Annotated in this window: 57 protein-coding genes and 1 tRNA gene (2 of these 58 running past the window's edge); 41 read left to right on the forward strand and 17 right to left on the reverse strand. The window is 70.3% G+C overall.

Annotated elements, in window-relative coordinates:
* Positions 1-13, reverse strand: partial view of a deoxyribonuclease IV gene (locus tag IEY17_RS20580; protein WP_188990234.1) — the beginning only. Its footprint begins 755 nt before the window's first position; the window shows 13 of its 768 coding nt (coding positions 1-13); its start codon is at positions 11-13; the stop codon falls past the left edge of the window.
* Positions 14-199: 186 nt separating this feature from the next.
* Between IEY17_RS20580 and IEY17_RS20585 the strand changes: the two genes are divergently transcribed.
* The 7 genes from IEY17_RS20585 (at position 200) to IEY17_RS20615 (ending at position 6,900) form a co-directional block, all read left to right on the forward strand.
* On the forward strand, positions 200-1,111 hold the full coding sequence (locus IEY17_RS20585) for a hypothetical protein (protein ID WP_229680370.1): 912 nt from the start codon (positions 200-202) through the stop codon (positions 1,109-1,111).
* Between the two features lie 146 nt (positions 1,112-1,257).
* Entirely contained in the window at positions 1,258-1,596 is a 339-nt protein-coding gene (gene rpsF / locus IEY17_RS20590; protein WP_188990238.1) for a 30S ribosomal protein S6, read from the forward strand.
* A 42-nt stretch (positions 1,597-1,638) separates the two neighbouring features.
* Entirely contained in the window at positions 1,639-2,112 is a 474-nt protein-coding gene (locus IEY17_RS20595; protein WP_188990240.1) for a single-stranded DNA-binding protein, read from the forward strand.
* A 45-nt stretch (positions 2,113-2,157) separates the two neighbouring features.
* A complete protein-coding gene (gene rpsR / locus IEY17_RS20600) occupies positions 2,158-2,394 on the forward strand; it encodes a 30S ribosomal protein S18 (RefSeq protein WP_093151213.1) in 237 nt (78 codons plus the stop codon).
* Positions 2,395-2,413: 19 nt separating this feature from the next.
* Positions 2,414-2,866 carry a 50S ribosomal protein L9 gene (gene rplI, locus IEY17_RS20605; protein WP_188990241.1) on the forward strand — a complete coding sequence of 151 codons (453 nt, stop codon included), beginning with the start codon at positions 2,414-2,416 and terminating at the stop codon, positions 2,864-2,866.
* A gap of 430 nt (positions 2,867-3,296) precedes the next feature.
* Positions 3,297-4,679 carry a replicative DNA helicase gene (gene dnaB, locus IEY17_RS20610; RefSeq protein WP_229680377.1) on the forward strand — a complete coding sequence of 461 codons (1,383 nt, stop codon included), beginning with the start codon at positions 3,297-3,299 and terminating at the stop codon, positions 4,677-4,679.
* Between the two features lie 181 nt (positions 4,680-4,860).
* On the forward strand, positions 4,861-6,900 hold the full coding sequence (locus IEY17_RS20615) for a hypothetical protein (protein ID WP_188990245.1): 2,040 nt from the start codon (positions 4,861-4,863) through the stop codon (positions 6,898-6,900).
* A 17-nt stretch (positions 6,901-6,917) separates the two neighbouring features.
* Here IEY17_RS20615 and IEY17_RS20620 read toward each other — a convergent pair whose 3' ends face one another.
* From IEY17_RS20620 to sigJ, 3 genes are all read right to left on the reverse strand, one after another.
* Positions 6,918-7,532 carry a hypothetical protein gene (locus IEY17_RS20620; RefSeq protein ID WP_188990247.1) on the reverse strand — a complete coding sequence of 205 codons (615 nt, stop codon included), beginning with the start codon at positions 7,530-7,532 and terminating at the stop codon, positions 6,918-6,920.
* Positions 7,533-7,635: 103 nt separating this feature from the next.
* Positions 7,636-8,073: a carboxymuconolactone decarboxylase family protein gene (locus IEY17_RS20625; protein WP_188990249.1), complete on the reverse strand. Its 438-nt coding sequence runs from the start codon at positions 8,071-8,073 to the stop codon at positions 7,636-7,638.
* A gap of 49 nt (positions 8,074-8,122) precedes the next feature.
* Complete coding sequence (sigJ, locus tag IEY17_RS20630; protein WP_229680371.1) at positions 8,123-9,013, reverse strand: RNA polymerase sigma factor SigJ; 891 nt, start codon at positions 9,011-9,013, stop codon at positions 8,123-8,125.
* Positions 9,014-9,138: 125 nt separating this feature from the next.
* Here sigJ and IEY17_RS20635 point away from each other — a divergent pair, with 125 nt between their 5' ends.
* Entirely contained in the window at positions 9,139-10,191 is a 1,053-nt protein-coding gene (locus tag IEY17_RS20635) for an LCP family protein (RefSeq protein ID WP_188990251.1), read from the forward strand.
* Positions 10,192-10,502: 311 nt separating this feature from the next.
* Positions 10,503-10,883: an SSI family serine proteinase inhibitor gene (locus IEY17_RS20640; protein ID WP_188990253.1), complete on the forward strand. Its 381-nt coding sequence runs from the start codon at positions 10,503-10,505 to the stop codon at positions 10,881-10,883.
* A 77-nt stretch (positions 10,884-10,960) separates the two neighbouring features.
* Here the strand turns inward: IEY17_RS20640 and IEY17_RS20645 are convergent, their stop codons facing one another.
* Positions 10,961-12,229, reverse strand: a complete 1,269-nt coding sequence (locus IEY17_RS20645) for a cytochrome P450 (RefSeq protein WP_188990255.1) — start codon at positions 12,227-12,229, stop codon at positions 10,961-10,963.
* A gap of 473 nt (positions 12,230-12,702) precedes the next feature.
* On the opposite strand from IEY17_RS20645, the gene IEY17_RS20650 reads away from it, so the two are divergent.
* The 5 genes from IEY17_RS20650 to IEY17_RS20670 are packed head-to-tail and all read left to right on the forward strand — an operon-like array spanning position 12,703 to position 18,031.
* The gene (locus IEY17_RS20650) at positions 12,703-13,854 is read left to right on the forward strand and encodes a polyprenyl synthetase family protein (protein WP_188990257.1); all 1,152 of its coding nucleotides are present in this window, start codon (positions 12,703-12,705) and stop codon (positions 13,852-13,854) included.
* Between the two features lie 31 nt (positions 13,855-13,885).
* Entirely contained in the window at positions 13,886-15,403 is a 1,518-nt protein-coding gene (locus IEY17_RS20655; protein WP_188990259.1) for a hypothetical protein, read from the forward strand.
* A gap of 47 nt (positions 15,404-15,450) precedes the next feature.
* Entirely contained in the window at positions 15,451-16,407 is a 957-nt protein-coding gene (gene cyc2, locus IEY17_RS20660; RefSeq protein ID WP_188990261.1) for a terpentetriene synthase, read from the forward strand.
* Positions 16,408-16,445: 38 nt separating this feature from the next.
* The gene (locus IEY17_RS20665; protein ID WP_188990263.1) at positions 16,446-17,819 is read left to right on the forward strand and encodes a cytochrome P450; all 1,374 of its coding nucleotides are present in this window, start codon (positions 16,446-16,448) and stop codon (positions 17,817-17,819) included.
* Complete coding sequence (locus IEY17_RS20670) at positions 17,816-18,031, forward strand: ferredoxin (protein WP_188990265.1); 216 nt, start codon at positions 17,816-17,818, stop codon at positions 18,029-18,031. The genes IEY17_RS20665 and IEY17_RS20670 overlap by 4 nt, the downstream gene beginning before the upstream one ends.
* A gap of 187 nt (positions 18,032-18,218) precedes the next feature.
* Here IEY17_RS20670 and IEY17_RS20675 read toward each other — a convergent pair.
* Positions 18,219-18,289: transfer RNA gene (locus IEY17_RS20675), tRNA-Gly, on the reverse strand.
* Between the two features lie 92 nt (positions 18,290-18,381).
* Here IEY17_RS20675 and dcd point away from each other — a divergent pair.
* Positions 18,382-18,963 (forward strand): dCTP deaminase, encoded by a 582-nt coding sequence (dcd, locus tag IEY17_RS20680; RefSeq protein ID WP_188990267.1) that lies wholly within the window; start codon positions 18,382-18,384, stop codon positions 18,961-18,963.
* A 213-nt stretch (positions 18,964-19,176) separates the two neighbouring features.
* Complete coding sequence (locus tag IEY17_RS20685) at positions 19,177-20,586, forward strand: sugar porter family MFS transporter (protein ID WP_188990269.1); 1,410 nt, start codon at positions 19,177-19,179, stop codon at positions 20,584-20,586.
* 108 nt (positions 20,587-20,694) lie between these two features.
* Here IEY17_RS20685 and IEY17_RS20690 read toward each other — a convergent pair whose 3' ends face one another.
* Positions 20,695-22,920 carry a (Fe-S)-binding protein gene (locus tag IEY17_RS20690; RefSeq protein ID WP_188990271.1) on the reverse strand — a complete coding sequence of 742 codons (2,226 nt, stop codon included), beginning with the start codon at positions 22,918-22,920 and terminating at the stop codon, positions 20,695-20,697.
* Between the two features lie 385 nt (positions 22,921-23,305).
* Between IEY17_RS20690 and IEY17_RS20695 the strand changes: the two genes are divergently transcribed.
* From IEY17_RS20695 to IEY17_RS20735, 9 genes are all read left to right on the forward strand, one after another.
* Positions 23,306-23,734 carry a DUF1707 SHOCT-like domain-containing protein gene (locus IEY17_RS20695; RefSeq protein ID WP_229680372.1) on the forward strand — a complete coding sequence of 143 codons (429 nt, stop codon included), beginning with the start codon at positions 23,306-23,308 and terminating at the stop codon, positions 23,732-23,734.
* 70 nt (positions 23,735-23,804) lie between these two features.
* Positions 23,805-24,128 (forward strand): DMT family transporter, encoded by a 324-nt coding sequence (locus IEY17_RS20700; protein WP_188990273.1) that lies wholly within the window; start codon positions 23,805-23,807, stop codon positions 24,126-24,128.
* Positions 24,125-24,763, forward strand: a complete 639-nt coding sequence (locus tag IEY17_RS20705) for a TetR/AcrR family transcriptional regulator (RefSeq protein WP_188990275.1) — start codon at positions 24,125-24,127, stop codon at positions 24,761-24,763. Before IEY17_RS20700 ends, IEY17_RS20705 begins: the two co-directional genes overlap by 4 nt.
* Positions 24,764-24,801: 38 nt before the next feature.
* Complete coding sequence (locus tag IEY17_RS20710; RefSeq protein ID WP_188990277.1) at positions 24,802-25,611, forward strand: DUF4097 family beta strand repeat-containing protein; 810 nt, start codon at positions 24,802-24,804, stop codon at positions 25,609-25,611.
* A gap of 115 nt (positions 25,612-25,726) precedes the next feature.
* Positions 25,727-26,518: a DUF4097 family beta strand repeat-containing protein gene (locus tag IEY17_RS20715; RefSeq protein WP_188990279.1), complete on the forward strand. Its 792-nt coding sequence runs from the start codon at positions 25,727-25,729 to the stop codon at positions 26,516-26,518.
* Positions 26,519-26,740: 222 nt separating this feature from the next.
* Positions 26,741-28,600, forward strand: a complete 1,860-nt coding sequence (gene dnaK, locus IEY17_RS20720) for a molecular chaperone DnaK (protein ID WP_188990281.1) — start codon at positions 26,741-26,743, stop codon at positions 28,598-28,600.
* A gap of 17 nt (positions 28,601-28,617) precedes the next feature.
* Positions 28,618-29,292: a nucleotide exchange factor GrpE gene (gene grpE, locus IEY17_RS20725; protein ID WP_188990385.1), complete on the forward strand. Its 675-nt coding sequence runs from the start codon at positions 28,618-28,620 to the stop codon at positions 29,290-29,292.
* Between the two features lie 25 nt (positions 29,293-29,317).
* The gene (dnaJ, locus tag IEY17_RS20730) at positions 29,318-30,481 is read left to right on the forward strand and encodes a molecular chaperone DnaJ (RefSeq protein ID WP_188990283.1); all 1,164 of its coding nucleotides are present in this window, start codon (positions 29,318-29,320) and stop codon (positions 30,479-30,481) included.
* Between the two features lie 2 nt (positions 30,482-30,483).
* Complete coding sequence (locus IEY17_RS20735) at positions 30,484-30,939, forward strand: heat shock protein transcriptional repressor HspR (RefSeq protein ID WP_308424015.1); 456 nt, start codon at positions 30,484-30,486, stop codon at positions 30,937-30,939.
* Between the two features lie 82 nt (positions 30,940-31,021).
* Here IEY17_RS20735 and IEY17_RS20740 read toward each other — a convergent pair whose 3' ends face one another.
* Positions 31,022-32,125: an FAD-binding oxidoreductase gene (locus tag IEY17_RS20740; protein WP_229680378.1), complete on the reverse strand. Its 1,104-nt coding sequence runs from the start codon at positions 32,123-32,125 to the stop codon at positions 31,022-31,024.
* Positions 32,126-32,426: 301 nt separating this feature from the next.
* Here IEY17_RS20740 and IEY17_RS20745 point away from each other — a divergent pair, with 301 nt between their 5' ends.
* From IEY17_RS20745 to clpB, 6 genes are all read left to right on the forward strand, one after another.
* Positions 32,427-33,206 (forward strand): pyridoxamine 5'-phosphate oxidase family protein, encoded by a 780-nt coding sequence (locus tag IEY17_RS20745; RefSeq protein WP_188990287.1) that lies wholly within the window; start codon positions 32,427-32,429, stop codon positions 33,204-33,206.
* A gap of 201 nt (positions 33,207-33,407) precedes the next feature.
* A complete protein-coding gene (locus IEY17_RS20750) occupies positions 33,408-33,893 on the forward strand; it encodes a MarR family winged helix-turn-helix transcriptional regulator (RefSeq protein ID WP_188990289.1) in 486 nt (161 codons plus the stop codon).
* A 180-nt stretch (positions 33,894-34,073) separates the two neighbouring features.
* Positions 34,074-34,565, forward strand: coding sequence for a MarR family winged helix-turn-helix transcriptional regulator (locus tag IEY17_RS20755; RefSeq protein WP_188990291.1), 492 nt, complete (start codon positions 34,074-34,076; stop codon positions 34,563-34,565).
* Between the two features lie 68 nt (positions 34,566-34,633).
* On the forward strand, positions 34,634-37,144 hold the full coding sequence (locus tag IEY17_RS20760; RefSeq protein ID WP_483407260.1) for an MFS transporter: 2,511 nt from the start codon (positions 34,634-34,636) through the stop codon (positions 37,142-37,144).
* A gap of 110 nt (positions 37,145-37,254) precedes the next feature.
* Positions 37,255-38,106, forward strand: a complete 852-nt coding sequence (locus IEY17_RS20765) for a YceI family protein (RefSeq protein ID WP_188990389.1) — start codon at positions 37,255-37,257, stop codon at positions 38,104-38,106.
* A 147-nt stretch (positions 38,107-38,253) separates the two neighbouring features.
* Positions 38,254-40,842, forward strand: a complete 2,589-nt coding sequence (gene clpB, locus IEY17_RS20770) for an ATP-dependent chaperone ClpB (RefSeq protein WP_188990295.1) — start codon at positions 38,254-38,256, stop codon at positions 40,840-40,842.
* Positions 40,843-40,903: 61 nt separating this feature from the next.
* On the opposite strand, the gene IEY17_RS20775 is transcribed toward clpB, so the two are convergent.
* The gene (locus IEY17_RS20775; RefSeq protein WP_188990297.1) at positions 40,904-41,533 is read right to left on the reverse strand and encodes a TetR/AcrR family transcriptional regulator; all 630 of its coding nucleotides are present in this window, start codon (positions 41,531-41,533) and stop codon (positions 40,904-40,906) included.
* Between the two features lie 117 nt (positions 41,534-41,650).
* Between IEY17_RS20775 and IEY17_RS20780 the strand changes: the two genes are divergently transcribed.
* The 5 genes from IEY17_RS20780 (at position 41,651) to IEY17_RS20800 (ending at position 45,922) form a co-directional block, all read left to right on the forward strand.
* The gene (locus IEY17_RS20780; RefSeq protein WP_188990299.1) at positions 41,651-42,871 is read left to right on the forward strand and encodes an MFS transporter; all 1,221 of its coding nucleotides are present in this window, start codon (positions 41,651-41,653) and stop codon (positions 42,869-42,871) included.
* Positions 42,872-43,078: 207 nt separating this feature from the next.
* Entirely contained in the window at positions 43,079-43,771 is a 693-nt protein-coding gene (locus IEY17_RS20785) for a type III secretion system chaperone family protein (protein WP_373289912.1), read from the forward strand.
* A gap of 98 nt (positions 43,772-43,869) precedes the next feature.
* A complete protein-coding gene (locus IEY17_RS20790) occupies positions 43,870-44,643 on the forward strand; it encodes an SDR family NAD(P)-dependent oxidoreductase (protein ID WP_188990301.1) in 774 nt (257 codons plus the stop codon).
* 32 nt (positions 44,644-44,675) lie between these two features.
* Complete coding sequence (gene pyrE, locus IEY17_RS20795) at positions 44,676-45,224, forward strand: orotate phosphoribosyltransferase (protein WP_188990303.1); 549 nt, start codon at positions 44,676-44,678, stop codon at positions 45,222-45,224.
* A 53-nt stretch (positions 45,225-45,277) separates the two neighbouring features.
* On the forward strand, positions 45,278-45,922 hold the full coding sequence (locus IEY17_RS20800; protein ID WP_188990305.1) for a TrmH family RNA methyltransferase: 645 nt from the start codon (positions 45,278-45,280) through the stop codon (positions 45,920-45,922).
* Between the two features lie 48 nt (positions 45,923-45,970).
* Here the strand turns inward: IEY17_RS20800 and IEY17_RS20805 are convergent, their stop codons facing one another.
* The 4 genes from IEY17_RS20805 to IEY17_RS20820 all read right to left on the reverse strand — a co-directional run bounded on the left by IEY17_RS20805 (position 45,971) and on the right by IEY17_RS20820 (position 48,879).
* Positions 45,971-46,648, reverse strand: coding sequence for a DedA family protein (locus tag IEY17_RS20805; protein WP_188990393.1), 678 nt, complete (start codon positions 46,646-46,648; stop codon positions 45,971-45,973).
* Between the two features lie 92 nt (positions 46,649-46,740).
* On the reverse strand, positions 46,741-46,944 hold the full coding sequence (locus IEY17_RS20810) for a hypothetical protein (RefSeq protein WP_188990307.1): 204 nt from the start codon (positions 46,942-46,944) through the stop codon (positions 46,741-46,743).
* 81 nt (positions 46,945-47,025) lie between these two features.
* A complete protein-coding gene (gene nagA / locus IEY17_RS20815; protein WP_188990309.1) occupies positions 47,026-48,174 on the reverse strand; it encodes an N-acetylglucosamine-6-phosphate deacetylase in 1,149 nt (382 codons plus the stop codon).
* A 132-nt stretch (positions 48,175-48,306) separates the two neighbouring features.
* Entirely contained in the window at positions 48,307-48,879 is a 573-nt protein-coding gene (locus IEY17_RS20820) for a SigE family RNA polymerase sigma factor (protein ID WP_188990311.1), read from the reverse strand.
* Between the two features lie 90 nt (positions 48,880-48,969).
* Between IEY17_RS20820 and IEY17_RS20825 the strand changes: the two genes are divergently transcribed.
* From IEY17_RS20825 to IEY17_RS20840, 4 genes are all read left to right on the forward strand, one after another.
* Positions 48,970-49,248 (forward strand): YciI family protein, encoded by a 279-nt coding sequence (locus IEY17_RS20825; protein ID WP_188990313.1) that lies wholly within the window; start codon positions 48,970-48,972, stop codon positions 49,246-49,248.
* 205 nt (positions 49,249-49,453) lie between these two features.
* The gene (gene fbaA, locus IEY17_RS20830) at positions 49,454-50,488 is read left to right on the forward strand and encodes a class II fructose-bisphosphate aldolase (RefSeq protein WP_188990315.1); all 1,035 of its coding nucleotides are present in this window, start codon (positions 49,454-49,456) and stop codon (positions 50,486-50,488) included.
* 109 nt (positions 50,489-50,597) lie between these two features.
* Positions 50,598-51,008 (forward strand): DUF3151 domain-containing protein, encoded by a 411-nt coding sequence (locus tag IEY17_RS20835; RefSeq protein ID WP_188990317.1) that lies wholly within the window; start codon positions 50,598-50,600, stop codon positions 51,006-51,008.
* A gap of 97 nt (positions 51,009-51,105) precedes the next feature.
* The gene (locus IEY17_RS20840) at positions 51,106-52,206 is read left to right on the forward strand and encodes an FUSC family protein (RefSeq protein WP_188990319.1); all 1,101 of its coding nucleotides are present in this window, start codon (positions 51,106-51,108) and stop codon (positions 52,204-52,206) included.
* Positions 52,207-52,229: 23 nt separating this feature from the next.
* Here the strand turns inward: IEY17_RS20840 and IEY17_RS20845 are convergent, their stop codons facing one another.
* The 3 genes from IEY17_RS20845 to IEY17_RS20855 form a co-directional block, all read right to left on the reverse strand.
* On the reverse strand, positions 52,230-52,505 hold the full coding sequence (locus IEY17_RS20845) for a hypothetical protein (protein WP_188990321.1): 276 nt from the start codon (positions 52,503-52,505) through the stop codon (positions 52,230-52,232).
* A 117-nt stretch (positions 52,506-52,622) separates the two neighbouring features.
* Positions 52,623-53,261 carry an HNH endonuclease family protein gene (locus tag IEY17_RS20850; protein WP_188990323.1) on the reverse strand — a complete coding sequence of 213 codons (639 nt, stop codon included), beginning with the start codon at positions 53,259-53,261 and terminating at the stop codon, positions 52,623-52,625.
* A 229-nt stretch (positions 53,262-53,490) separates the two neighbouring features.
* A complete protein-coding gene (locus IEY17_RS20855) occupies positions 53,491-54,129 on the reverse strand; it encodes a hypothetical protein (protein ID WP_229680373.1) in 639 nt (212 codons plus the stop codon).
* Between the two features lie 166 nt (positions 54,130-54,295).
* Here IEY17_RS20855 and IEY17_RS20860 point away from each other — a divergent pair, with 166 nt between their 5' ends.
* Complete coding sequence (locus tag IEY17_RS20860) at positions 54,296-55,582, forward strand: adenylosuccinate synthase (protein ID WP_188990327.1); 1,287 nt, start codon at positions 54,296-54,298, stop codon at positions 55,580-55,582.
* 20 nt (positions 55,583-55,602) lie between these two features.
* On the opposite strand, the gene IEY17_RS20865 is transcribed toward IEY17_RS20860, so the two are convergent.
* Positions 55,603-56,050, reverse strand: the final stretch of a protein-coding gene (locus IEY17_RS20865; protein WP_188990329.1) for a glycerophosphodiester phosphodiesterase. Its footprint extends 716 nt past the window's final position; the window shows 448 of its 1,164 coding nt (coding positions 717-1,164); its start codon lies off the right edge, out of view; its stop codon occupies positions 55,603-55,605.

Below are 56,050 nucleotides of genomic sequence, written 5' to 3' on the forward strand. Positions count from 1 at the left end.
CGCCGATACGCATGTCCGCGAGTCTAGAGGCGCGTGTGGACTCCCGGCCCGGCCGCCGAGTCCCACCTGTCGGGACCGCGGCGCGGGTCTCACCAATGGCGGTGTTCGTGCGTTATTGATGTTTGAGACAGTGATCATCGTCGTCGCGTCCGCAGCGGGGAGGTCAGCCATGGGTGATCGATCGAGGCGGAATCCTCTCGTGAAGCCGCTCGGCCGTACCGTGGCCGCGGGACTCGTGGGGCTCGTGATGGCCGCCGGCGCCCTGTTCGGGGCCGGCACCGCGACCGCCGCCGACACCCTGGTCGTCGACCAGCCGCTGGCGGTCGTCCGGGCCGAGGTCGGCCAACTGGTCGCGATCGCCCCGTCGACGCTTGACTCCAAGGTCCGGGACGCGGTGCTGCTGGCCATGCCGTTGGCCTTCGGCCCTGCCGATGACGCCGCCCAGCGATTCGCGGCGCTGCCGCCGATCCCGCTCGGGCCCGCGGCCGAGGGCCGCACCTTCTACTCGGGTCGGGACATTGCCGAGGCGGCCAGTCCGCGGCTGGCCGAGATCGGCCTGCCCGCCGCCAAGGTCGACGCCGTGACCTGGCACTTCACCAACCTCGTCAGCCTCGGCAACGCCCTCACCGTGCGCGCCGAGCCCGCCGAGGCACCGTCGTCACCTCCCACGTCCGAGCAGCCCCGGCCGACGCCGCCGCCCCAGCACACCCCGGCCCCGCCGACCAGCAGGCAGGCCCCTGTCCCGCCCAGCCAGGCCGCTGTCCCGCCGCCCGCGGCGCCGCCCAGCACGCCCACCCCGGGCCTGGCGCCCAGCAGCGCAGCCCCCGCCGCGATCAGCGTCCTGCCGCCCGACCTGCGCTCCGCGCCCGGTGCCGTCCCGCCGTGGGCGCCGGCCAGCCACGACCAGGTGCCCGGCCTGTCGCCCGACCTCGGCGACCTCGCCCGCCAGCAGCGCGCCCGCGAGCAGGAGGAGATCCGCGCCGCCGGCAGGGCCGAGGCCCTGCCCACCGAGGTGACCGAGCGGGTGGCCGCCCCGGTGCTCATCGCGGCCATCTCCCTCGCGGTGGTCACCGCCGGCCTCATCCGCAGCTGGGTCCTCCGCCGCCAGTAAATCCGGGCGCTTTCGCCGACTCGCCAGGGCGGGGCGCTGCCGGCGGTGTCGGGGCTGCTTGCTAGCCTTGTCCAGTTCGTCGACGCGACGACCCTCCTGCCACGGAGAGTCCGTGGCCGTGAGTCCACAGGAGGTGAGTGGTCTCCATGCGTCATTACGAGCTCATGGTCATCCTGGACCCGAGCCTGGACGAGCGCACCGTCGCTCCGTCCATGGAGAACTTCCTCAGCGTTGTCCGCAACGACGGTGGCACCGTCGAGAAGGTCGACGTCTGGGGCCGCCGCCGGCTGGCGTACGAGATCGACAAGCACGCCGAGGGCATCTACGTCGTCCTGGACGTCAACAGCGAGCCGGCCACCGTCAAGGAACTCGAGCGGCAGCTGAACCTCAACGAGTCGGTCCTGCGGACCAAGGTGCTGCGCAAGGTCGCCGAGCCACGCAAGGCCGCTCGCGCCGCCAAGGCCCGCGCCCAGGCGTCCGTCTGACCTGGCCCGGAACCGCTAACGACCAGACTGGAGTCCCAGGTCATGGCTGGTGAAACGGTAATCACGGTGGTCGGCAACCTCACCGCCGACCCGGAGCTGCGGTTCACCCCGTCCGGCGCCGCGGTCGCGAACTTCACGGTCGCGTCCACCCCCCGGATCTTCGACCGCCAGACCGGCGAGTGGAAGGACGGCGAGGCCCTCTTCCTGCGCTGCAACATCTGGCGGCAGGCAGCGGAGAACGTGGCCGAGTCGCTGACCCGCGGCATGCGGGTGATCGTGCAGGGCCGGCTGCGCCAGCGCTCCTTCGAGACGAAGGAGGGCGAGAAGCGCACCGTCGTCGAGCTCGAGGTCGACGAGATCGGGCCGTCCCTGCGATACGCCACCGCCAAGGTCAACAAGGTGAGCCGGGGCGGCAGCGGCTTCGGTGGCCCGGCGGGCAGCCCGGTCGACGACCCGTGGGGCTCCGCGCCGCCCGCTGGTTCCGGTGGCGGCTTCAGCGACGAGCCGCCGTTCTGATCGCGGCACCACGCTCAAGAGTTTTTTCGTTCAGGAGGAAGACCGATGGCCAAGGCGCCTGTGCGCAAGCCGAAGAAGAAGGTCTGCGTTTTCTGCAAGGACAAGGCGGCGCAGATCGACTACAAGGACACGACGCTGCTGCGGAAGTACATCTCCGACCGCGGCAAGATTCGTGCCCGTCGCGTGACCGGCAACTGCAGCCAGCACCAGCGCGACGTCGCCATCGCGGTGAAGAACGCCCGCGAGATGGCGCTGCTGCCCTACACCTCGACCGCTCGCTGACCCGGAAAGGAGCCACGTCGTGAAGATCATCCTCACCGCTGACGTGTCCGGTCTCGGCGAGTCGGGCGACATCGTCGACGTCAAGGACGGTTACGCGCGCAACTACCTGCTGCCGCGCGGCCTGGCCATCGTGGCCACCAAGGGCGCGCAGAAGCAGATCGAGACGATCCGCCGGGTCCAGGAGGCCCGCCGGGTCCGCAACCTCGAGCACGCCCGCGAGCTCCGGCAGCAGCTGCTCGACCTTGGCCCGGTCACGCTGACCGCCAAGGTGTCCCCGCAGGGCAAGCTGTTCGGCTCCGTCACCACCGGTGACATCGTCGCCGCGGTTCGCAAGGCCGGCGGTCCGAACCTGGACAAGCGCATGGTCAGCCTGCGCGGCCACATCAAGTCGCTGGGCAAGCACGTCGTTGACGTGCAGCTGCACCCGGACGTGACCGCCGCGGTCAGCGTCCGGGTCGCCGGCGAGCAGTGACCCGGTAGCACCGGTTTTCCACGCGCAGCATCGTCCACCCCGGCATTCGGGTGAGGGGTGGACGATGCTGCGTCCGGCACCGGCACCCGCGGTCATGCACCGAGGCGCTGCCCGGCTGATCCGACACGCCGGGGCGCGCAACACGCCGGGAGTTTTCCACGAATTTCTTCCACAGCCGTTGCACACGGGCTGACCTGGGGTTTCTCGGTGATCAACATGAGTTGTCCCCAAGTTATCCCCAGCTGCCCAGCAGGCTCGTGTGAGTTGTCCACAGGCTGACCGCAGGCTATCCACAAGTTGTCCCGAGCTTTGTCCACAGCTTGACTTGCCTGCTCCATGCGGGCGATCTAGCTTCGCGCGCGTGCGGCGTGCCCACTGCGCGTGATGGTGTGCGACTCGGCGCCGGAGGAGGTGACGGGGTCCGGTGGCGGTGCCCGACGAGCGGGAAGATCCGTACTTCGCCAGCGACGGCGGAGCCCACGGCGGCACTTTCGAACGGCAGCCCCCGCAGGACCTGGCCGCGGAGCAGTCGGTGCTCGGCGGCATGATGCTCAGCAAGGACGCGATCGCCGACGTCGTCGAGGTGTTGCGTCCCAACGACTTCTACCGGCCCGCGCACCAGGCCATCTATGACTGCATCCTGGACCTCTACGGCCGTGGCGAGCCGGCGGACCCGATCACCGTCTCGGCGGAGCTGGAACGCCGCCAGGAACTGCTCAAGGTGGGCGGCGCCCCGTACCTGCACACCCTGATCGCCACGGTCCCCACAGCCGCGAACGCGGGCTACTACGCCGAGATCGTCGCGGAGAAGGCGATCCTGCGCCGCCTGGTGGAGGCGGGCACCCGCATCGTGCAGCTCGGCTACCACGGCGCCGAGGGCGCGGCGATCGAGGAGATCGTGGACCGCGCGCAGGCGGCGATCTACGACGTCACGGAACGCCGCACCAGCGAGGACTACGCGGCCCTGGAGGAACTCCTCCAGCCGACGATGGACGAGATCGACGCGATCGCCTCCCGCGGAGGCGAATCCCAGGGCGTCCCCACGGGTTTCGCGGACCTCGACGCCGTCACCAACGGTCTCCACCCCGGCCAGATGATCATCGTCGCGGCGCGACCGGGTGTGGGCAAGTCGACCCTGGGACTGGATTTCGCCAGGTCGTGTTCGATCAAGCATGGGATGGGCAGCGTCATCTTCTCGCTGGAGATGGGGCGTACCGAGATCGTCATGCGCATGTTGTCCGCAGAGGCGCGGATCCGGCTCAGTGACATGCGCGGCGGCCGGATGACCGATGACGACTGGACCCGGTTGGCGCGGCGCATGAGCGAGATCAGCGAGGCGCCGCTGTTCATCGACGACTCGCCGAACCTGACGATGATGGAGATCCGCGCGAAGGCGCGGCGGCTCAAGCAGCGCCACGACATCCGGCTCGTCGTGGTCGACTACATGCAGCTGATGACCTCCGGCAAGCGCGTCGAGTCCCGCCAGCAGGAAGTCTCGGAGTTCTCCCGGAACCTCAAGCTGCTGGCCAAGGAACTCGAGGTCCCCCTGGTGGCGATCTCCCAGCTGAACCGAGGCCCGGAGCAGCGCACCGACAAAAAGCCCCAGCTCGCCGACCTCCGCGAATCAGGCAGCCTGGAGCAGGACGCGGACCTGGTGATCCTGATCCACCGACCGGACGCCTTCGAGCGGGACGACCCGCGCATGGGCGAGGCGGACCTGATCCTGGCCAAGCACCGCGCCGGTCCGACGGCCACCATCACGGTCGCCCACCAGCTGCACTACAGCCGCTTCGTGGACATGGCCCAGGATTGACTTCCTCGCCGGCCCGGAAACCGGTGATCGACGTTGAGCCGCGTTCACGTCCCGATCCAGCCCCCCAGACCGATGCACGTCCGCACCTGGCGTGTCTGCCCCACAGGCAGTGAGTCGTCGGATCGGGTGATTGCGATCTTCGTGTGTTCCCGATCCATGGTCGTGATGCCAGTGTGGCGGCGTGGCCGATCGGCAACCGCGAAGAGCCAGCGATCGGGGGTACGTGGTCGAGCAGCCGAGGGGGTGGCAGCCGTATCCGCCGCAGCACTACCCGGTTCCGCCGCCGCAGCCGTGGTTCGTCCAGCGGAAGAGCTGGCAGGACCAGGCCAAGCGGGTGGTGCTGACCGTTGTCGCACCGTGGCTGGCGGCGCGGTTCCTGCTCAAGCCGAAAACCGGTGAACGGGTCCGAGACCGGAAGCTGACGCTGCTGTCGTCGTCGCGGGCGCTGCTCGCCGTGCTGGTGGTGACGCTGGCGACCGTTGACTTCCGGCAGCCGAGGGACGTGCTCGCCGACTCGTGGAGCGTCCTGAAGCACCTCTGGTTGCCTGCCGTGTTGCTCGCTCCGGTGCTGTTCGTCGTGCTGCTCGTGGTGACGCGATCCGGTCGTCGGCGCGCGTTGCTGCCGGGTGCGCCGCGGATGCTGTGGCGGCTGCCGCTCGGTGCGGTCTGTATCGCGTTATCGTTGCTGGTGGTGTGGGCCTGCACCCATGAAACCCCGTCGGTGCAGCACGGTGTCGAGATCACCTACGACGAGAACGGCCACAGAACCACCACCCACTACGAGGAGACGCGCAACGCGGACGGCACCACCGTCACCCGCTATGAGGACGGCAGAACAGTCATCTCCGACTCCGACGCCGAGGGCAACGCGCTCACCAGCAGCATCGGGGTACTGATCGGCTTCGTCTGGTTTCCCCTCTTCGGCGGTTGCGCCGTGTACTGGGCGGCGAGGTCCGGGCTGTGGCTGGGCGAGATCCACCCGCTGCTCGGGCCGATCGGTTCGGTCTCGTTGACGGTGCTGATCGCCGGCCAGGAGATGGCCGAGCTCGACGCCAAGGGCGTGCCGTTGGTTTGGTGGTTGGTGCTGCTCGGCTGCGGAGTCGCCGGGATGCTGGTGCTCGCGGCATTCGAGTTCCGGCGGGCGCGGGTGGTCGGCTTCCGGATTCGCGGCGGGCCGGACCCGGTGCCGCAGGACAGCGCTGTCGTGCGGCCCGAAGCGCCGCGCCGCTGGCGGCGGATGCGTGGCATCGCGGCAGCTGTCGGCACGTTCTTCGCGGTCGTGGGACGCGGGATCGCCAAGCCGTTCGCCCGCGTCGTGCCGCGAAAGCGGACTCCCGCACCCACCACTGCGACGAAGACCCAGCCGGGAATGTTCGCCGTGGTGGTCATGCCGTGGTTGACAGCCAGATACCTGTTCAAGCCCGAAGTCGGGTCGCTGCCGCGGGATCGCCTGCTGGATCGGCTCGGCTTCTGGCGCACCGTGGCCGGGTTGGTCGTCGTCGTGGCCACCACGGTCGGATTCCGGGGCCCGGTGGATCTGGCCTGGGACCTGACGACGAAGGGGCTCGCCACCATCGGGCTTGCCGTGTTCATCACGCCGCTGCCGATCCTGCTGGCGCTCGACGCGCGGCGCAACGGCAACGGGCCGCAGCTGTGGCAGGGGTTCGTGCGGATGGTCCAGCGGGCCGTGGTCGCGTTGGTCGTGGCCATTCCGCTGCCGATCGGGATCATCATCGGCTGCGTGGCGGTGTTGATCGCCGTTGTCGCCGCCTTCCCGACCGGTCTGCTGGCGTTGCCGCTGGTTCTGCTGGGCGTCCTCGCGTTGCTGTGGTGCGTGCCGTTCGTGGTCTGCACGTTCTACTGGGCCGTGCGCACCTGCTTGTGGATGAGCGAGGTCAACCCACTGCTGGCGCCGCTGGCGGGCACCGTGTTCGCGGTGTCGATCAGCATCCAGGAGTTCGTCGAGGGCGACACCAAGAACGTTCCGTTCGCGTTGTGGCTCGCGCTGAACATCTTCGGGCTGGTCACCACGGTGTTGCTGGGCATCGCCGAGTACCAGCATGCCCGGTCACTCGGTTACCGGCTGCTGCGCTTGCAGGAACCGGTTGCGGCGTCGGACATGTCACCGCAGCAGGGTGCGGGGATCGTCCGCCCGGTGCTGCGCGACCTGGGTCGCCTGGCCCGCGACCACTACCGGTACGTCCGGGAGACGGACCGGTAGCGGAATCGGCCAGCCGGTCAGCGGCGTGCGGCCCTGAGGTAGTTCGTCGAGGCCGGGAGGTAGGCCAGGATCAGGAAAACCGTCATCGCCAGCACCGCCACACCGGCCTGGGCGTAGCCCCACAGGTCGAACGACGTCGGGATCCCCATGTCATAGGACTGCTCGATGTAGCTGCGCAGCGCGCCCATGCCCAGCGCTGCGCCGATGAGTCCGAGGACGCCGGACACCAGCCACAGGATTCCCAGCACCGTCAGGAAAGCCCGCGCGCCGCTGCTGCCGCGGTGCATCTTGATGCCGCACACCACCCAGAGCACGGTGCAGATCAGGAACAGCACGAGCAGTGCGATGAATCCGCCCGTGCCCACCACGACGGCGCCTTCCGCGGCGGTGCGGATGCCGTCCGTGGACGACTCGCCGTTGGTCTTGTTGATGCTGCCGTCGATGATGCTGTTGAGCCAGCCGAGCGTGGTCAGGAAGTTCACCGCGAGCAGGACGATCGCCAGGACGGGCGCGATGATCGCGATCAGCAGCGCAGCGGTCAGCGAGCCTGGCCGCTTCATGGTGCCGCCGGTCGGGAATCCGGGCTGCCCGGGCGGAAAACCCGCATGGCCGGGACCTTGGGGGTTCGTCACGGCCCACTAGCTTAGGACGGCTGCCTGGCCGCCCCGCGCCGGGCGGTCGTGGCTGACGAGTTCCGCTGATGCGGGGGAGCGGGCGCCCGCTCCCCCGCCCCGGTCAGTGCCGCGGCGGCTTCATCCGCAGCGGCACGCCCAGCATGTTCAGCGCGTTGATCAGCGCCACCTGGGCGACCAGGTGGCCGAGCTCCGCTTTGTCGGGGAACTGCTTGCGCGCCTCGTCCCACAGCTCGTCGTCGACGTGGCGCTGTGTGGTGACGGCCTCGGCGTAGGCCAGCGCGGCACGTTCCCGCTCGTCGAACAGCTCCGACTCCCGCCACACCGGTAGGTGTGTGAGCCGGTCCTCGGTCTCCCCGCTGCGCCGCGCCTCCGCGGCGTGCTTGTCGACGCAGTAGACGCAGCCGTTGACCTGCGACACCCGCAGCTTCACCAGCTCCCGGACCTTCTCCGCCAGCGGGCCCTTGCGAATCGCGCCGTCGGCCTGACGGAACGCCAGGTACGGTTCCGGTGCCGCTTCGGACATGTTCAGGCGTGCCATCGTGTCCTCTCCCCGTTCGGTGGGTTTCTCGCCAGGGAGACGAGGTGACCTATCCGGGTGTGACCGCCTGGAGGTGGGTGAGCTTCTCGGGGTTGAGCACCCGCCGGTAGGCGATGATCCGGCCGTCGGCGAAGTCGAACGTGTCGACCGCGAACACCCGGCCCATCCGGTGGAACAGCAGCGCCGGTTCGCCGCCCACCTCGACGAGGTCGATGCGGTTCGGCGCCCAGCGGCGACCGACCCGCACCAGCACCCCCGCGATGCGCTGACCACCGCGGATCAGCTTGCGCGCGGCGTGGACCTGCCCGCCGCCGTCGGTCGTGTAGACGGCGTCCGGGTGCATGAGCGACACCAGCGTGGCGAGATCCCCGGTCTCGTAGGCGGCCCGGAAGGCCGTGACCAGCCGTTCTCGCTCCGCCCGGGTCAGCGGCGCGGGCTCCCGCTCCTCGGTGACGCGCCGCCGCGCCCGCGACGCCAGCTTGCGGGCTGCGGCCGGTGAGCTGCCAAGCACCTCGGCGATCTGGCCGAACTCGACGCCGAAGACGTCGTGCAGCACGAACGCCACCCGCTCCGGCGGGCTCAACCGCTCCATGACCAGCAGCATCGCCGTGCCCACCGACTCGTCGACCAGCACCGGTTCGGAGGCGTCCGAACCGGTCAGCAGCGGTTCCGGCAGCCACGGGCCGACGTAGCTCTCCCGGCGCACCCGCGCCGACTTGAGGATGTCGTAGGCGCGCCGCGCGGCCACGGTCACCAGCCACGCCCGAAGGTCGGCGACCTCGCCCAGGTCGGCGCCCGCGGCGCGCAGCCACACGTCCTGCACGACGTCCTCCGCGTCGGCCACGCTGCCCAACAACCGGTACGCCACGCCGAACACCGCCGGCCGGTGCTCCGCCCACCCCGCCACCAACGCCTCGGGTGCCGCCATCGCTTCGTCCACGATGACGTGAGGTTACGCCCGCCCCGGACGGACCCGGCCCCGGTGCCCAGGCAGAGTGCCCGGGATGCTGTGCTGCGCAAGGGGCGCGGGAAGCAACCTGCGCGCGGGCGGGGCGTCTTTTGAGCATGAACACCGATGAGTACCGGAATGACTGGAGCGCCCGCGCGCCGCGCCCTGCGACGCGTGCCGCGGCGCCGCGCCCGGAGACTCCGGCCCGCGCGCCGCGGCGTTCCCGTCGGCGGGTGATCGTCGCGGTGCTGCTTGTCGTCCTGCTGTTCCCGCTGGTGTTCGGCGGCTGGCTGTGGTTCCACGCGGACGCGGCGATCCACCGCATCGACGCCTTCCCCGACTACCCGGGGCGCCCGGCGGCGGGCGCGGGCACGAACTGGCTGATCGTCGGCTCGGACAGCCGCGAGGGACTGGACCCGGAGACGGCGGAGCAGCTGCACGTCGGCGACGCGGACGGCCAGCGCACCGACACGATCCTGATCGCGCATCTGCCGGACAACTCCACCGCCCCGACGCTGGTCAGCATCCCCCGCGACTCGCAGGTGCCGATCCCGGGCCACGGCCGCGACCTCATCAACGCGGCCTTCGCGATCGGCGGCCCGCACCTGCTGGCCCGGACGGTGGAGCAGGCGACGGGCCTGCGCATCGACCACTACGCGGAGATCGGCTTCGGCGGCTTCGCGCAGATGGTGGACGCGGTCGGCGGTGTCGAGATGTGCCTGGACCAACAGATGCACGACGACAAGACCGGTCAGACCCTGCCGGCCGGGTGCCAGGAGCTGGACGGGGCGCAGGCGCTGACGTTCGTCCGGATGCGCTACAGCTCGGCCACCCCGCGCTCCGACCTGGACCGCGTGGCCAACCAGCGCAGGTTCATCGGCGCCCTGGCGTCGGAGGCGTCGAGCTTCGGCACCCTGGTCAACCCGTTCGCCACCTACCAGCTGGCGGACGCCGGGGCGTCGGCGTTGACGATGCTCGAGTCCGACGGTCTGGGCGACCTGCTGTCGCTGGCCTGGGCCATGCGGGGCATCTCGTCCGGCGAGGTGGTGACCACGACGGTCCCGGTGACCGACAGCTCCGCCCACCAGTGGCACAAGCAGAGGGCGAGCGAGCTCTTCGACGCCCTCAGCACCGACGCGCCGGTGCCCGAGGACGTGATTCTGCGGTGATGCTCGCGGGGTCGCTGCCCCGCTGCCGAAACTGACGTCGCCGACTGCTCATTGTCGTCGAAGCTCACCGGATTGGGCTAACGAAAACTACTCCGGGTAGTGGATTACGTTCCCTGGGTACCCGCACCATGGCGGGTCGGCACGAGCTTCTGCCGAATCTTTCCAAGCCCGTTCGGTGAGTGCGATTCGCGCGGCGCGGAGCAGTTGAGCACGCCGACGCGGACCGCGCACCGCCGTGACGGGTCAACGCACTCCACGCGCAACGCGACGTCGGTGTTGCGCCATCCCCTCTGTCCGGAAGGCAACCGAGAATGTTGATCCGCACATCCATCGCAGCGACCGTGATCCTCGGCACCGCCCTGTTCCCGGCGGCCGCAACAGCGGCGCCGGCGGACGACTCCAGCGTCCTGCACCTGACGCTGACGACGCGGTCGGAAACCCGGACGGCGCTGCTCACCTGTCACCCGGCGGGCGGAACGCACGCCCACGCGAGCCTGGCCTGTGACCAACTGGACGCGGTCGACGGGGACTTCCGCCGCATGGCCCCGAACGCCAGGGTCTGCACGATGGAGTACGACCCGGTGACGGTGAAGGCCGAAGGCCGCTGGAAGGGCAACCCCTTCAGCGCCGAGGAGACGTTCTCCAACCCCTGCACGATGAAGGCCAAGACCAGCGCGGTCTTCGAGTTCTGATCCCCGCCGCCCACCGCCCCACGCCGGGGCGGTGGGGGCTCCCCAATGTGGAAGCCCACCCCTTTCGTGCGCCAGTGTCAGTTCGCGGCCGCGTGGTGTTCGTCGCTGACGGCAGGCGCGTCGTTGCCGAACAGGTTGACCGGAAGGGTCTTCAGGCGGCGGCTGATGAGGAACACCGGTTGCCAGGCCGGCTCGTCGTAACCCGGGCAGACGTTCGGGAAGCGGGAGAGCAGGATGCGGAAGAACTCGTCGCCTTCCATCCTCGCCAGCGCCGCGCCGAGGCAGTGGAACAGGCCGGTGGCGAATGCGACGTGCTTGTTCGGCGTCCGCGTGGCGTCGAACCGATCCGGGTCGGGGAACACTTCCGGGTCCCGGTTGGCGGCGCTCAGCGCCAGCAGGAACTGCTGCCCCGCTGGGAAGGAATATCCGGCGACCTCGACGGGCTCGGTGCTGAACCGGGTGATCATGGATGCCGGTCCGGCCAGCCGCAGCATTTCTTCAACCGCCCCTGGCGTCAGTTCCGGATTCGATTTCAGCAGTTCGAGTTGATCCGGGTTCTCGAACAGCTGCACCAGTCCGTTGGTGATCAGCCCGCCGGTCGTCTCGTGCCCGGAGAAGAGCAGCATCACGCAGTTGGACAGGATTTCCGGCTCGTCCACCACGCCTTCCCGCTCGGCGGCGACGAACATGCTGATCAGATCATCCCGGGGTGAACTCCGGCGCTCCTCGACCAGTTCCAGCATGTACTCCTGCATCGCCAGCAAACTGCGCTGGCAGGCCGCCAGCCGGTCGTAGCTGACGATTTCGGCGATCGCCGCGATGTCGGCCGACCAGGACAGCAGTTGCTTCCGGTTGTCGGGCGGAACGCCGAGCATTTCCGCGATGACGGCGGCGGGCAACGGATACGCGACGTCGGAGACCAGATCCATGCGCCCCTTCGGTTCCACCGCGTCGAGCAGTTCGTGCGTCAGCTCGCGCACCCGCGGTCGGAGCCGGTTCACCATGGCCGGCGTGAAATAGCGCTTGAGCAGCCCGATGAATCGCTGGTGGTCCGCGCTGTTGGTGTGCCCCATCCACTTCTCGACGGCCCTGCGCAGCGGCATCAGCTCGGCCTGCTGCTCCGGGGTGAGCAGTCGCATGCCCTGCGTGAGGTTGGCGGGCGCCATCCGGTGATCTTTCAGCACGCTGACGATATCGGCATGCCGGGTGAGCAGAGCGGCGTCGAGTACGGGAACCCAGGCGATGGGCGTCCGCTCGCGAAGTTCGCGGAGTTCCGAAATGGGGTCCCGGCCCTTCTCGGGCGAGATCAGATCGTATACCGGAAACCGTGTCTCAGTACCGGGCATGATGACTGCTTCTCCTCCTGGCCGCAGCAGCGTCCGGTGATGCGATGGCCAAGAGTACGTCATCTTCGTGCTGATTGTCGCTGGTGCGAACGGGTGTTTGGCCACTATTAGCGGTCGGGCGTTCGGGTGAGCGGAATACCGCTGTCCGGTCGAACAGCGTCGAAATGCTCGCACGTTGGTTGACTTTGCGTAGTCGCGTGTGCCCACCATCGGCCGCGTCAGCTGACACGTTCGGGTGCTTGCCAGGAAGTTCATCCACGGTGAAGATTGATCGCGATTCTCGCGGAAGTGGAAACGGCAGCCACAGGGTTGCGGGGGCAGTTGACTCTGGGGCCGTTGTGCATTTCGAGGCGCGTCCTCACAACTGACATTGCGCACCGGTGAACGAAAGTTTTCCGTCGGGTTCGGCGTGGAATGACACATGCGCCGGACAACGCACGCATGTGCTGCTGGGGAAGGTGCGGTGAACGGCTATGTACGGAAACGGGCGGACCGTGCTGGCGCCACGGGAAAGCCGCGGGGAGATTCGGGCGCATTCGGAGTCCGAGCTCGTCGGGTTCATTGACCAGTCACTGCGGGACTTCACCGAGCCCTCGCTCGGACCGATCGCCGAGGTGCGGGACGGCGCGATAGCGGGCCCGTTGGCAAGCATGGTGTTCGCCAGCGGCAAGCGGATCCGACCGCTGTTCGTGGTGTACGGTGCGGCGCTCGGCGGTGCGCGGGAATTGGACGGCGCGCTCGCGCGGGTCGCGACGGCGCTGGAACTGTTCCACACCTTCGCGCTCATCCACGACGACATCATCGACAACGCCGAGACCAGGCGCGGCAGTCCCAGCCTTCACCGGATGTACGGTGCCGGCGCGGAGCCGCTGCCGGACCACGGCGAGCCGGAGCAGCAGGCGCGCAGCCTGGCCATCGTCGCCGGTGACCTGGTGCTGTGCTGGGCGGACATGCTGTTCCAGGCCGGGCTCGACGGCTGCCCGGGCGCGCGGGCCGCGCGGGCGCTGTTCGACCAGATGAAGACCGAGATCATGGTCGGGCAGGCGCTGGACATCTGCTACGAGCGACGGCTGCGCGATCTCACCGAGGAGATCACGTCCAGGATCATCGAGTACAAGACCGCGCGGTACACCTTCCTGCGCCCCATGCAGATCGGCGCCGCCATGGTCGGCGCGACCGACGAGGTGATCGACCGCTGCCGGCACCTCGCGCTCCCGCTGGGCCGGGCGTTCCAGCTGCGGGACGACCTCATCGGGGCGTTCGACGACGGGTCGGCGGGCAAGTCGGGGACGACCGATCTCGAGTGTGGCAAGCCGACCGAGCTCATGCGCTACGCCGTGGCCGCGGCCAGCCCGGCGGACGTGGACGCGCTGCTGCGCACCGTCGGGCGACCGGACATGGACCTGGCGGAGATCGAGCAGGTCAGGGAAATCCTCATCACCTCCGGCGCGGTCAAGCACGTCACCGACGAGATCGAGAAGTCGACCAGTGCGGCGATGCGAGCGCTCCGGGAACTGGGCTGCGAGCCGTGGCTCGAGGAGCGCCTGGCCGCACACCTGGAGCGGTTGTCGGTCGAACCGAACGCGACGGAGATGTACCGGTCCAGGATCGGCAACCCGGTTTGACCCGACCAGGCGCGAAACCAGGAGGGTGCGGATGAGTGACGACAACCGGATGCAGGCGCTGCTGAACGACCTGGCGGCGAACCGATCGGCGCCCTTCAGCCCCTCGGTGTACGAGACGGCGCAGTACCTGCGCGTGTCGGGGCGGCGCGCGGTCGCCAGGAGCCAGATCGGCTACCTGCTGGCGCAACAGCGGCGCGACGGCCTGTGGGGTGCGGACGGGTTCGAGCTGATCCCCACCCTCAGCGCGATCGCGGGACTCGCCTCGGTACCCGACAGCGGGCCGGAGGTGGCGGATGCGTTGGCGCGGGCGTCGAGGCAGCTCTGGGAACTCGCCCTCGGCGAAGGCGGCCTGCCGCCGCTGCCCGACACCGTCGCGTCGGAGCTGATCGCGCCCAGCCTCGTCGAGGCGGCCGGTGACGTCCTGCGTCGGCACTGCCCGGTCGAATCCGACGGCGACGGACCGGTGTTTCCGCAGCCGCCTCGGGCGAGACCGGAATTCTGGGCGTCGTTGCGCGGCCTCGTCGACCGCGGCGCGAAGATCCCGCAGAAGATCTGGCACTCGCTGGAGGTGTTCCACCCGCTGCCGGCCGAGTTCGCGCGCTCGGTGTCCCCGGCCCCGGACGGTGCGGTGTGCTGTTCACCGGCCGCCACCGCCGCCTGGGCGTCGGCGGTGGGTCCGGCGGCCGCACGCGGCAGCCTCCCGTACCTGGACGAGGTGGAGACCAGGCATTCCGGCGCGATCCCCATGGGCACGTCGATGCCGTACTTCGAACTGCTGTGGATTGTGAACCTGGCGTTGAAGTACTTCCCGCAGAACCCCGTTCCCCAGGCGCTGTGGGACGAACTGACGAACGCGTTCGGCCAATCCGGCATCGGCGGTGGTCCGGGCCTGCCGCCGGACGGGGACGACACCGCCTACGCGCTGCTCGCGTTCGAGAAGTCGGGGAGGCGCACGGATCCCCAGGTGCTGCTGCAGTTCTGGGAGGAGGACCACTTCGTTTCCTACGGGGCCGAGCAGACGCCGTCGGAAACGACGAACGCGCACGCGATCGAGTACCTCAACCACGTCGCGGCGCACCGGGGCGACGACGCGTTCGCTCCGGTGGTGGCATCGTGCGCGGAATGGCTGGTCGCCCAGCAGAAAGCCGATGGCTGCTGGTACGACAAGTGGCACATCTCGCCCTACTACGCCACCGCGGCGTGCGTGGAAGCGCTCGTGGGTGTTCGGCAGCCGAGCGGGCCGGTGCGCGACGCGATCCGGCTGGCCAGGGACTGGCTGCTCGGTTCGCAGTCGCTGGACGGCGGTTGGGGCGTCGGCGAGGTGTCGTCGGAGGAGACCGCCTACGGCGTGCTGGCCCTGGACTGCCTGGTCGCGAACGCCCCGGACGGTGACGACGAGGCGGCGAAGAAGGCGATCACCCTGGCGAAGGGTTTCCTCGCCGGGGCGGAACCGGCGCCGGCGTTGTGGATGGGCAAGGACCTGTACAAGCCGTACCGGCTGGTCACCGCGGTCGAACTGTGCGGCCGCGCGGTCGCTTCCCGGTACTGACAACGGCGCCCGGGTCTCGACAAGCACGCACAGACGGGAACGCGAGAGTGTCTCTGCTGCCAATCAAGTGCGCGTACGAACGTCGGCGGAATCCGCACGCCGCGGACGCCGAAGCCGACTACCGGTCGCTGATCGCCTCGCTGGGCCTCGCCGACGCGGACCTGGCCGTGATCTCGGGGCGCTCCCAGATCGTCGGCGCGGCGGCGCTGGTGTACCCCGAGGCGGACCGGCGAACACTGCTGGCCGCCGCCCTGTGGACCGCATGCCTGATCGTCAACGACGACCGGTGGGACAACTCGTCCGCGGCCGACGACCGGCTGACTCCGGGCCAGTGGTTCGCCGGTGCCGCGGAGGTCGTCGACACCTGGCGCACCTCCCCGGTGCGGCGCGACGACGCCTTTTTCGAACTGCTGCGAACCACCATGGTCCTGCTCGATGAGTCGCTGGGTCCCCAGGCGTCCCAGGAGATCGGTGACGAGATCAAGCGCAGCATCGAGGCGATGAAGTGGGAGGGGGTGTGGAACGAGTTCACCGGCAGGACCTCGCTGGCGAGCTATTTGAGCCTCCGGCGCTGCTACTCGACGATGGACGTCCAGATCGTCCTGGACAAGTGGATCAACGGTGGGCGCAGTTTCGCCGCGATCGACGACCACCCGGTGCGCCGCGCGATCGACGACGTCGTGACCCGGTTCGGCTGCCTGTCGAACGACTACTACTCGTGGAACCGGGAGAAGCGGGCGGTGGACAAGTCGAATTCGGTGAAGGTGTTGATCGACCACGCCGGTTACGACGAGGAGACGGCCCTGGCGCGCGTCCGCGAGGAGTGCGAGCAGGCGATGGTCGACCTGGACTGCATCGAGGAATCCATCAAGCGCAGCGCGCATTTCGGTGACCTGGAAGCGGATCTGCTCGATTACGCGGCATGTCACCGACCGTTGATCTACGCGGCTGCCACGTGGCCGACCGAAACCGATCGCTACCGCTGGCGATCGGGGCGCGGATGAAACAGAGTGCACGGCGCACGAAGGGAAACCCGACAAGAATGACTGCTGCAACCACTGCGAAAGTGCCGAAACTGGCCCCCGGGCGCGTTCCCGTGCTCGGGCACCTGCCGCTGCTGCTCCGGTCGCGGTTCGACTTCATCGAGGCCGCGGGGTCCGTCGGACCCGTGTCCCGGGTGAAGATCGGCCCGAAGACGGCGTACTTCGTGAACAGTTACGAGCTGCTGGCGCAGATGCTGGTCAGCGATGCCGACAAGTTCATCCGAGGCATCCACTTCAAGAAGATGCGCAACATGGTCGGCAACGGCGTCGTCACCACGTCCGGCGATCTGCACCGTCGGCAGCGGCGGACGATGCTCCCGTCGTTCAGCCAGCGCAGGCTCGCCCTCCACCTGCCGGTGATGCGCAAGATCATGGCCGAGTTCGTGGACTCGATCCCGGAGGGCACCCCGTACGACCTGATGCCGCCGCTGTTGGGCATCGGCTGCGACATCACGTCGTCGACGCTGTTCGGCGAGGACTGCCCGCGGGAGGTCCTGGACCTGGTGCGGGAGGCCGTTCCGGTCTTCGTCTCCAACGCCGCGATCCACGCGGTCGACGTGACCGGCCTGTACAAGCACCTGCCGACGCGGTCCAACCGGAACTTCCGCCGCCTGCTGAATGAGTTCAACCAGTACCTGTACTCGGTGATCGACGAGCGGATGCGCAAGGGCGGGCAGGAGGAGGACCTGCTCGGTATGCTGATCCGCGCGACGGATCCCGAGACCGGTGAGCGGTTCTCGCGGACCGAGGTGCGTGACCAGGCCGCGACGGTGCTGTTCGCCTCCACCGAGACCACCGCGAACACGGTCAGCTGGGCCTGCTACGAGTTGGCGCGCCACCCGCGGGTGTTCGCGCAGTGCCGCGCGGAGGTGGACGCGCTCGTCAACGGCGGCGGCGTGGGCGAGATGGAGATCGGCCGCGACGACCTGCCGACGGTCAAGCGCGTGCTGTTCGAGGCGCTGCGGATGTACCCGTCGTCGTACCTGCTGTCCCGGCAGGCCGCGGAGGACGTCGTGCTGGGCGGCTATGCCATCCCGGCAGGGGCCACGCTGCTGTACTCGCACTACGGCCAGCAGCGCGACGAGCGCAACTTCAGCCACGCCAACGAGTTCGACCCCGACCGCTGGCTGGACAGGAACGGCTCGGAGGTCACCCCGGCGGCGTTCATGCCGTTCGGCCACGGGGCGTACCGGTGCCTGGGGGAGAGCGTCGCGACGCTGGAGGCCACCTACTACATCGCGATGATGGTCCACAAGTGGGACTTCCGGTTGGCCGAAACGGCGTCGCCGAGGATGAACGCCACGATCACGCTGTCCCCGCGCGACCTGAAGCTGGTGTTCACCAAGCGCGACCACGGGAGTGATCAGCAGTGAGCGGTGTCCGGGTGCAGGTGGACAGGTCGAAGTGCGTGGGTTCGGGCCAGTGCCTGATCGCCGCGGCGGACTACTTCGACCAGGACCCCGAAGGCTACGTGACGTTGCTCCCGGCGGCCCAGGCGACCGACCTGGACAAGAACCCGGACGTCCGAGACGCGGTCGACAAGTGCCCCTCCGGAGCCCTCTCCTGGCGCCACGTGGACGACTGAAGGATCAGCTCACTGGCCGATCCACCGGAGTGCTGGTCCGAGAGCAGGCCGGGAACGCAGACCAGAGCGGGGAGCCGCTGCGACGCGACCACCGCGCCGTAGGGGGGCCCGGGAAATTCGATCCCCCGAACAAATAGCGAAGAGCCCTGTGTCCGCGCACTCTGCGGACACAGGGCTCCCAGCTCTGAGCGGATGACGGGAATCGAACCCGCGTTCTCAGCTTGGGAAGCTGATGTTCTACCATTGAACTACATCCGCACCGCTCTGGTGGGCCTTCGCCCCCAGGCGCTGCACAGCTTAACACGGTGGGCGTCGAAGATCGTAGGCGGGGTTGCCGATACGCTGTCCCTGTGTTGCTGAGTGACCGGGACCTGCGCAAAGAGCTCGACGAGGGGCGTCTCGAGATCGATCCGTTCGATGTCGCCATGATCCAGCCGTCGAGCATCGACGTCCGGCTGGACCGCTTCTTCCGGGTCTTCGACAACACCCGGTACACCCACATCGATCCTTCGCGGCAGCAGGACGAGCTGACGTCGTTGGTGGAGACCCCGGACGACGATCCGTTCGTGCTGCACCCGGGGGAGTTCGTACTCGGGTCGACCTTCGAGTCCGTGCGGCTGCCCGACGACCTGGCCGGGCGCCTGGAGGGCAAGTCGTCGCTGGGGCGGCTCGGGTTGCTGACACACTCCACCGCCGGGTTCATCGACCCAGGGTTCACCGGTCACATCACCCTCGAGCTGTCCAACGTCGCGAACCTACCGATCACGTTGTGGCCGGGCATGAAGATCGGGCAGCTGTGCCTGTTCCGGTTGTCCAGCCCGGCCGACTTCCCGTACGGGTCGAAGGAGGCCGGTTCGCGGTACCAGGGGCAGCGGGGGCCGACGCCGTCCCGCGCCTACCTGAACTTCAAGCGCACCGACACCCGCCGGTGACCGTCCGCAACCGGCCCGCCACCCTTGTGGATCATGCTTGCATCGGTCGTGGCGCGGTGGTGCCCCGGTGTGGCCACCCGGCCGGAACGGTGAGCTAGTTCACCCTGAATCGTGTCAGGAAAGTAGGGGTTCAGAACTTACGCTCTCCTCCGCCCGGCGCTCTGGAACGATCCCGCACCGTGGCGGGACGGCGTGCGGGCGCAGGAGAACGCGATGTCCGCAACTCAGTCGCGTGCCTCGAGCGCTACCACGGAGCACCTCGGGCACGTCGTCATGATCGCCGGCGCTGCGGCGCTCGGCGGATTCCTCTTCGGCTACGACACCTCCGTCATCAACGGTGGGGTGGACGCGATCCAGGAATACTTCGACGTCGGTCCCGCGCTGACCGGGTTGACCGTCTCCTCGGCGCTGCTGGGTTCCGCGGTCGGCGCCGGTGTCGCCGGCGGGCTGGCCGACCGGATCGGGCGCATCCGGGTCATGCAGCTGGCCGCCGTGCTGTTCATCGTCAGCGCCGTCGCCTCGGCCGTGCCGTTCGCGGTCTGGGACCTGGCCATCTGGCGGGTTGTCGGCGGTGTCGCCATCGGCATCGCCTCCGTGATCGCACCCGCCTACATCGCCGAGGTCGCGCCCGCGGCGTACCGGGGTCGGTTGGCGTCGTTGCAGCAGTTGGCGATCGTGCTCGGCATCGCGGTGTCGCAGCTGGTGAACTACGCGCTGGCGGAGGCCGCGGGCGGTAGTGCGTCGGGGATGCTCGGACCGCTGCAGGCGTGGCAGTGGATGCTCGGGGCGGCCGCGGTCCCCGCGCTGGTCTACCTGGTCGTGGCGTCAACGATCCCCGAGTCGCCGCGGTACCTGGTGGCGGTGGGCAGGCTTGAGCGGGCGCGGGAGATCCTGGCGCAGGTGGAGTCCGGTGACCCCGACGAGAAAATCACCGAGATCCAGGCCGCGCTGGGCGGCGAGCACAAGCCGCGGTTGAGCGACCTGCGCGGCCGGTTCGGGGTGCTGCCGATCGTGTGGGCCGGCATGGCCATCGCCGCGTTGCAGCAGTTCGTCGGCATCAACGTGATCTTCTACTACTCGTCGTCACTGTGGCACTCGGTGGGCATCGACGAGAGCTCCTCCCTGCTGCTGAGCCTGTTCACGTCGATCGTGAACATCGGCGGCACGTTCGTGGCCGTCGCCCTGGTCGACCGGATCGGCCGCAAGCCGCTGCTGGTGATCGGGTCGATCGGGATGGCCGTGTCGCTGGCCGTCACCGGGTGGGCGTTCGGCTTCGCCGAGGTCGTCGGCGACGAGGCGCGGCTGCCGTTCCAGTGGGGTGCCGTCGCGCTGGTGTCGGCGAGCGCGTTCGTGCTGTTCTTCGCCGCTTCCTGGGGTGTGGTGATGTGGGTGCTGCTGGGCGAGATGTTCCCGGTGCGCATCCGGGCCGCGGCGCTGGCCGTGAGCACCGCGACGAACTGGGTCGCGAACTGGCTGGTGACCGTGACGTTCCCGAGCCTGCGGGACTGGAACCTGCCCGCCACCTACTACATGTACGCGGCGTTCGCGTTGGTCTCGTCGCTGTTCGTGGTGCGGTACCTGACGGAGACCAAGGGCCGTTCGCTGGAGGAAATGGGCCGCTGACCCGGTCCCGGAAATGGGCCGCCCAAAACTTGGGAACCCCCGTCCGGGGATGAAGTTGGGAGCTCGCGAGGGCGCCTCCGGGGTAGGCGCCCTCGCGAGCTCCCGGTGTCAGCTGGTGGTGGAGGCCGGGTCCACCGCGTCCTGGGTCTTCTCGCCTCGCTTGACCGCCGAGAGGAGCAACTGCGCCACATCGACGACCTCGACCGACTCCGAGGCGACCTTCTCGCTCTGGCGGGCCGTGAGGCCGTCGGAGAGCATCACCTTGCAGAACGGGCAGCCCGTGGCGATCTTCGTCGGGGCCGTGCCCAGGGCCTCGTCCACGCGCTCGAGATTGATGCGCTTGCCGATGCGCTCCTCCATCCACATGCGGGCACCGCCGGCGCCGCAGCACATCGAGCGGTCCGCGTGGCGGGGCATCTCGCGGAACGTCGCTCCGGAGGCGCCGACCAGGTCGCGCGGGGGCGTGTAGACCTTGTTGTGGCGGCCCAGGTAGCAGGGGTCGTGGTAGGTCACGTCCTCGGCGACCGGGGCGACCGGGATCAGGCGCTTCTCACGAACCAGCCTGTTCAGCAGCTGGGTGTGGTGCACCACCTCGTAGTCGCCGCCGAGCTGGGAGTACTCGTTGGCCAGGCTGTTGAAGCAGTGCGCGCAGGTCGCCACGATCTTGCGCCTGCCGCGCTCGCGGCCCTCGAAGACCGTGTTGAGGACCTCGACGTTCTGCTGGGCCAGCATCTGGAAGATGAACTCGTTGCCCGCGCGGCGCGCCGGGTCACCGGTGCAGGTCTCCTCCGGGCCCAGCACCACGTACTTCACACCCGCCATGTGCAGCAGTTCCGCCACCGCCTGGGTGGTCTTCTTGGCGCGGTCCTCGAAGGCACCGGCGCAGCCGACCCAGAACAGGTACTCCACGTCGTCGGCCAGCTCGCCGTCGAACACCGGGACCTCGAAGTCGAGGTCCTCGGTCCAGGCCAGCCGGTCCTTGGCGTTCTGGCCCCACGGGTTGCCCTTGTTCTCCAGGTTCTTGAACATCCCGCCCAGCTCGGTCGGGAAGTTCGACTCGATCATCACCTGGTAGCGGCGCATGTCGACGATGTGGTCGACGTGCTCGATGTCCACCGGGCACTGCTCCACGCAGGCGCCGCACGAGGTGCACGACCACAGCACGTCGGGGTCGATGACGCCCATCTCCTCCGGCCCGCCGATCAGCGGCCGCTCCGCCTCGGCCAGGGCCAGGGCGTCGATCTTGGCCAGCCGCGCCTCGGCGTCGTCACCGGTGATGCCGACCTCGTCCCCGGCCATGTCCTTGCGGCCCCCGGCCAGCAGGTACGGGGCCTTGGCGTAGGCGTGCTCACGCAGCGAGGTGATCACCAGCTTCGGCGACAGCGGCTTGCCGGTGTTCCACGCGGGGCACTGGGACTGGCAGCGACCGCACTCGGTGCAGGTGGTGAAGTCCAGCCAGCCCTTCCAGGAGAAGTCCTCGACCTTGCCCGCGCCGAACACGTCGGTGTCCGGGTCGGCCTCCTCGAAGTCCAGCGGCTTGCCGCCGCTCATCATCGGCTTGAGCGCGCCCAGCGCCACGCCGCCGTCGGCCTCGCGCTTGAAGTAGATGTTGAAGAACGCGGTGAACCGGTGCCAGGCCACGCCCATCGTGATGTTCGAGGCGATCACGATCACCCAGATCATCGCCGACAGCACCTTGAACGTGGCGAACACCGACACCGCTGCGGTGCTGGCGGGCAGGACCGTGCCCAGCGCGTGGCTGATCGGCGCGGACCACACCGGGGCGTGGAACAGCCCCGAGGATGTCTTGAACGCGCGCAGGCCCATGATGCCCACGCCCTCGAGCACCACGACGGCCTCGACGAAGTACGCCTGCCAGAAGTTCGAGCCCGCGAACCGCGACACCCGCCCGGCCCGGCGCGGGTGGTTGAGCTGGCGCACCCCGATCAGCCACAGGCCGCCCAGGATGGTGCCCAGGCCGAGGATCTCCACCAGTACGTTCCACGGGCCGAACCCGCTGATCCACGGGAACCCGAACGCGGGGTCGAAGACCTCGAAGTACGCCTCCAGCACGGTCAGGCTCAGGCCGCCGAAGCCGACCATCACCAGCCAGTGCGCCACACCCACGTGGCCCCACTTCAGCATCCGGGTGTGGCCGAGGACCTCCCTGACCATGTTCCCGAAACGGGCGCCGAACGGGCCTTTCCGGGTCGGGTCCGGTTGTCCGAGCCGGATGGACGACACCATCCGCCGGACCGTCCTGACGACCATCACCACCGCGACCGCCGTCACGGCGAGACAGATCAGGCCCAGGACGAGCTGCAGGGCACCCATGCTCGCGGCCTCCTGTTCGAGGTTTGTCCGTGTTTGGGGAGCGTACGCCCTATTACCGACCGGTAACCATAGGGGCGGGCCCCGTGTCGGGAACAGTCGGTGATTCTGCGAGACCGCCGGGCGAAAAACTAGTTGTGCATTTGTACAGGTTTCTGCGCTAGGCTGGGCCTGGCGGGACCGGGGTGGACGTGCCCGTGTTGCCGGGTTTTCCGGCGGTTGTTCCTGTTGGGCGTGCGCGGTGTCGCAACGGCGGAGTCGGGGCGGTCGCCGCACGGCCGTTCCCGAATCGCGGAACGATCGGGCTCGCCAGTGCGATGTTCGCCACATATTCGTTCGGCCGAACGGTGCGTTCGACGATGCCGTTCGCGAGCAAGGGGGTGCTGGGATGTCCGAGCCGGACAGGGCGGCGATGCGGGCGGCCGACGCCGACCGGGAAGCGGTCGCGGAACGGCTGCGGGTGGCCATGGACGAGGGCCGGCTGAGCCTCGCCGAGTACGACGAACGACTGCGGCGTGCCTACGCGGCGACGACGTTCGGCGAGCTTGCGCCGCTCACCGCCGACCTGCCCGAACCGGTGCCGCCGAAGAAGCCGGCCGAGGTCGTCCGGCGCGAGCGCGACAAGCGCAACCTGATCAAGGAGTGGCGCGACTGGGCCGGCACCGCCGTCATCCTCAGCGGGATCTGGCTGGTCACCTCGATCGCGTCCGGCGAACTCCACTTCTTCTGGCCGCTCATCCCGATGGGCATCTGGGCTGTGATCAACGTCTCATACATGATCTTCCCGAGCAAGAAGGACCGCGAGGGCGACGACTGATCCACCGGAGATCCGCCACGTAGACTCGCAAAGTAGGGCGATCGTCCAAGTTTTCTTCGCGGGAGGCTCCGTGGCGTACGTGTACCTGGTCGTGGCGATCCTGAGCGAGGTGCTCGCCACCGTGTCGTTGAAGCTCTCCGCGGGCTTCAGCAGGACCGTTCCGTCGGTCCTGGTCGTGGTCGGGTACCTCGTGGCGTTCAGCTCCCTGTCCGCGGTGCTCAGGCTCGGCCTGCCGGTCGGCGTCGTCTACGCCGTCTGGGCCGGGGTCGGGGTCGCCCTGGTGGCGATCATCGGCGCGGTGTTCCTCGGCGAATCGATCACCGCGGTGCAGATCGGTGGAATCGCGCTGATCATCGGCGGTGTTCTCGCGCTCGAACTGGGAGGCAGCCATTGAGCCCCGCGCGGCGCGACGCCGAGGAGACCGACGGCAGGCGGATCAAGGGCGAGCGCCGCCGCCGGGCGATCATCGACGCCACGCTGCGGGTCATCGCCCGCGACGGCGTCGCCGCGGTCAGCCACCGCAACATCGCCCGCGAGGCCGGGGTGCCGCCCGCCTCGATCTCCTACTACTTCGACGGGATCGACGACCTGCTGGTGGCGACCCTGCTGGAGAGCTGCGACGCGTTCGCCGCCGACATGGACGCGCTGCGCGAACGGGTCCGGCACCACGCCGAATGGCCCCGGGCGGTCGCCGAAGTGCTCGCCGAGATGGTTCGTGAGCACCGCGAACGCACCATCGGCGAGTACGAGCTGTACCTGCTGGCGGCCCGGCGGCCGGCGCTGCGCCCGGCGGCCCGCCGCTGGATCGAGATCGCCTCCGGGTATGTCAACGACGGCAAAGGCGGTGACCCGCCCGCCGTCCGGGCGCTGTTCGCGGTGCTCGACGGCCTGCTCATGCAGGCCCTGATCGCCGACGAACCGCCCACCGCCGACGAGCTTGAACACACCCTGCGCTACGTCATGCAACCGGTGGACTACCTGCGCGAACGCGGCGTGTTCCCGGATGTCCCGGGCGGGGCCCAGGCGTAGCTTCGGCCCCGGGACACAGACGACGTTCGGGGGCGGAGATGGTCCGGGTGGGGCTCGCCGGTGCCGCGCTGCTGCTGGTCGGGGGCGCGGTGCTGGGCTGCGGAACCGGCGACGGCGGCCCCGGAGGTGGGCCGGGCGGTGGCCCCGGGCACGCGCGTACCAGCCAGGTCGAGGGCATCACGGCGGTCCGGCTGCTGCCGGGCGCCGGGGGTGTCTCGATCCGCCGTGAACCGGGCGGCACCGGCCGGGTGGAGCAGCGCGTGCGGATCTGGGACGGCTCGGACGCCCGCACCGACAAGCTGTACCACCGGGTCGAGGGCGGGACGTTGGTGCTGGACACCGAGTGCGGCCAGAACTGCAGCGTCGACTTCACCGTGTCGCTGCCCGACCAGGTGCCGGTCGACGGCGACCTCGGCGCGGGCTCGCTGGACGCCACCGACGTGGCGTCCGTCCGGGTCGGGGTCGGTTCCGGTGACATCGCGGCCCGCCACGTCCCGGGACCGGTCGAGGTCCGCACCGGCGCCGGCGGCATCACCCTCGACGACGTCGGCGGGAAGGTGTCCGCGGAGACCGGCAGCGGCGAGGTCGAGGGCCGCGACCTGCGCGGCGGCGAGGTCGTCGCGACAACCTCGGCCGGTGACATCGCGCTGCACCTCATCGCGCCGCAGTCGGTCCAGGCCGAGTCCGGCACCGGCGGCATCGACCTCACGGTCCCGCAGGGCACCTACCGCGTCGAGACCGACACCGGCGTCGGCGAGGCCGAGATCGACGTCGCGCAGGACCCGGCCTCGCCGCGCCTGCTGAAGCTCAGCACCGGTACCGGGAGCATCAGGGTCCACGCGGGGTGAGACCCTCCGGCGCACCCCGTGCATTCCGGGTTGCTTCAGGGGTGTCCCCGATGTTCGGCGATGATCACGCGCGTAACGTTGCTCGCGAACATCGGGTGGACAGGGGGAACCGACGATGGGTCGGGTAGGGCTCGCGGTGGGCGGGGCGGTGCTGGTGCTGCTGGGGGGAGTGGCGCTGACCTGGGGGCCGCTGGCGACCGCCGAGGAACGCACCACCGCCCTGGACGGCATCGACCGCGTCGAACTCGTCGACGGCTCCGGTGACGTCCAGGTGCGCTACGTGCCGGGCGCGCGCGGCCAGGTCGTGCAGCGCGTGCACCGCTGGGGTGCCGCGTTCTGGGGCGGCGGTGACGCGGTCGAGCACCGGGTCGAGGACGGTGCGCTGGTGCTGGACGCCGACTGCGGCTGGAACTGCAGTGTGGACTACGAGGTCACGCTGCCCGTACCGGTCCCGGTGACCGGTGACCTCGGCGCCGGCTCGCTGCACGTGGTCGGCATGCGGGAGGTGCGCGCCGAGGTCGGCTCCGGCGAGATCGAGGTGGCGCAGGTCGACGGGCCGGTGGACGTGCGCACCGGGTCCGGGTCGATCATCCTCGACCGGCTCACCGGCGAGGTCGACGCCACCACCGGCAGCGGCGATATCGAGGGCCGCGGGCTGTCCGCCGCGGACCTGGTGCTCGACACCGACGCGGGCAGCATCGACCTGCGGATGACCACCGCGCCCACCTCGGCCGAGCTGACCACCGGCAGCGGGGACATCGAGCTCACGGTGCCCGCGGAGAGCTACCGCGTCGACTCCGACAGTGGCGCCGGCGACGTGAACGTCGACGTGGCTGAGGACCCGCAGTCGCCGCGGCACCTGAAGCTGTCGACCGGCAGCGGGGACATCCGGGTCCGCGGCGTCTGAACCCCGGTCGCCCACCTCGACATGGCGGCCGGCCCACCTGTCGGCCGCATCACGCCGGGAACTCCCGACGCAGGTCAACCGTTCTGCTGGCAGAAAGCTTGAGTGAGTCGCGCTCAACCCGTTTGACGTTGGTGACGCGCGATGGGTAAAACTTGAGTGAGCAAGGCTCAAGCGCCTCGACGGCGGTTGGGCGCACGGGCGACAAGTCGGGAGGAATCCAGCATGGCGCGAGCGGTCGGTATCGACCTGGGGACGACCAACTCCGTCGTTTCCGTCCTGGAGGGCGGTGAACCGACGGTGATCGCCAACTCCGAGGGCTCGCGGACCACGCCGTCCATCGTGGCCTTCGCGAAGAACGGCGAGATTCTCACCGGACAGCCGGCGAAGAACCAGGCGGTCACCAACGTCGACCGCACCATCCGGTCGGTCAAGCGGCACATGGGCACCGACTGGAAGAAGCAGATCGACGACAAGTCCTACACCCCGCAGGAGATCAGCGCCCGCGTGCTGATGAAGCTCAAGCGGGACGCCGAGGCGTACCTGGGCGAGGAGGTCACCGACGCGGTGATCACCGTCCCGGCGTACTTCGAGGACGCCCAGCGGCAGGCCACCAAGGAGGCCGGGCAGATCGCCGGCCTGAACGTGCTGCGCATCGTCAACGAGCCGACCGCCGCGGCCCTGGCCTACGGTTTGGACAAGGGCGAGAAGGAGCAGACCATCCTGGTGTTCGACCTCGGTGGCGGTACCTTCGACGTGTCGCTGCTGGAGATCGGCGAGGGCGTCGTCGAGGTGCGGGCCACCAGCGGTGACAACCACCTCGGCGGTGACGACTGGGACGAGCGCATCGTCGAGTGGCTGGTCGAGAAGTTCAAGTCCTCGTCGGGCATCGACCTGACCAAGGACCGGATGGCCATGCAGCGGATCAAGGAAGCCGCGGAGAAGGCCAAGATCGAGCTGTCCAGCTCCTCCACCGCGAACATCAACCTGCCCTACATCACCGTCGACGCCGACAAGAACCCGCTGTTCCTGGACGAGACGCTGACCCGGGCCGAGTTCCAGCGCATCACCTCCGACCTGCTGGAGCGCTGCCGCAAGCCGTTCGAGGCCGTCATCCGCGACGCCGGCATCAAGGTCGACGACATCGACCACGTGGTGCTGGTCGGCGGCTCCACCCGCATGCCCGCGGTCACCGACCTGGTCAAGGACCTGACCGGTGGTCGCGAGCCGAACAAGGGCGTCAACCCCGACGAGGTCGTGGCCGTCGGCGCCAGCCTGCAGGCCGGTGTGCTGCGTGGTGAGGTCAAGGACGTCCTGCTGCTCGACGTCACCCCGCTGTCCCTGGGCATCGAGACCAAGGGCGGCATCATGACCAAGCTGATCGAGCGCAACACCACGATCCCGACCAAGCGCTCGGAGACCTTCACCACCGCCGACGACAACCAGCCGTCGGTGCAGATCCAGGTGTTCCAGGGTGAGCGCGAGATCGCCGCGCACAACAAGAAGCTCGGCATGTTCGAGCTGACCGGCATCCCGCCGGCCCCGCGCGGTGTGCCGCAGATCGAGGTCACCTTCGACATCGACGCCAACGGCATCGTGCACGTCTCCGCCAAGGACCTCGGCACCGGCAAGGAGCAGTCGATGACCATCACCGGCGGCTCCGCGCTGCCGAAGGAGGACATCGAGCGGATGATCAAGGACGCTGAGGCCCACGCGGAGGAGGACAAGAAGCGCCGCGAGGAGGCCGAGGCCCGCAACCAGGCCGAGACGCTGGTCTACCAGACGGAGAAGGTGCTCAAGGACAACGACGAGAAGCTGCCGTCGGAGGTCAAGGACAAGGTCAAGTCCGCGATCGACGAGGTCAACGAGGCGCTCAAGGGCAGCGACGTGGCCGCGATCTCCGCCGCGGTGGAGAAGCTGGCCACCGAGTCCCAGGCGCTGGGCCAGGCCCTGTACGCCGACGCGGGCGCGAACGCCGCCGGTGCCGGTTCGGGCGCGGCCGGTGACAGCGGCTCCGCCAAGGCCGGTGCCGACGACGTGGTGGACGCCGAGATCGTCGACGACGAGGACGAGAAGAAGAAGTGACTTCGGACAGGCCGGAAATGTCGCGCAACGAAGGTGAGCAGGAGCCGGTGGTGGTCCGGGACCGCCGGCGCATCGACCCGGTGACCGGTCAGCGCCGGACTCCTGCTCCGAGCGGAGAAGAGGCGCAGGTGGCCGAAAGCATGTCCGGCACGCTCGACGACGAACTGGTCGACGGCTCCGAGCAGGCCGCGGCGGCGGCCGAGCAGGAACAGCCGGCCGGTGCGGCGTCGGCCGGGCTGCAGCAGAAGGTCGACGAGCTCACCGAGGACCTCAAGCGGGTCACCGCCGAGTACGCGAACTACCGCAAGCGGGTGGAACGCGACCGCGAGGCGGTGATCGTCGCGGCGAAGGCATCGGTGGCCAGTGACCTGCTGACGGTGCTCGACGATCTGGAGCGTGCCGAGGCCCACGGCGACCTCAACGGGGCGTTCAAGGCCGTCGCGGACAAGCTGATCGCGACGCTCAACTCGGCCGGGCTGGAGGCATTCGGTCAGGAGGGCGACGAGTTCGACCCGTCGGTGCACGAGGCGGTGCAGCACAGCACCTCCCCCGACGTGTCGGGCCCGACCGTGACCACCGTGCTGCGCCGCGGCTACAGATTCGCCGACCGGGTGCTGCGCCCGGCAATGGTCGCGGTGACCGACCACGAGCCGGCCGCCGCGGCCGACGAGAACCAGGCCGAGCAGGATTGATCAGCAGCGAAGGGAGGGACGTCCGGTGAGTGCTCGGGAATGGATTGAGAAGGATTTCTACGCCGAACTGGGCGTCTCCTCCGACGCCTCGGCCGACGAGATCAAGAAGGCATACCGGAAGCTGGCGCGGGAGAACCACCCCGACGCCAACCCCGGCAACGCCCAGGCCGAGGCCAAGTTCAAGGCCGTCTCCGAGGCGTACGGGGTGCTCTCCGACCCGGAGAAGCGCAAGCAGTACGACGAGGCCCGCCGGCTGTTCGGGTCGGGCGCGTTCGGCGGCCAGGGCGGCGGTTTCGGCGGTTTCGGCGGGCCGGGGGGCTTCGACCTCGGCGACCTGTTCGGCGGTTCCCAGGGCGTCGGTGGCCTCGGCGATCTGTTCGGGGGCCTGTTCGGCAACCGGCGACCCGGTGCCACCGGCACGGCCAACCGGCCGCGGCGCGGCGCCGACGTCGAGACCGAGGTCCGCATCGACTTCACCGAGTCGGTGCGCGGAGCCACCGTCCCGCTGCGGCTGTCCAGCCCGGCGACCTGCGCGACCTGCCGCGGTTCGGGTGCCCGGCCGGGCACCCGGCCGCGCACCTGCCCCACCTGCGCCGGGTCGGGTCTGGTGACCCGCAACCAGGGGGCGTTCGCGTTCAGCGAGCCGTGCCCGGACTGCCGGGGGCGAGGGTCGCTGATCGACTCGCCGTGCCCGGACTGCCGGGGTGAGGGGGTCAGCACCCGCAGCCGGACACTGACCGTGCGCATCCCGGCCGGGGTGTCCGACGGGCAGCGGATCAGGCTGGCCGGCCAGGGCGAACCGGGGCGGCACGGCGCCGCGGCCGGTGACCTGTACGTGGTGGTGCACGTCAGCCCGCACCGGGTGTTCGGACGTTCCGGTGATGATCTGACGATCACGGTGCCGGTGACCTTCCCCGAACTCGCGCTGGGCACTACGTTGACCGTGCCGACCCTGGACGGAAAGGTCACGCTCAAGGTCCCGGCCGGGACCAGCAGCGGCCGCACCTTCCGGGTGCGCGGCAGGGGCGTGGGCAAGAAGGACGGCAGCAGTGGGGATCTGCTGGTGACGCTTCAGGTCGCAGTTCCGTCCAAGTTGGACGGCAAGGCGGCCGAGGCGCTGGCGGACTACGCGAGGGCGACCGCCGACCACGATCCGCGACGCGAGCTGAACGAGCTGCTCGGGAGGTAATCATGGCCGGTCGCCGTACATCCGAGCCTGGCTTCGGGTTCCCGCCCGGGGCCAACGAGGACACGCCGATGTTCGTGATCTCGGTCGCCGCCCAGCTCTCCGGTCTGCACGCGCAGACGCTGCGCAGCTACGACCGGCTCGGCCTGGTCTCGCCCGGGCGAACTCCGGCGGGCGGTCGGCGTTACTCGCTGCGCGACATCGCCCTGCTCCGTGAGGTGCAGCGGCTGTCGCAGGAGGAGGGCGTCAACCTGGCGGGCATCAAGCGCATCATCGAGTTGGAGAACGAGGTCGATGCGCTGCGCGCGAAGGTCCAGGAGCTCACCGAGGAGGTGGCGGCGGCGCACGCCGCGGCCGAGCAGGCGGCGGCCCGCATCCACGCCTCCTACCGCCGGGACCTGGTGCCGGTTCGGCAGGAAACAGCACTGGTCGTCTGGAAACCCGACCGCAAGCGCAGGTAAGAGACGCCGACAGTCAGCGGCGTCTTCCGTCTTGTTCGCCCCGGCCACCTGGCACCGCGAGCTTCGCTGGGTCCGGACAGCGTCAGTCCAGGGTGAACGGGTCGTAGCGGATGTGATCCAGCGGCGTGCCCGCGACGAGCATGCGGGAGACCGTGGCCCGGATCATCGCCGGGGAGCCGCTCACCAGCACGTCCCAGTCCCGCCACGCGCCGTAGCGGGTGACCACCTCGGCGAGGGTGCCGTGCTCGGCGCCCGACACCTCGGGCTCGTTCTCCAGGACCGGCGTGATCGTCAGCCACGGGTTGCTCATCGCGATCCGCTGGAGGTTCTCCAGGTCGTAGAGGTCCTCGCGGGTCCGGCCGCCGTAGAACAGCTGCACGCGCGGGTTGTCCCCGTACTGGGCCAGCTCGTCGATGATCGCGTGCATCGGGGCGACCCCGGTGCCGCCGGCGATCATGAGCACGTCCGGGGAGGTCTCCCGGTCCACGGTCAACCGGCCCATGGGCGAACCGATCCGCCACTGGTCGCCGGGCCGGGCGTGGCCGACCAGCGCACGGCTGACCCAACCGCCCTCCACGGCCCGCACGTGGAACTCCATGATCCCGTCGTCCGCGGGCGCGTTGGCCGGGGTCAGGTAGCGCCACAGCCTGGGCCGCTGCGGCACCTCCACGCTCACGTACTGCCCGGGCAGGTACGGCACCGGGTGGTCGGGCTGGACCCGGATCACCGCCACGTCCCAGCTGAGCCGTTCGTGGTGGATGACCTCGCCGTTGTACCAGGCGGGGCCGTCGTCGGCGGCGGCCGCCTCGGTCATCGCCGAGGCCATCACGGTGTATGCCTCCGCCCAGGCGCGCTCGACCTGGTCGGTCCAGGCGTCACCCGCGTACTTCTTGATCGCGGCGAGCAGCGCGGTGCCCACCGCCTCGTAGTGTTCGGTCACCACGCCGAACTTGCGGTGGTCGCGGCCGAGCTGGTGCAGGAACGGCAGCAGCTCGTCGGGCTTGTCGACCATCTGGATCACATGCACCAGTGCCCGCAGCAGGCGGCTGCGCTGCACTTCCATGTTCACCGCGAAGAGCTCGCGAGTGGAGGGGCAGAGGCTGAAGAGCATCCCGTAGAAGTACTTCGCCACCTCGTCGGCGTGTGGCTCCACCACGGCGTAGCTCTCGCGGATCAGGCGAACCATCCTGCTCACACCGGAGGGCGTCGGCTCGCGGTTCGGGGGTTCGGGGATCGGTACGGCGTTCGCTGTCATGCTTCGGGTGCAGTCTTCTCCACGTTGGCGGTCGTACCCGGGGCAGGCACACCGCTACTTGCAAGCGTCCCCCGACACATGGTGGACCCTAACTCCTGTTCGGTGACAGGTGTGCCTTGATGCCACTCTTGAGTGCTTTCTGACTACATGTCGTTGATGATGCATGGCCCCGTTGGGCGAACGCAGTATCCACCGCTCCGAGTCACGAGAAGGGCGTGACACGGTGGGCCGCGTGACCCCCGATCAGCTGACTCCGACCGGCACCGCTGACGCCGCGTTGCTGGCCCTCGAACTGTCCGATCCGCCGTCCCCCGCGCGGCGGGTCACCACCCCGCTCCAGCACCACGAGCTGGTGCCACCGCTCGACCCGTTCGGCGAGGACCGGCCGGTCCCGCTGCCCGGTTCCGCCGGCGAACATCTGCTGCAGCGCGCCTTCGGCACCGACAAGCGGGCCCGGCGGTTCTACGACGAGCAGGTGCTGGACCACCTGAACGCCGAGATGAAGGAGTTCATCGGCCGCATGGAGATGGCCTTCGTGGCCACCTCGGACACTCGCGGCGAGTGCGACGCCAGCCTGCGCGCCGGTCCGCCCGGGTTCATCCAGGTTCTCGACGACCGCCACCTGTGCTACCCCGAGTACCGGGGTAACGGCGTGCTGGCCAGCCTCGGCAACATCAGTGAGAACCCGCACATCGGGATCCTGCTGGTGGACTTCGTGACCGACCTGATCGGTCTGCACGTCAACGGCCGGGCCCGCATCGTCGAGGATGCCGACATGCGGGCGATCCACCCGGCGCTGCCGGCGGAGTTCGACCGCGGCCGGACGCCCGAGCGCTGGGTGGTGGTGCAGGTCGAGGAGGCGTACGTCCACTGCCGCAAGCACATCCCCCGGATGGTCCCGGTGCACCGGCAGCGCAGCTGGGGCACCGACGACAGCAGGCGCAAGGGCGGTGACTACTTCGGCGCCAAGGGCACGCCGCGCCCCTGGCACCGCGAGCCCGCCACCTCCTGACGCCGCTGGCCGGAGCCCCTGCCCCTCCTGAAGCCTGGCCCGGGAAGGAAATGTGGGAGAGCCCGCGCCCGCCCCCCGGGGCAAGCCCCCAGATCTGGGCAAACCTGGGAGCTTAGAGTGGGCGAAACGGACTAGCGTTGGACCTGCGGGTACCGGCGCGTGGTGCCTCCCGGACCGGGTGGAGGCGCGGGTGGGAGAGCAGTGATCGAGCAGGACGAGGCGCGGGGCGCGACCGGTGGTGAGGGCGTCGACCGGCGGGCCGCGGCGGAAACCGTGGAGCGCGAGCTGGTGTTGCTGTTCCGGCGGGCCCGGAACCTGTCGACGACGGTCGCGGCGCACGTGCACCCGGATCTGGACCCGGCGTCGTACAGCCTGCTGCTGATGGTCGATGACGCGGGGTCGCTGCGCGGCATGGACGTGGCGGACCGCACCGGCCTGGACAAGTCGACGGTGAGCCGCCAGATCGCCACCCTGGTGGACCTGGACCTGCTGGAGCGGGTGCCGGACCCGGATGACGGCCGGGCCCGCCGCATCCAGCTGTCCGAGCTGGGCCGGACGCGGCTGGCGCAGGTCCGCGCGGAGCGCCGCAAGCACCTGCACGGGCAGTTCGCGAGCTGGTCGACGCGGGATCTGAGGGATCTCGCCCGCCTGCTGGGCAAACTCAACGCCATGATGTGGCCACGCTGAAGGGGCACTCCGCACCCGCTTGGTGAGGGGAGCCCCTCGCGCCTGTGAACAGGGCGTCTGTTCGGAGGCGTCCTTCAGTAGCTTTCGCGTGCCGGTTCCGGACGTCACACCGCGACAAGTTGCGTCGTGCAACTAACCGGGCTTATAGTTGCGTGCAGCAACTAAGGATTGGTTTCGGACATGGGACCGACACTGAAGACCTGCGGCGAACTGCTCCGGCCGCTCCGCGCTCTGATGGCGCTCAAGCAGGTCGCGCTGCAACGGGGACACTTCGCGGACCAGGTGCCCTACGCCGCCGCCGGGCTGCTCACCGAACTGGTGCACCGCGGCGAATGCCGGGCGTCCGACCTCGCCCACCACCGCATCGTCGACGCGTCGGTGGTGAGCCGTCAGCTCGGGCAGCTCGAGCAGGCCGGGCTGATCACCCGCCGCCCCGACCCCGCGGACCGGCGGGTGTCACTGCTGCGCGCCACGCCCGACGGCGAACGCGCGGTCGCCGAGCTCGAACGCCGCAAGGCGGAGTGGATCGCCAGCGCACTGGCCAGCTGGGACGACGCGAAGGTACGCGAACTGACCCGGTTGCTGGGGGACGCGATGGACGACATCCGCCGCCACACGATCAACGAGGGGATCTGCCCGGCAGGCCCCGGGACCAGGGAAGGAACTCGATGACCAGTTCGACGGAGGTGGTGCCCGAGGCACCGGCCAGCCGAGGAGCGCAGGACGAGGCGTCGCCGCCGATGACGCACCGCCAGGTCATGGAGGCGATGTCGGGGCTGATGTTGGCGCTGCTGGTCGCCATCCTCAGCTCGACGATCGTCTCCAACGCGCTGCCCCGCATCATCGCAGACCTGCACGGCACCCAGAGCCAGTACACCTGGGTGGTCACGGCGATGCTGCTGACCTCCACCGCGTCCACCCCGATCTGGGGAAAGCTTTCCGACCTGTTCAGCAAGAAGCTGCTGTACCAGCTGGCCATCACGATTTTCACGGTCAGCTCGGTGCTCGGCGGCTTCGCGCAGTCCATGGAGACCCTGATCGGCTTCCGCGCCCTGCAGGGCATCGGCATGGGCGGTCTGCAGGCCCTGATCCAGGTCGTGATCGCCGCGATGGTCGCGCCGCGTGAGCGCGGCCGCTACAGCGGCTACATCGGCGCCACCTTCGCGGTCGCCACGGTCAGCGGCCCGCTGGTCGGCGGCCTGATCGTGGACACCTCCTGGCTCGGCTGGCGCTGGTGCTTCTGGGTGACCGTGCCGATCGCCGTGATCGCCTTCGTCGTGCTGGGCCGCACGCTGAAGCTGCCGGTGATCAAGCGGCCGGTCAAGATCGACTGGTTCGGCGCGCTGTTCCTGGTCGGCGGCGTGAGCCTGCTGCTGGTGTGGGTGTCGCTGGCCGGCAAGCAGTTCGACTGGTGGTCGGTGGAGACCGCGGCCTTCGTCGGCGGCGGCCTGCTCGCGCTGGTCGTCGCGGTGATCATCGAGGCCAACGTCGCCGAGCCGATCGTGCCGCTGGGCATGTTCCGCAACGCCACCGTCACGCTGGCCACCATCGGCACCGTCGCGGTCGGCACCGCGATGTTCGGCGGCGCGGTGTTCCTCGGCCAGTACTTCCAGATCTCGCGCAGCTTCACGCCCACCGAGGCGGGGCTGATGACGCTGCCGATGGTCATCGGCATGTTCCTGTCCTCGACGGTGTCCGGCCAGGTCATCTCCCGCGTCACCGGCAGGACCAAGCCGTTCCTGGTGGGCGGCGCGATCGTGATGATCGCGGCGATGGGGCTGCTGGGCACCATGGACCACGAGACGGACCTGTGGCTGGTCGGCGGCTACCTGTTCCTGATGGGCGCCGGCGTCGGCATGCTGATGCAGAACCTGGTGCTGGCCGTGCAGAACGCCACCAGCGCCCGGGACATGGGCTCGGTGACCTCGGTGGTGACGTTCTTCCGGACCCTGGGCGGTTCGGCGGGCGTCTCGGTGCTGGGTGCGGTGCTGGCGGCCCGCGTCGAGGACTACATCATGTCGGGGCTGGCGAAGCTCCCCGGTGCGGCGCAGGCCATGCAGGGCACGGGCGGCGGCTCGCTGGACGTCGCCCACCTGCCGGCCCCGGTGCAGGCCATCGTGCGGGCGGCCTACGGTGACGCGATCGGCGACATCTTCTTCATCTCCGCCTGCATCTCGGTGGTGACCCTGCTGGCGGTGCTGTTCCTGCGCGAGACGCCGCTGCGCAGCACGATCGACAGTCATGAGGAAAGGGAGGCGGCTGCCGTGGCCGCGCATGACGACGCTGTGGACAACCCCGCCCGTCCTGTGGACAACTCGGCGGGTACTCGCCCCGCGGTGAACGGTTCCGCCCAGGTTGGAGGCGTCGAGCGGGGACCCGCGCGACTGGCCGCCGAACCTGTGGACAACTCTGTGGATGAACACTTCCGGGCCTGGTCGGAGCCGGTCGGGCCGCGCCGCTACGCGACCCGGCACCACGCTGCCGCGGACAGCGACGGGCTGTTCGTGCACGGCACCGTGCACGACTCGGTCGGCACCCCGGTCTCCGGGGTGGTGCTCACGCTCACCGACGCCAACGGCCGCCAGGTCGAGCGCGCTCGCACCGACCAGGACGGCCAGTTCCGGCTCGGCGTCGACCACGGCGGCACCTACGTGCTGATCGCCTCCGGCGGCAGCTACCAGCCGACCGCCTCGATGGTCGTGGTCGCGGACCGGCCGGTGCGCCACGACGTGCAGCTGCTCGGCGCGGGACGCCTCACCGGCCTGGTGCACGTCGGCGGCTCAGGTGTCGCCGGGGCGATGGTGGTGCTCACCGACGTGCGCGGCGAGGTGGTCGCCACCTCGCCGACCGGGGCGGACGGCCGTTACGAGTTCGCCGACCTGGTCGGCGGCTCCTACGCGCTGACCGTCACCGCGCCCGGCTACCGGCCGGTGGCCAACCCGATCACCGTCACCGACGGCGAGCAGGCCGTGCTGGACGTCGCGCTGCAGTCCGGTGCGCAGCTCAGCGGTGTCGTGCGGTCGGCGAACCTGGGCGTCGCGGTGCCGGACGCGCGGGTCACGCTGCTGGACTCCAGCGGTGCGGTCGTCGGCGCGACCATCACCGACATCGACGGCACCTACACGTTCACCGACCTGCCCGACGGGGAGTACACGGTGATCGCCACCGGGTACCCGCCGGTCGCCAGTTCGCTGCGGCTCTCCGGGGAGCACAGCACCCACGACGTCGACCTCGGCTACCCGAACGACTGACCAGAGTCCGGACCTGCCCTGGCGAGCTCTACGGGAACCGCCGCCCCGGGGCCGGTCCGCGGCATCCGGGTGGGCCCTGGCGCCCACGAACCACGGAGGAGATGTTCCACATGGATCTCGGCCAACGACAGGCCGAAACGCCCACCGCCGCGGCCGGCGGCGGGGCGGTGACCGCGACGGTGCGCGGCGGCGACGGCTGGCCGGTGCCGGAGGCGGTGCTCACCGTCATCGACGGCACCGGCACCCAGGTGGCGCGGGTGCAGGGCGACGCGCAGGGATCGGTGGTGGCCACCGGCCTGAAGGCGGGCACGTACACGGCGATCGTCACGGCCGTGGGCCACGAGCCGGTCGCCCGCACCACGCTGGTACACGAGGGGACCGCCGCGACCCTCGGAGAGGTGGAGCTGCGCCGCGCCGGCGGGTCGGAGCTGCCCGCGCCGGGCCTGTGGCGCATCGACCCGGTGCACTCGTCGATCCTGGTCACCGCCAAGCACCTGGGGATCAGCAGCATCCACGGCCGGTTCAACGAGTTCAGCGGTGAGGTCCACATCGCCAACCCGGTCGAGCGGTCCGAGGTGGTGGCGCGGATCGTGGCGGCCAGCGTCGACACCGCGAACGCGATGCGCGACGACCACCTGCGCGGCGCGGACTTCCTGGACGTGGAGCAATTCCCGGAGATCACCTTCCACTCCACCGGGCTGCGGCCGCGCGGCGGGGATCGCTGGGACCTCGACGGGGAGCTGACGCTGTGCGGGGTGACCCGGCCGGTGCGGCTGGACACCCGGTTCGCCGGGGTGGGCCCGGACCCGTGGGGTGGCACCCGCGCCTCGGCGACGGCGACCACCCAGCTGCGCCGCGAGGACTTCGCGATCACGTTCAACCAGGCTCTGCAGACGGGCATCGCCGCGATCGGCACCACCCTGAAGGTCGAGATCGACATCCAGGCGGTCCGCGAAAGCTAGACGGTTTCCCGGAGATCACCTGGTCGGGTCACATCACTGTCTCCTTCGCCTTGAGCGGAACTCGCTCAACTTTCCTGTCGTTCCTTGTGTGTAACAATGGGTACGAGGCTGATGCCGGGGACGAGTCATCCGGCGACGAGGTGAGGAATGGACGCGTTCAACCCGACGACCAAGACCCAGCAGGCGATCTCCTCCGCGGTGCAGGCCGCCACGGTGGCCGGCAACCCGGACGTCGAACCCGCGCACCTGCTCGGCGCGCTGCTCGCCCAGGGCGACGGGCTGACCGCGCCGCTGCTGTCCGCGGTCGGGGCCGACCCGACCGCGGTGCGCCGCGAGCTGGAGCAGATCATCAACGGGCTGCCCGCCGCCAGCGGCAGCAGCGTGTCCGCGCCGCAGCTGTCCCGTGAGGCGGTCCGGGCGCTGTCCCACAGCCAGCGGCTGGCCACCGAGATGGGCGACGAGTACGTCTCCACCGAACATCTGCTGGTGGGGCTCGCCGCCGAGGGCGGACGGGTCGCCGACCTGCTGCGCAGGCACGGCGCGACGCCCGACACGCTGACCGAGGCGTTCGCCAGGGTCCGCGGGTCGGCGCGAGTGACCAGCCCCGACCCCGAGGGCACCTACAAGGCGCTGGAGAAGTACGGCCAGGACCTGACCGAGCGCGCCCGCAAGGGCGAACTCGACCCGGTGATCGGCCGGGACGCCGAGATCCGCCGCGTCGTGCAGGTGCTGTCCCGCCGCACCAAGAACAACCCGGTGCTCATCGGCGAGCCGGGTGTCGGCAAGACCGCGATCGTGGAGGGCCTCGCCCAGCGCATCGTGGCCGGGGACGTACCGGAGTCGCTGCGCGGCAAGCGCGTGGTGGCCCTTGATCTGGGCTCGATGGTGGCGGGGGCGAAGTACCGCGGCGAGTTCGAGGAGCGGCTGAAGGCGGTGCTCAAGGAGATCACCGACGCCGCCGGGCAGATCATCACCTTCATCGACGAGCTGCACACCATCGTCGGCGCCGGGGCGACCGGCGAGGGCGCGATGGACGCCGGCAACATGATCAAGCCGATGCTGGCCCGCGGCGAGCTGCGCATGGTCGGCGCCACCACCCTCGACGAGTACCGCGAGCACATCGAGACCGACGCCGCCCTGGAACGCCGGTTCCAGCAGGTGCTGGTCGGTGAGCCGAGCCCGGAGGACACGGTGGCGATCCTGCGCGGGCTCAAGGAGCGCTACGAGGTGCACCACGGCGTGCGCATCACCGACGGTGCGCTGGTCGCCGCCGCCACCCTGTCCGACCGCTACATCACCGCGCGGTTCCTGCCCGACAAGGCCATCGACCTGGTCGACGAGGCCGCGTCGCGGCTGCGCATGGAGATCGACTCGCGGCCGGTGGAGATCGACGAGGTCGAGCGCGCCGTGCGGCGGCTGGAGATCGAGGAGATGGCGCTGTCCAAGGAGGACGATCCGGCCTCCCTGGAGCGGCTGGCGGCGCTGCGTGCCGAACTCGCCGACCGCCGCGAGAAGCTGTCCGAGCTGACCGCGCGCTGGCAGCAGGAGAAGGAGTCCATCGACCGCGTTCGCGACCTCAAGACGCAGCTGGAGCAGCTGCGCGGCGAGTCCGAGCGCGCCGAGCGCGACGGCGACCTGGGCAAGGCCGCGGAGCTGCGCTACGGCCGGATCCCGCGGTTGGAAAAGGAGCTGGAGGCGGCCACCGCGGCGCAGGCCGAGCACAAGGCCATGCTGCAGGAGGAGGTGACCGCGGACGACGTGGCGGACGTGGTCAGCTCCTGGACCGGTATCCCGGCCGGCCGTCTGCTGGAGGGCGAGACGGCGAAGCTGCTGCGCATGGAGGACGCGCTGGGTGCCCGCGTCGTCGGCCAGACCGAGGCGGTGCAGGCGGTGTCCGACGCGGTGCGCCGGAGCCGCGCCGGGGTCGCCGACCCGGACCGGCCGACCGGCTCGTTCCTGTTCCTCGGCCCGACCGGTGTCGGCAAGACCGAGCTGGCCAAGGCGCTGGCCGAGTTCCTGTTCGACGACGAGCGGGCGATGATCCGTATCGACATGAGCGAGTACGCCGAGAAGCACTCGGTGGCCCGGCTGGTCGGCGCGCCGCCCGGCTACGTCGGTTACGACCAGGGCGGGCAGCTGACCGAGTCGGTGCGTCGCCGCCCGTACTCGGTGGTGCTGTTCGACGAGGTGGAGAAGGCCCACTCGGACGTCTTCGACGTGCTGCTGCAGGTGCTCGACGACGGGCGGCTCACCGACGGGCAGGGCCGCACGGTGGACTTCCGCAACACCATCCTGGTGCTGACCTCGAATTTGGGGTCGCAGGCGATCGCCGACCCGAACCTCACCGAACAGCAGCGTGACGACGCGGTCATGTCGGTGGTGCGGCAGCACTTCAAGCCGGAGTTCCTCAACCGGCTGGACGACGTGGTGGTGTTCCACTCGCTGTCCACCGAGGAGCTGACGTCCATCGTGGACATCCAGGTGGACCGGCTGGCGCAGCGGTTGGCGCAGCGGCGCCTCACCCTGGACGTGCAGCCCGCGGCCCGGGACTGGTTGGCGCTCAACGGTTTCGACCCCGTCTACGGCGCCCGCCCGCTGCGCCGCCTGGTGCAGTCGGCGATCGGCGACCAGCTGGCGCGCAAGCTGCTGGCGGGCGAGATCCGCGAGGGCGACAAGATCCGGGTGGACGTCACGGACGACAACAACACCCTCACCGTCGAACCAGCAACCAACTAACCCGCCAAACAAACCCCGGCCACACACCGGCGCGGTGGGCTCGGGCGGCGGAGTGGGCTGGTCAGATCCGGGCGAAGTTGTCGCAGAGGGCCTGCCACTCGGCGCGGTCCAGTCCGGGACCCGGCAGCGGCGGGCCGTCCGCCCGCAACCCCTGCAGGACCAGCGCGAGATAGCGGGCGCGGAGTTCGGCGCGGCGCGCCTCGCTGGTGGGCAGCCTCGGGTTGAGGTGCTTGAACAGCATCAACACATCCATCCAGGAGACGTCCCGGCGCAGCTGCCCGGCCTGCTGCGCCGCCTCGACGATCTCCTCGAGGAGTTCGGCGACGCGCTGCTGAAGATCCCGGAACTCCACGGAGTAGGTGTGCTGCGCGTCCATCGGCGGCAGCACGGTGCCGATCCCGGAGCCCGCCCGCAGGCACCGGGACATGAATCGGACGAGGGCCCGCCACGGGTCCGGCTCCTCCGCCCGCGCGGCCTCGGCCTCCTCGACGAGCAGCCGGAATGACGCGATGCGGACCTGCTCAACCAGGTCCTGCTTGCTCGGGTACCGGCGGTAGACGCTGGCCACGCCGACCCCGGCGCGCTTGGCGACCTCGGACATCGGCGCCGCGAACCCCTGCTCGGCGAACACCTCGCGAGCTGCGGCGATGACCTGGTCGTCGTAGCGCGCCGATCTGTTCGGTGCGGGCATAACCACAGGGTACGCGGTCCGCGGAATGTTTGGTTCCGCAGCGGGGTTGGGTGGAACGGAATCATCCGTTCCGCGTGGGCTGGCGGGTCCCGCGGCTGGAGGAAGCAGAGGAAGGGCATGACCACCACTGAACTCGTCGAGCCCCGCAGCCGGGTACCGCTGCGCAGCGGCGCCCTGTCCCGGTCCGCTTCGTTCTGGCTCGTCGGAGCGGTGTACGCGCTGTTCCTGATGGCCTCCACAGCACCATCCCCGATGTATGCCGTCTACCAGCAGCGGTGGCACTTCACCAACACCGTGCTGACCGAGGTGTTCGCGGTCTACGCGGTGGCGATCCTGCTGGCGTTGCTGCTGTTCGGCTCGCTGTCCGACCACATCGGCCGCCGCCCGGTGCTGCTGGCCGCGCTCGCCGGGGAGATCGTCGCGATGCTGGTGCTCGCCGCTGCGCCCGGCGTCGGCTGGCTGTACGTCGGGCGTGCGTTGCAGGGCCTGGCCACCGGCGTCGCGACCAGCGCGATCAGTGGCGCGCTGCTGGACTTCCAGCGATCGGGCACGAACCGCGGGTCGCTGCTCAACGGGGTCGCCGCCAGCATCGGCATGGCGCTCGGCTCGCTGGTGGCCGGTGCTCTCGTGCAGTTCGCGCCGGGGCCGACGCTGACCAGCTACCTGCTGCTCGTCCTCGGTTTCGTGCTCGCCGTGCCCGCGGTGGTGGCGATGCCCGAACCGGTCGCGCGCCGCAGCGCGCTGCGCGACGTGCTCCGCCCGCAGCGGCCCACCGTCCCGGCGGGCAAGGGCACCGCGTTCGCGCTGATGGCGACGACGCTGCTCGCGTCGTGGATCGTCGGGGGGATGTTCATGTCGCTGGGGCCGTCGGTGGCCAAGAACCTGGTGCGCGGCAACCCCCACCTCGTCGGCGGGCTGGCGGTGGCGGTGCTGGCCGGTTGCGGCGGGCTGGCCCAGCTGGTGCTGTCGAGGTGGTCCGCTCACCGGGCGGTCCGCACCGGTGCACCGCTGATGATCGCCGGACTGGCTGCGGTGGCGTCGTCGGCACTCGGCCACGACGCGGTGGTGTTCTTCGCCGGGTCCGCGGTGTTGGGCGTCGGCTGGGGCCTGATGTTCATGGGCGGTTTCCGGATGCTGACGGGCCTGGCGACGCCGGAGGACCGCGCGGGCACCTCGGCGATGATCTACGTGGTGGCATACCTGTCGGCGGGGGTGCCGAGCGTCGTTCTCGGCTTCGTCAGCACGGTCTTCAGCCTGACGACGGCGACCGTGGTTTTCGCGGCGACGGCGGCCCTGTTCGCGACGATCGCGGCGCTCTCCACCTTCATCCGCCCCTGAACTGCCCCAACACCATGGAAGGCCAGCCTCCAACGTCACGTGGTCCGGGGCGGATCGGCCGGGAGCTGGCGGTGGTCACCTGAACGGCCCTGGCAAGCCGCCGTTCGGGGACGGTTTTCCCAGGTCAGCGTCAGCCGATAGAGCGGTTCCGCGGTCGAGAACCAGGTGATCTTCGCCAACGCCGGAGATCCGGCTACCCTGCGCTGTGTGGGCATACCTGCGTGGCTCTGGTTCGTCGTCGCCGTCGTCGCCATCGGTGCGGGCGTCGCCCTGCTGATCGCCGACCGATCGCAGCGCGCCGCCAACAACCGGGAACGGCGCCGCTGGGCGGCCCTACGCGGCTGGCAGTTCGCCGAGGTCGACCAGGTACTGCCGACCCGGTGGGCGCGCGGTGTGCTCGCCCAGCACGGCGGTGCCACCGCCACCGACGTGGTGGCCGGTTCGACGTTCACCGCCGACGGACGTCGCCAGGTGTCCGTGCTGGACCTGGACGTCAACGGGCGACCGGTCGCGACGCTGGTCGGCATCCGCTGCCGCCGCAGCGCCCCGGCGACCGTCGAGCTGTGGCTGCCGGACGTGCCGGTGCCGCAGGACTCGGGACTGGACCTGCTCGGCCCGGTCGGCTCCCGCTACGCGTTCGTCACCGAGGTCGCCGCCGCCCGCCCGCTGGTCACCCCGGACCTGGTGGACGCCACCGAGGAGATCGGGGACGACGTCACCGTGGTGTGGCTGGAGAAGGACTGGGTGCTCGCGGCCCTGCACCCGGAGGACGCCGCCCCGGCCCGCCTGGAGCGGCTGCTCCGCGACCTCGGCGAGCTCGCCGACCTGGTGGACCCGTTCGACACCGACCCGAACGAGGCCCAGGCCCAGCCCGAACCCGAACACTCCGCGGAACGCTGACCGCTCGCGAACCGGCGATTCCGGCAGAACTTCTCCCCGGACACCGCCGGGAGCAGTCCACGCGATACTCCACCCAGTCCCTTCGGTAGGTTCTCGGCATGGCTACCGCACTCGTCACCGGCGCCACCGCGGGCATCGGCCGCGCCTTCGCCCGGCGGCTCGCCGCCGAGGGCCACGACATGGTCCTGGTCGCCCGCGACACCGACCGGCTCGCCGAACTCGCTGACCGGCTCCAGGACCGGCACGGGATTCGCGCCGAGGTGCTCCCGGCCGACCTGGCCGACAGCGAGCAGCGGGCCGCGGTCGAGCGGCGCCTGTCCGACGACCAGCGCCCGGTGGACGTGCTGGTCAACAACGCCGGTTTCGGCACTGCCGGCGAGTTCTGGGACACCTCGGGTTCGACGCTGCGCAAGCAGCTGGACGTCAACGCCGGAGCCGTGCTGGCCCTCACCCACGCCGCGGTGCGCGGCATGCGTGAACGCGGCCGCGGCGACGTGATCAACGTGTCCAGCGTCGCCGGGTTCTTCCCGGTGTCCGGCTCCACCTACGCGGCCACCAAGGCGTACGTGACCGCTTTCTCCCAGGGCCTGTCGGTGGCTCTGGCCGGGAGCGGGGTGCGGATCATGGCGCTGTGCCCGGGCTTCACGCAGACCGAGTTCCACCAGCGGGCCGGGCTGGAGATGAGCCGGCTGCCGCGGCTGTTCTGGCTGCAGGCCGACCAGGTGGTGCACGAGGCGCTCGCCGACCTGCGCCGCGGCAAGGTCGTCTCGGTGCCGGGCGCGCAGTACAAGGCGCTGGTCGCCATCGGCCGCCTGATCCCGCAGCGCGTCCAGCGGATGATCGTGACCCGCACGGTGCCCGGGCGCACCTGAGCTCCCCGGGCCGGTCGGTATGCTGGAACCTCGTGGTCGAACTGGTTGAACAGCAGCGCTCCGAACTCGCGAGCCTGGTCAAGGAACTCGCCGTGGTGCACGGCCGGGTCACGTTGTCCTCCGGTAAGGAGGCCGACTACTACGTCGATCTGCGCCGCGCGACGCTGCACCACCGGGCCGCGCCGCTGATCGGGCGCCTGCTGCGGCAGCTCACCGCCGACTGGGACTTCTCCGCGGTCGGCGGGCTGACCCTCGGCGCCGACCCGGTCGCGACGGCCATGATGCACGCCGAAGGCCGCCCGCTCGACTCGTTCGTGGTGCGCAAGAGCGCCAAGACGCACGGTATGCAGCGGCTCATCGAGGGCCCCGACGTCAGCGGCCGCCGGGTGCTCGCCGTCGAGGACACCTCCACCACCGGCGGCAGCGTCCTCACCGCCGTCAACGCGCTGCGTGAGAATGGCGCCGAGGTCGTCGGCGTGGCGACCGTCGTGGACCGTGACACCGGTGCCCGCGAGGCGATCGAGGCGGCCGGGCTGCCGTATCGCTCCCTGCTCGGGCTGGCCGACCTCGGGTTGGCGTGAGCCGGTCCGCGGAGCCGCTCGGCCCGGCGGCACACGAATCCGGAGACAGGGTTGTGCGTGAGGACGTCGGCCCCACCGAGTGGGGCACCACCGTCGGCGTCGGCCCGTGGGAGGGTCCGTGGCCGGCCGACGACCGCTACGACCCGGAACTGCTGGAGCACGGCGACCGGCGCAACGTCGTCGACCACTACCGGTACTGGCGGCGCGAGGCGATCGTGGCCGACCTCGACCGGCGGCGGCACGACTTCCACGTGGCCATCGAGAACTTCCAGCACGACCACAACATCGGCACGGTGGTGCGCACCGCCAACGCGTTCGCCGCGGCGGCCGTGCACATCGTGGGGCGGCGGCGCTGGAACCGGCGCGGCGCGATGGTCACCGACCGGTACCAGCACATCCACCACCACCCCGACCTGGCGTCGCTGCTCGACTACGCACGGGAGAACGACCTCGCCCTGGTCGCGGTGGAGAACACCGTCGGCGCGTGCCCGATCGAGCGGACCACGCTGCCGCGCCGCTGCGTGCTGCTGTTCGGGCAGGAGGGCCCGGGCCTGCGCGAGGAGTCCCGGCGTGACGCCGACCTGGTCGTCTCGATCGCCCAGTTCGGCTCCACCCGCTCCATCAACGCGGGCGTCGCGGCGGGCATCGTCATGCACACCTGGATCGAGCAGCACGCGGATCTGGCCGCCGCCTGGTGACCCCGCGCGGGGCCAGCGCCGCCGGCGCGGACCCCACGGACCCCGCGATCAGTTGGCGGCGTCGCGGGCCTTCGCCCGGCGCCCCTTGACGTACTCGATGACGATCGGGATGACCGAGACCAGCACGATCACGATGGCCATCGCCTCGAGATTGTTCTTGATCCACGGGATGTTGCCGAGGAAGAAACCGAGCACGGTCATGCTCACGGTCCACGCCACACCGCCGATCGCGGAGTAGGTGAAGAACTTCTTCTGGTCCATCTGCGCGACCCCGGCGACCGCGGTGATGAACGTCCGCACGATCGGCACGAACCGCGCCAGGATGATCGCCCGCGCCCCGTAGCGCTCGAAGAACTCGTGCGTCTTGTCCACGTGCTCGCGCTTGAACAGCTTCGAGTCCGGCTTGTTGAACAGCGACGGCCCGACCTTGCGGCCGATCCAGTACCCGGTCACGTTGCCCACGAACGCGCACACCGCCAGCAACGCGCACACCAACCAGATCGGGGTGTCGATCGCGCCGGTGGCCACGAACAGGCCGGTGACGAACAGCAGCGAGTCGCCCGGCAGGAAGAACCCGATGAGCAGACCGCACTCGGCGAAGATGATCAGGCACACGCCGATCAGCGCGAAGGGTCCCAGGGAGCTGATGATGTGCTCGGGGTCCAGCCAGTCCGGCAGCAGAGCGAGCGCGGGTGTGTTCGCGGCGGTGTTGACAATCGCGGGCATCACGGTCGCCAACGGTACCGTGAGCGCCTTGACGGCGGTTGTCGGGCGAGTGACGTCTCAACCCGTTCGGCAACCCGGGGTGCCGCCGCGGGTCAGCCGACGGAGTAGACGAGGGTGAGCACGCCGCCGACGGCCCCGGCCAGCAGCCCCAGGACCACGGCGAACACCAGCACCCCCACCACCGGCAGCCGCCTACGGCGCGGTGCGGGCGGAGGCGGCGGAGCCGCGCCGGGGCTGCCGTTGGCCTGCGCGCGGAGCGCGGCGGACAGCAGGTGCGAAGGATCAGGAGCGGTCACGCCCCGAGCGTAGTGGGGGACCGGGATCCCGACGCCCCGTCGCGGCGCGCCCCCGACAGGCTGACGTCGTGGTGACCGGAGTCAGGCCGGGGTGGAGAGCCAGGTGCCGTCCTTCATCACCGCGTCCAGGCGGAGGTCGTCGTCCAGGACCACCAGGTCGGCCGCCAGGCCGGGGCAGATGGCGCCCGTGCGGTCGCCGAGGCCCAGCAGCTCCGCGGGCTTGGTCGCCGCGGCCGCGACCGCCGCGGGCACCGTCAACCCGCACGCGGTCACCAGGTTGCGGAACGCGACGTCCATGGTCAGCGTGCTGCCCGCCAGCGAGCCGTCGGCCAGCCGCGGCTCCCCGCCGGTCACCGTCACCGGGAGTTTGCCCAGTTCGTAGGTGCCGTCCCCGGCCGCGGTCGCGCTGATGGCGTCGGTGACCAGCACCGTCCGGTCGGTGCCCGCGTGCGAGGCGGCGAGCGTGACGATCGCCGGGTGCAGGTGCACCAGGTCGCAGATCAGCTCGACGGTGACCCGCTCGTCCTCCAGCAGCACCCCGATCGGCCCCGGCTCGCGGTGGTGCAGCGGGCGCATCGCGTTGAACAGGTGCGTCGCCACCGACGCGCCCGCCTCCACGGCGGGCACCACCTGCTCTAGCGCCGCGTCGGTGTGGCCGACGGCGGCGATCACGCCGTGGTCGACGAGCTGGCGGACCGCGTTGACCGAGTTCGGCAGCTCCGGTGCCAGCGTCACCATCCGCACCGCGCCGCGTCCGGCGTCCAGCAGCTGCTGCACCGCGGCGGTCTCCGGCGCCCGCAGGATCGCCGGGTCGTGCGCGCCGCACCGCGCGGCGGACAGGAACGGGCCCTCCAGGTGGATGCCGGCCAGCTGGCCGTCGGCCACCAGGTCGCCGAGGGTACTGATCTGCTTGGCCAGGTCGGGCAGCGGGGCCGAGACGAGGCTGGCCAGCATGGTCGTCGTGCCGTGCTCCCGGTGGGTGCGGATCGCGGTCCGGGCCTGCTCGACGTCGAGGCTGGTGAACGAGCCGCCGCCACCGCCGTGGCAGTGGATGTCGACGAAACCGGGCACCAACCAGCGCCCACCGAGGTCGACGGACGCCCCGGCCGGCGCCTCGCCGGAGCCGACCTCGGTGATCTTCCCGGCCGAAACCCGGACCCAACCGCGGTCCTGCACCCCGTCGGGGGTGACGACCCGCGCGCCGGCGAGGATCGATTCGGGAGCGTTCACGGTGTTACCAACCCTTCCGTCGCCAGCAGCGCTGCCCCGTGTGTGCGGTCACGCCGACGATCCTCCGCTACCAACCGCCGGTGGTCTACACCAAATCTGTGTGTCCTTCGCGACCTCGCCACGCGCCGGCGATCAGCCGCCGATGAGCTTCTGCAGCGCCGCCAGTCCGCGGCTCGCCGTCGACTTCACGGTGCCCCGCGAGATCCCGGTGGCCTCGGCGATCTCCGCTTCCGACAGGTCGCCGTAGTAGCGCAGCACCAGCACCTCCCGCTGCCGCCGCGGCAGCTTCGCCAGCGCGGCCACCACGGCCTGGTGCTCCGCGGTCAACATCGCCAGCGACTCCGCGGACCGGGCGTCGGTCTGGTGCGGCGGCTGGTACTCGCGGGCGGTCTTGCGGCGGCGCAGCACCGACCGGCTGCCGTTGACCACCGCCGTGCGCAGGTACCCGATCGCTGCCCGGGCGTCGCGCAGCCCGGACCAGTTCCGGTAGAGCCCGGTGAACGCCTCCTGCACCACGTCCTCGGCCGTCGCCGGGTCGTCCACCAGCAGGATCGCCAACCGCACCATCCGCATGCGCTGCTGGCGGTACAGGTCCTCAAGGGTCAGCGGTCGGCCCGGGATCTCCGCGGAGGGCGCATCCAGTGCGCGCAGGTGGCCCAGGGTCTGCTCGACGGTCCGCTCGACTCTGCGTGAATCACCGGGCATGATCGGAAACCTACCGGCAGACGGCCGCCGCCCATCCCTCGACCGGGTAGCGTCGATACGGATCGGTAATCGACGACGGAGGTGTCGGACATGGCCAGGTTCGCGGTCGAGCTGGTGTACGGCGAGGACCAGGAGCACCGCCTGCGGGTGCGCCCCGCCCACCGGGAGTACTCCCGCGGGCTGGCCGAGCGCGGGGTGCTGCTCGCCGGCGGGCCGTTCGCCGACCAGACGGGCGCGCTGATCATCTACGAGGCGGCCGACCGCGACGAGCTGCAGAAGATCCTCGACGCTGACCCCTACACCGAGGCCGGGGTGATCGCGAAGACCACCATTCGCGAATGGGAGCTCGTCACCGGTTCGTGGCTGTAGCCGCCGGGCCCGCGACGTGTGAATATGTCCACAGGATTCGTCCGGTTCTGAATCCTGTCACTGGCTTTCCAAAACAGCCCAGACTGGGGCACTGTGACGCGAAAGTGTGGCGCCGTTCGCGACGCGTCCGCTGGTTGCGGGCGCGGCCGTAGGATGCTGCGCAACTCCCCGTCACCAAGACTGACTCCACCGAGGAGGACGACCGATGCCCATCGCGACCCCCGAGGTCTACGCGGAGATGCTGGACCGGGCGAAGGCAGGCGAGTTCGCCTACCCGGCCATCAACGTGACCTCGTCGGAGACGCTCAACGCGGCGCTACGCGGGTTCGCCGAGGCCGAGAGTGACGGCATCATCCAGATCTCCACCGGGGGCGCCGAGTTCGCCTCCGGCACCAAGGTCAAGGACATGGTCACCGGTGCCACCGCGATGGCCGAGTTCGCCCACGTGGTGGCCGCCAAGTACCCGGTGAACATCGCCCTGCACACCGACCACTGCCCGAAGGACAAGCTGGACGGCTTCGTCCGCCCGCTGATCCAGATCAGCCAGGAGCGGGTCAACCGCGGCGAGAACCCGCTGTTCCAGTCGCACATGTGGGACGGCTCGGCGATCGACCTGGACGAGAACCTGCAGATCGCCCAGGAGCTGCTGGAGCTGACGGCCAAGGCCAAGCTGATCCTGGAGCTGGAGGTCGGCGTCGTCGGCGGCGAGGAGGACGGCGTCGCCAACGACATCAACGAGAAGCTCTACACCGCGCCCGGTGACTACGAGAAGACCGTGGACGCCCTCGGCACCGGCGAGAAGGGCCGCTACCTGCTGGCCGCGACGTTCGGCAACGTGCACGGCGTGTACAAGCCGGGCAACGTCAAGCTGCGCCCGGAGATCCTCAAGCGGGGCCAGGAGGTGGCGAGCGAGAAGCTGGGCCTGCCCGCCGGCTCGAAGCCGTTCGACCTGGTCTTCCACGGCGGCTCCGGCTCGCTGCTCGAGGAGATCCACGAGGCGGTGTCCTACGGTGTGGTGAAGATGAACATCGACACCGACACCCAGTACGCCTTCACCCGCCCGGTCGCGGACCACATGTTCAAGAACTACGACGGTGTGCTCAAGGTGGACGGGGAGGTCGGCAACAAGAAGACCTACGACCCGCGCAGCTACCTCAAGGCCGCCGAGCAGTCGATGGCCGCCCGCGTGGCCAACGCCTGCGAGACGCTGAAGTCGGCCGGCCGCATGCTCGCCGGCTGATCCGATCCCGAATGCAGGGCACCTCCGGCCAACCCGGTCGGGGGTGCCCTTCGCGCGTCATCGGGTCGGGTGCCGGATCGGGCGCCGCCGCACCTGACAGGATTAAGCCATGACGAGGAACCTGTTGGAACCGCCGGAAACCCTGCTGCCGGCGAACGAGGCCGCGCAGGCCGAGCTCGCCGCGGGCACCGACCCGGCCGTGGTCGCCGCACACCACCCGGCGTTCAGCGCCGCGTGGGCCGCGCTCGCCGAGACGGCCCTGGCCGCCGGGGAGAACATCACGGCCTACGCCTACGCCCGCACCGGCTACCACCGGGGCCTGGACGCGCTGCGCAAGGCCGGGTGGAAGGGCTTCGGCCCGGTGCCGTGGCGGCACGAGCCGAACCAGGGCGTGCTGCGGTCCATCGCGGCGCTGGCCCGGGCGGCGAAGGCGATCGGCGAGGACGACGAGTTCGACCGCTGCCGCCAGCTGCTCCTCGACAGCGACCCGGCGGCGGTGGAGGCCACCGGCCTGGCCTGACCCGAGGCGGTGGGTCGCGGTTCCGGCGGGAGCCGCGACCCATCACCGGTGAGGATCACTGCCCGCGGCGGTCGGTCGCGCCCGCCCGTCAAGGACAATGTCCGGCGTGCATCGACTGCGCGAGGAACTCAGCCGCCGCCTGCGCCGCCTGCTGCGCACCGGCGTGCCGATCGTGCAGTGCGCCGTGGCGGCCGGGCTCGCGTGGTTCCTGGCGCACCACGTGGTGGGGCACCCGGCGCCGTTCTTCGCGCCCATCGCCGCGGTCATCTCGCTCGGCGTGTCGCTGGGCCAGCGGATGCGGCGCGCCCTCGAACTCGTCGTCGGCGTCAGCATCGGGGTCGGCGTCGGGGACGTCCTGATCTCGTTCATCGGCACCGGGCCGTGGCAGATCGCGCTCGTCGTGGCGCTGGCCATGAGCACCGCCGTGCTGCTGGACAGCGGCGTCGTGATCGTGCTGCAGGCGGCGTCATCGTCGGTGCTGGTCGCAACCCTGCTGCCGCCCGTCACCGCGGGCGGGCTGACGCGCATGATCGACGCCGCGATCGGCGGCCTGGTCGGGTTCGTGGTCGCCGCGCTGCTGCCCGCCAACCCGCTCACCGTCGCGCACCGCAACGGGCGGCTGGTGCTCGGCGCCCTCGCGGACGCCCTGCGCGGGGTGGCCGGTGCCGTGGCCCGGCAGGACCGGGAGAGGGCCGGCGACGTGCTGGCGAAGGCGCGCAAGAGCCAGAAGTTCGTCGAGGAGTTCCGCGCCGCGCTGGAAGCGGGTGCGGAGATCGCGCGCTTCGCACCGATCCGCTGGCGGCGCCGCGGCGACCTGGAGCGCTACGAGACCGCCGCGACACCGATCGACCGGGCCCTGCGCAACACCCGGGTCCTCGCCCGCCGCGCGCTCGCCGCGCTGCGGGACGGCGAGCCGGTGCCGCGACCGCTGCCGGGGTTGCTGGAGGAACTGGCGGGCGTGGTGGTGTTGCTGCGCGACGAGTTGGCCAGCGGGGTGGACCCGCTGCAGGCGCGGGAAGCCGCCCGGTCGGTGGCCAGGCGGTCGACGGTCGAGCTGCTCGGGGACGGCGACTTCTCGATGCAGGTGGTGGTGATGCAGGTGCGGTCGATCGCGGTCGACCTGCTGCAGGCGACCGGCCTCAGTCGGACCGAGGCGATCGCGGCCCTCCCTCCGCTCCACCCCGAGCAGCAGAAGTAACCCCGGGGCCGGCGTCGCCGGGATCAGCCGTGGAGGTGGGCGGTGGGGCGGTTCAGGACCGCCACCAGGGCCGCGTGCAGCGGTTCGTGGTCGCGCGGGTCGTACAGGCGGCAGTCCGCCGCCGAGATCCGGTACCACTCCTCGGCCCCCGCGTAGCGGATCCACACCCGGACCTCGCCGTTTGTGCACGAGGTGGCCAGTTCCAGGTCACCGGTGATGACCCCGACCTCGTCGGTCATCACACCACCCGGCGGTGCCGTCACCGGCGATCGCAGCGCCCGGTCGTTCGGAGCAGACATCGAACCGTTCCTTCCGCGCGGTGCGGACACCGCCAGTATGTCGCGGTGGCACCGCGCATACCCGGCCGTGCTCCCGCCGGCGGCGACCCCGACCGCGGCGCCGCTCGATCGGGGGCGTCAGCAGGTGCCGAGGGCCTTCTCCAGGGCGCTCTTCTCCGCTTCGGTGATGGTCAGGCCGTACCTGTGCTTGGTGCCCACCCACATCGACGCGTACGTGCAGTGGTAGCTCGCCGCCGGCGGCATCCACTTGTCCGGCGTCTGGTCGCCCTTCTCCTGGTTGACGTTGTCGGTCACCGCGATCAGCTGCGGGCCCTCCAGGTCGTTGGCGAACTGCTGACGCTTCTCCTGCGTCCACTGCGCGGCACCGGAGCGCCACGCGGCGGCCAGCGGCACGACGTGGTCGATGTCCACATCGGACGGCCGAGTCCAGGTTGCACCGTCGTACGGGCTGGTCCAGCTGCCGGAGGTGGGGTAGCAGTCCGAGCCGACCTGCACGTTCTCCCCGTCCCGCCTGAGCACCGACTCGCGGGTGTTGCAGTTGTCCGGCCCCTCGATCCAGTGCGGGAACTTCTCGCGGCTGTAGCCGTCCATCGAACCTTCTGGCGCCACCGTCAGCTCGCCGAGCTGGGTCTTCGCGGTCGCCGGGTCGGGGATGCCGGGAGGTTCGGCGGTGGCCGGGCTCGCCAGGGCGAGACCGAGGGCGGCGGCGAGGGGCAGGGCGGTCAGGGGGGCGCGCGGCGTTCGGTGGGCTCTCATGGCTTCCTCCGCGTGGGCGTGTCGCCGATGTCGGGTTGACCTTGGCCCACGCGGGTGACCGGAGCAATGCCGAACCGTGGCCTGCGGGTGATCTGGCGGGAAACCGCCACCGATCGGGGCAAGCGGCGGACTTTCGCGCCGGCCGACACCCCAGCGGCTTCCGCACCGCGGAAACCGTCCCAACTGTGGGCAAGTTGGAGTCCGGGCCGCTCGGCGAAGTCCGTGCGGCTCAGCGGGCCACCTGGAGGTCCTCGGTGTGGCGGTACCAGACCCACTTCTCCACCGGCCGCGGGTGCGCCACCCCGTCCCGCAGCACCGTCGCGGACCGGAAGCTCGCCTGTGCCGCGCGACCGCGGGCGACGTCCCGGCGCCGTCGCCACAGCCCGCGCCGGACCACGGTGACCCGCAACCCGTCCGTCGCCGGTTCCAGCGTCGTGCTCAGCGGGTCCGAGGTCGGCTCCGGCAACGGCGCGGCATCCGGGTCCGGCGACACCGACAGGGTCAGCGCGCTACCGTTGAGCACCAGCTCGTCGTCGCAGTACACCTGCCCGGTGATCGGCTCGATCACCCCCGAACCGACCAGCACCCCGCCCGCGTCGTCGCGGACCAGCGCGGCCGGGCGCGGCTCCGCGGTCAGCGCGCGCTCGAAGTCGCCCACCGTCAGTCCCCACAGCCGCGCGGCCGGGGACGGCGCCACCGGCACGTACCCCACGACCAGGTCGGCCAGCCGGTTCTTGCGGAGCAGCCGCAGCACCACCGCCGCCAGGTCGGCGTCCGTGCCGTGCACCACCAGCCGGTCCGAGGCGTCGGCGAGCAGCGGATCCAGCTCCTCGCGGCCCGGCGCGGCCGGGAGATCGAACCATCGCACACCGTCACCATCCGGGCGCGCTGCGCGGTCGACATTTCCGCAGGACAATGCGGTCGTACTCACGTTTCGCTCCTGGTTTACCCTGATCGACCGGCATACCCCGTGGTGGGAGCGGGCGAAGCGTGCGGTCACGCTGGCGACCACCCAGTCCAGGTTGGAGTTTCACATGCCGGCGATCGTGCTGATCGGCGCCCAGTGGGGCGACGAAGGCAAGGGTAAGGCGACCGACCTGCTCGGCGAGCAGGCGCAGTGGGTCGTCCGATACCAGGGCGGCAACAACGCGGGGCACACCGTGGTGCTGCCCGACGGGCAGGACTTCGCCCTGCACCTCATCCCCTCGGGCATCCTCACCCCCGGGGTGACCAACGTGATCGGCAACGGCGTCGTGGTCGACCCGGGCGTTCTGCTGGAGGAGCTGGCCGGGCTCCAGGCCCGCGGCGTGGACACCTCCCGGCTGCTGGTCTCCGCCGACGCCCACCTGATCATGCCGTACCACGTGGCGATCGACCGGGTCACCGAGCGCTACCTGGGCAAGAAGCAGATCGGCACCACCGGTCGCGGCATCGGGCCCTGCTACCAGGACAAGATCGCCCGGGTCGGGGTCCGCGTGCAGGACCTGCTGGACGAGAAGATCCTGCGGCAGAAGGTCGAGGCCGCGCTGGACGTCAAGAACCAGATCCTGGTCAAGGTCTACAACCGGCGCGCGATGGACGTCGACGAGGTCGTCGACACCGTGCTCTCCCAGGGCGAGCAGTTCGCCAGCCGCATCGCCGACACCACGCTGCTGATCAACCAGGCGCTGGACCGCGGCGAGACGGTGCTGCTGGAGGGCTCGCAGGGCACCCTGCTGGACGTCGACCACGGCACCTACCCGTTCGTGACCTCCTCGAACCCAACCGCGGGTGGCGCCTGCGCAGGCTCCGGCATTGGGCCGACCAAGATCAACGCGGTGATCGGCATCCTGAAGGCGTACACCACCCGCGTCGGGGCCGGTCCGTTCCCCACCGAGCTCACCGACGAGGCGGGCGAGAACCTGCGCAAGCAGGGCGGCGAGTTCGGCGTCACCACCGGCCGCTCGCGGCGCACCGGCTGGTTCGACGCGGTCATCGCGCGCTACGCGACCCGCGTCAACGGCATCACCGACTACTTCCTGACCAAGCTGGACGTGCTGTCCGGGTTGGAGACCATCCCGATCTGCGTGGCCTACGACGTGGACGGCGAGCGGGTCGCCGAGATGCCGATGACGCAGACCGGCGTGCATCACGCGGTGCCGGTGTACGAGGAGATGCCGGGCTGGTCGGAGGACATCAGCGGGGCCCGCACCTTCGAGGACCTGCCCGCCAACGCCCGCGCCTACGTCAAGCGCATCGAGGAGCTGGCCGGCGCGCGGATCTCGGCCATCGGCGTCGGTCCGGGCCGCGACCAGACGATCGTCCGCCACACCATGGCGTGACCGCGGAGCCCGCGGCAGCGTCAGCTGGCGGCCGATCGTGGCGGGGCGATCACCGCGCCCGGCACGCTCGCCGAGCGCGCCGGGACGGCGGCGGTTTCCTCGCGGGCGTGGACGGCCACGTCCGGCTGGTCGGCGAAGATGCCGTCGACGCCCTGCGCCAGCAGGAGCTCGCAGTAGCCGACCACGTCACCCCACTCCGCCGGGTTCCGGGATGACTGGAAGTCCGCGGGCAGGAAGGTGTTCTCCGCACGCAGCGTGTACGGCACCACCCGGAGGCCGGCCGCGTGCGCGTCCGGTACCAGCGACGTCGGATCGGTCAACCGGTTCTGGTCGTCCACCGGGAGGATCATCGACGACTCCGGCGACACCCACTGCGCGTAGGTGGCGATCTCCCGCAGCCCCTCCGGGGTCACCATGTCGGCGTAGGTGCGCGGGTCGCCGGCCTCGACGAAGTCCGGTGGCGCACCC

This window comes from Saccharopolyspora thermophila, assembly GCF_014646075.1.
GTDB lineage: Bacteria > Actinomycetota > Actinomycetes > Mycobacteriales > Pseudonocardiaceae > Saccharopolyspora > Saccharopolyspora thermophila.

What these genes read in the sequence shown, in the direction of transcription:
- rpsF (WP_188990238.1), top strand. Translation starts at nt 1,258, where the DNA reads ATGCGTCATTACGAGCTCATGGTCATCCTGGACCCGAGCCTGGACGAG.
- IEY17_RS20595 (WP_188990240.1), top strand. Translation starts at nt 1,639, where the DNA reads ATGGCTGGTGAAACGGTAATCACGGTGGTCGGCAACCTCACCGCCGAC.
- rpsR (WP_093151213.1), top strand. Translation starts at nt 2,158, where the DNA reads ATGGCCAAGGCGCCTGTGCGCAAGCCGAAGAAGAAGGTCTGCGTTTTC.
- IEY17_RS20625 (WP_188990249.1), bottom strand. Translation starts at nt 8,073, where the DNA reads ATGGCACGCCTGAACATGTCCGAAGCGGCACCGGAACCGTACCTGGCG.
- IEY17_RS20635 (WP_188990251.1), top strand. Translation starts at nt 9,139, where the DNA reads ATGAACACCGATGAGTACCGGAATGACTGGAGCGCCCGCGCGCCGCGC.
- IEY17_RS20640 (WP_188990253.1), top strand. Translation starts at nt 10,503, where the DNA reads ATGTTGATCCGCACATCCATCGCAGCGACCGTGATCCTCGGCACCGCC.
- IEY17_RS20645 (WP_188990255.1), bottom strand. Translation starts at nt 12,229, where the DNA reads ATGCCCGGTACTGAGACACGGTTTCCGGTATACGATCTGATCTCGCCC.
- IEY17_RS20650 (WP_188990257.1), top strand. Translation starts at nt 12,703, where the DNA reads ATGTACGGAAACGGGCGGACCGTGCTGGCGCCACGGGAAAGCCGCGGG.
- IEY17_RS20655 (WP_188990259.1), top strand. Translation starts at nt 13,886, where the DNA reads ATGAGTGACGACAACCGGATGCAGGCGCTGCTGAACGACCTGGCGGCG.
- IEY17_RS20665 (WP_188990263.1), top strand. Translation starts at nt 16,446, where the DNA reads ATGACTGCTGCAACCACTGCGAAAGTGCCGAAACTGGCCCCCGGGCGC.
- IEY17_RS20685 (WP_188990269.1), top strand. Translation starts at nt 19,177, where the DNA reads ATGTCCGCAACTCAGTCGCGTGCCTCGAGCGCTACCACGGAGCACCTC.
- IEY17_RS20690 (WP_188990271.1), bottom strand. Translation starts at nt 22,920, where the DNA reads ATGGGTGCCCTGCAGCTCGTCCTGGGCCTGATCTGTCTCGCCGTGACG.
- IEY17_RS20695 (WP_229680372.1), top strand. Translation starts at nt 23,306, where the DNA reads ATGTCCGAGCCGGACAGGGCGGCGATGCGGGCGGCCGACGCCGACCGG.
- IEY17_RS20710 (WP_188990277.1), top strand. Translation starts at nt 24,802, where the DNA reads ATGGTCCGGGTGGGGCTCGCCGGTGCCGCGCTGCTGCTGGTCGGGGGC.
- IEY17_RS20715 (WP_188990279.1), top strand. Translation starts at nt 25,727, where the DNA reads ATGGGTCGGGTAGGGCTCGCGGTGGGCGGGGCGGTGCTGGTGCTGCTG.
- dnaK (WP_188990281.1), top strand. Translation starts at nt 26,741, where the DNA reads ATGGCGCGAGCGGTCGGTATCGACCTGGGGACGACCAACTCCGTCGTT.
- grpE (WP_188990385.1), top strand. Translation starts at nt 28,618, where the DNA reads ATGTCGCGCAACGAAGGTGAGCAGGAGCCGGTGGTGGTCCGGGACCGC.
- IEY17_RS20735 (WP_308424015.1), top strand. Translation starts at nt 30,484, where the DNA reads ATGGCCGGTCGCCGTACATCCGAGCCTGGCTTCGGGTTCCCGCCCGGG.
- IEY17_RS20740 (WP_229680378.1), bottom strand. Translation starts at nt 32,125, where the DNA reads ATGGTTCGCCTGATCCGCGAGAGCTACGCCGTGGTGGAGCCACACGCC.
- IEY17_RS20755 (WP_188990291.1), top strand. Translation starts at nt 34,074, where the DNA reads ATGGGACCGACACTGAAGACCTGCGGCGAACTGCTCCGGCCGCTCCGC.
- IEY17_RS20760 (WP_483407260.1), top strand. Translation starts at nt 34,634, where the DNA reads ATGACGCACCGCCAGGTCATGGAGGCGATGTCGGGGCTGATGTTGGCG.
- IEY17_RS20765 (WP_188990389.1), top strand. Translation starts at nt 37,255, where the DNA reads ATGGATCTCGGCCAACGACAGGCCGAAACGCCCACCGCCGCGGCCGGC.
- clpB (WP_188990295.1), top strand. Translation starts at nt 38,254, where the DNA reads ATGGACGCGTTCAACCCGACGACCAAGACCCAGCAGGCGATCTCCTCC.
- IEY17_RS20775 (WP_188990297.1), bottom strand. Translation starts at nt 41,533, where the DNA reads ATGCCCGCACCGAACAGATCGGCGCGCTACGACGACCAGGTCATCGCC.
- IEY17_RS20780 (WP_188990299.1), top strand. Translation starts at nt 41,651, where the DNA reads ATGACCACCACTGAACTCGTCGAGCCCCGCAGCCGGGTACCGCTGCGC.
- IEY17_RS20790 (WP_188990301.1), top strand. Translation starts at nt 43,870, where the DNA reads ATGGCTACCGCACTCGTCACCGGCGCCACCGCGGGCATCGGCCGCGCC.
- IEY17_RS20805 (WP_188990393.1), bottom strand. Translation starts at nt 46,648, where the DNA reads ATGCCCGCGATTGTCAACACCGCCGCGAACACACCCGCGCTCGCTCTG.
- IEY17_RS20820 (WP_188990311.1), bottom strand. Translation starts at nt 48,879, where the DNA reads ATGCCCGGTGATTCACGCAGAGTCGAGCGGACCGTCGAGCAGACCCTG.
- IEY17_RS20825 (WP_188990313.1), top strand. Translation starts at nt 48,970, where the DNA reads ATGGCCAGGTTCGCGGTCGAGCTGGTGTACGGCGAGGACCAGGAGCAC.
- fbaA (WP_188990315.1), top strand. Translation starts at nt 49,454, where the DNA reads ATGCCCATCGCGACCCCCGAGGTCTACGCGGAGATGCTGGACCGGGCG.
- IEY17_RS20835 (WP_188990317.1), top strand. Translation starts at nt 50,598, where the DNA reads ATGACGAGGAACCTGTTGGAACCGCCGGAAACCCTGCTGCCGGCGAAC.
- IEY17_RS20840 (WP_188990319.1), top strand. Translation starts at nt 51,106, where the DNA reads ATGTCCGGCGTGCATCGACTGCGCGAGGAACTCAGCCGCCGCCTGCGC.
- IEY17_RS20845 (WP_188990321.1), bottom strand. Translation starts at nt 52,505, where the DNA reads ATGTCTGCTCCGAACGACCGGGCGCTGCGATCGCCGGTGACGGCACCG.
- IEY17_RS20850 (WP_188990323.1), bottom strand. Translation starts at nt 53,261, where the DNA reads ATGAGAGCCCACCGAACGCCGCGCGCCCCCCTGACCGCCCTGCCCCTC.
- IEY17_RS20860 (WP_188990327.1), top strand. Translation starts at nt 54,296, where the DNA reads ATGCCGGCGATCGTGCTGATCGGCGCCCAGTGGGGCGACGAAGGCAAG.